Genomic DNA, 56,933 nt, shown 5'->3' on the forward strand with positions numbered 1-56,933 from the left:
GACCGGCCGGGGCAGGGCACGCTGGGCGACGAGGTGGAAGCCGGCGCTGAACGCGTTCGCGATCGCATTCGAAGGCCGTATCAACTAATGACCGCCAGACCAGATCCACCGTTTATCGGACACACCCCCCAACGACAAGTGGATCAAGGAGTTGATTCGCTGGTGGAACGCTGGGGCGAAGTCTTCCTCGGTTTCGGCCTGCTTGCTCGTTTGCGGCGCAGTCAGCGACGGCAGCATCAGCCTTGGACTCGGCATGAAAGCGAACTTTGATCTGACGCTATCCACCGGCAGGGTTGCGAACGCGCCCACGATCAGTACTGCCGGACTCAGCGGCACGTGCAGCGCCTCAGCAATCGTTGGTGTTTACGGGGAAGGGGGCTTCTTCATGTCTAGTCAGTCGGGAACTGAAGGCGCTCTGACCGGCGGTTTAGGCAGCTCGTTTGGCCTAGGGGGCGGATGCGCTCTGATGTTCAACTGGTACCTATGAGTGATCGTTGAGATAAGGGGCGTCCTTTGAGTTGTACGTCAGAGTTGCTCATCTTGCAGCTGTGGATTGCTGCTGGCGCGTACTTCAGCGCCTATGGAGCATGGTTCGCTCGCCTTGTGAACCGTGGCAATAGGCTCTCCGGTGGCTGGCGTAGTGCGTTCGCCGGGACTCCCCCGATCGTCGGATCCATTGCCGGTGCCGCGATTCTTGCGAGCGGAGTCGTCAGATACTCCAGCTGGGCGACGAACTGTGTGTCTGCGACGGTTCCTACCCCCGCGCGGGTGGCCCTCCTACTCCTCGCAGGGGCAGTCGCGATCGTTGCGTTGGCTCGGCTGGTATGGGGTTCGATCCAGTCGTACCGCGCTGGAGAACTTTCCGTCCCTATGCCCCCGGCCGATGACCGTGACGCGACGACCCAGTGGCGAGTTCCCCAACCCCCCGTAAGACGGAGCGTCGAGTACGTCCTGTCAGCCATCGTCGCGATCTCACTATTCATCGGTGGTTACGTTGCCTAATCGGCGAAGCTGACTCGCGCCAACGTCGCCGCCCACCGCTGGCTGCGTCTACTGAGCAGCCCGAAACCTGCGGGATCGATTCGGGCGGTTCCCAGCCAGCTGATCATTCAGCCGAATAGGCTGGATCCGCCGACTCCGGCTACACAGCAGCTCACCCACACGAGGCCTCCATGACCCCGAGCACGACTCCCCCGCCGCCCGCAGACAAGCGTGCGAGCGGCAATCCGGCCAAGCAGGCCGAGATCAACCTGACCGTCAAGCAGCAGCGCGAGCAGAAGCGCCAGCAGAAGCTCGCCGAGTACCAGAAGCAGCTCGCGAAGCGCAAGCGCGGCAAGATCGTGTGGTGGACCGTGGGCTCGGCGGCGGCGGTCATCGTCATCGGCGCGATCGTGGCATCCATCGTCTTCCAGCCCGCTCCCCCCGCGTCGTACACGGCCGGCGGCTCGGGCGCGACGATCGAGGGCGTCGAGACCTTCGACAACGAGACGACCCACGTCGAGGGAACGGTCGACTACCCGCAGAATCCGCCCGCCGGCGGACCCCACAACGCCGTGTGGCTCAACTGCGGCGTCTACGACCAGCCGCAGCAGAACGAGAACGCCGTGCACGCGCTCGAACACGGCGCCGTCTGGGTCACGTACGACCCCGCGGTGATCTCGGGCGACGACCTCGCGACCCTCGAGAGCACCCTGCCCTCGACGTACGCGATCCTGTCGCCGTACGAAGGCATGGACACCCCGATCGCCGTGAGCAACTGGAACCACCAGCTCAAGGTGGACTCCGCCGATGACCCGCGCATCGCGGAGTTCTTCGAGGAGTACTGGCGTTCGGACGACGTTCCCGAGCCCGGTGCCCTCTGCACGGGTGCCATCGACGGCCCGGGCAAGCAGTAGACGATGACCGACAGCGGTGAGCAGCCCGTCGCCGGGTGGCGACGCTGGCTGCTCATCGCCGTCATCGCGCTCGGTGTCGCCGGTCTCGCGTTCGCGATCGGCCGCTTCTCGACGTTCGGCGCGACCTCGTCGGTCGTGACGCCCTCGACGGATTCGGCGGATGCCGGGTTCGCACGCGACATGCAGCTGCACCACGCGCAGGCGATCGACATGGCGATGACGATCTACCGCAAGACCGACGACGAAGAGCTGCGCATCCTCGCGTACGACATCGCGACATCGCAGGCCGAGCAGAAGGGCCAGATGTACGACTGGCTCGTCAAGTGGGGGCTTTCGCAGTCCGGCGGCCCGCTCATGTCGTGGATGACGGCGACAGACGGCGGTCACGATCACGGTGTCACCGCGACCGGCGAGGCGCTGACCGACGAAGAGCTCCGTGAAGCGATGGGCATGGCGTCGGACGACGAACTGCGAGAGCTGGATGCCGCGACCGGCCAGACAGCGGACTGTCTCTTCCTCGAGCTCATGATCCGCCACCACCAGGGCGCGATCCCTATGGCCGAAGCGCTGCTCGACCTCGGGTCCGATCCGCGCGCTCAGGCGGTCGCCGAAGCGATGAAGAACGGCCAGACAGCCGAGATCGACGCGATGGAGTCCATGCAGTCGCGCCTGCAGTGCGCCGGCTGAGCGCTAACCTGGGCGCGTGAGCGAGGCATCCACCGTCACCGTCAAACGACCCGTGGTCGTCACGATCGCGATCGTCCTCGTGTACATCACGGCGTTCGCGAGCGTCGCGCTCGGGATCCTCGTGCTCCTCAGCCGCTACGAGGTGCCGGGCGACGAGGTGCTGCCTGTCTCGCTGCTGGGTGCCGCGATCATCCTGCTCGGCCTGCTCATCGTCGCGGTCGCATCGGGCCTCGCGCGCGGCAGCCGCTTCTCGCGCACGCTCATCACGATCTACCTCGTGATCTCGCTCGCACTCCGGGTGACGACGATCGTCACCACCGACGGCTGGCAGTGGTCGGCGATCACGCAGGGCATCCTCGAGATCGCGGTCCTCGCCGCGCTCTGGCTGCCGCCGGGCTCGCGGTTCTTCGCGAACGCGGCTCAGGTCAGGATGTAGCGCTCCGGCATCCACTCGTTCGCCGAACCCACGCACTTTCACCGAACCCACGCTCTTTCGGCGGCGAAAGCGTGTGGTTTCGGTGAGAATGCGTGGTTTCGTGGATCAGCGTCCCGCGCCCGCCGCGAGCGACCGCGCGACGAAGCGGCGGTGGAAGAAGCGCACGATCTCGATGCCGCCGATCGTGAGGATCGTGATGCCGGCGATGAGCCACGCGCATTCCCGACCCGGGTCGACGAGCTGGAAGAACTCGGTGGCGAGCGGGATGCTGAAGACCAGCACGAGCCCGATGAACATCGCGCCGATCACGAGCGCCTTGACTCGCGTGACGGGCCGCGAGAGCACCGTGAGCACCCAGATTCCGACGATCGCGAGGATGATCGTCGATCCCGTCCGCAATTCGGCCTCCGGCACCTCGAGCGCCATCGCGAGCCGCGTGTAGACGGTCAGGGCGATCGCGATGATGATGCCCGCGGGGATCGCGAAGCTCAACGAGCGCCGCAGGAACCCGGGGACGTAGCGCTGCGCGTTGGGCAGCAGGGCGAGGAAGAACGCCGGGATGCCGATCGTCAGGCCGTCCGTGATCGAGAGCTGCCGCGGCAGGAACGGGAACTCCATCACCATGACGCCGAACAGGATCGCGAGGCCTGTCGCGTAGGCGGTCTTGGTCAGGAACAGCATCGAGACGCGCTCGATGTTGGCGATGACCTGGCGCCCCTCGGCGACGACGTCGGGCAGGTGCGAGAACTGACCGTCGAGCAGCACGAGCCGCGCGACCGCCTTCGTCGCGGCGGCTCCCGAGTTCATCGCGATGCCGATGTCGGCCGTCTTGATCGCGAGGGCGTCGTTCACACCGTCGCCGGTCATCGCGACCGTGTGACCCTTCGACTGCAGCGCGACGACCATGCGCTTCTTCTGCTCGGGCGTGACGCGGCCGAACACGAGGTTCTCCTCGAGCACGCGACCGAGTTCCGCGTCGTCGTCGGGGAGCTTGCGCGCGTCGAACCCTTCGGGAGCGTCCAGCCCCACCTCGCGCGCGATCGCGGCGACGGTGCGCGGGTTGTCGCCGGAGATGACGCGGATGCCGACGCCCTGCTCGGCGAAGTAGGCGAGCGTCTGCGCGGCATCCGGCCGGACCTGCTCGCGGAACGTCAGCACGACGACGGGCACGACTCCGTCGGGCAGTCGCTCGGCTTCGACGTCGGCTTCGTCGATGGATGCCGCAGCCCGGCCGAGGACGAGCGTGCGCCGTCCCGTCGAGGCGAGCTCGGTCACGACCCGGCCGAGCGGCGAAGACGCGTCGGTCGCGGCATCCCCGAACACCATCTCCGGCGCCCCGAGCACCCACGTGCCCGACTCGGCGCCCGAGAACGACACGGCGCTCCACTTGCGGGCCGACGAGAAGGGGATGTAGGCCGCGACCTCGAGCGCTGCCGTGACCGGGTAGGGCTCACGGAGGCACTTCGCCGTCGCGTTCGCGTCGGGGGCAGCGCCGTACCACGCGAGCACGGGCTCGAATCCTGCCAATCCCCCGTCGAGCGGGTGGGCTCCGTCGAAATCGATGTCGCCCGCCGTGAGCGTGCCGGTCTTGTCGAGACAGACGACGTCGACGCGCGCGAGGCCCTCGACGGCGGGGAGCTCGTTGACGAGCACCTTGCGGGCAGCCAGCTTGGCGGCACCGACCGCGAACGCGATGCTCGTCATCAGCACCAGGCCGAGCGGAATCATCGCCGTGAGCGACGCGATCGTGTTGACGACCGCCTGCACCCACGTTCCCGTCTCCCACGCCGTCACCCACCCGCCGGACACCATCATCTGCGCGTTGAGCACGAGCAGGCCGATCGGGCCGATCCCCCACCCCACCCATTTCAGAACGCGGTTGACCGACGTGCGCAGCTCGGACGAGACGAGCGAGAACCGCTTCGCCTCGCCGGCGAACTGGTTGGCGTACGAGTCGGCGCCCACGCGGTTCACCTGTGCCGCGCCCTCGCCCGCCACCACGATCGATGCCGACAGCGCCTGGTCTCCGGGCTTCTTGTCGACCGCATCGGACTCGCCCGTGAGCATCGACTCGTCGATCTGCAGCGCGCGCGACTCGACGACGAGCGCGTCGGCGGGGACCTCGTCCCCCGCGCGCAGCACGAGGATGTCGCCCTTCACGACCTCGCCGGGCGGCAGCTCGACCTCGACGCCGTCCCGGCGCACGCGCGCCGCCGAGGCGTTGAGCAGCGCGAGCTTGTCGAGCGCGGCCTTCGCGCGGAACTCCTGCCAGCAGCCGATGATCGAGTTCGCGAACGCGGCGAGACCGAAGATCGCATCCTGCCAACGGCCGAGCAGCAGCAGCACGAAGAAGCACGAGAAGACGATCCCGTTGAAGAGCGTGAAGACATTCGCGCGGACGATGCTCCACACGCCCCGGCTCGTGTCGGCCTTGTACGCGTTGGTCTCGCCCGCGGCGATCCGTTCGGCGACATCCGCGGCGGTGAGCCCGACCGCGGGATCGACGGATGGTGACGAGGTCGCGACGGGAGCGGCATCCATGGACTCACACTAACGACGCCCTTCTGCCGCGTGCATGAGCAACGGGAGAATGGATGCCGTGACCACTGATTCATCCGTCATCCATGTCTCCGCTGCCGGGGTCTCGCTGCTCGTGGACGCACGCGGCGGGCGCCTGCCGGCGATCGTGCACTGGGGTCCCGCGCTCGCCTCCCTGGATGCGGTCGCGGCGGAAGCACTGTGCGACGCCGTCGTCCCGGTCATCGGGTCGAACAATCCCGAGACCCCGCTGCGCCTCGCCGTGCTGCCCGAGCACCATGCGGGGTGGATCGGCCGACCCGGGCTCTCGGGTTCTTTCGCCGGCTCCGGGTGGTCACCGCGATTCGTCGTGGAGCGCATCGAGTCAGGCGGCGCGCCGGTCGACGGGTTCGTCGACGCCGGTGCCGGAGAACTGGTCTTCCACGCCGTCGACGACGCGGGTCGCCTCGCGCTGCGGCTCGTGATCGAGCTGCTGCCGAGCGGACTCGTGCGCACACGTGCGACGGTGACGAATCGCACCGACGACGCCTACACGCTCGACGACCTCGCGCTGGCCCTGCCGATCCCGGCCGAAGCCACCGAACTGCTCGACTTCACAGGCCGGCACAACGGCGAGCGCGTGCCGCAGCGCACGCCGCTGCGTGGCGGCATTCATCTTCGCGAGAACCGCCGCGGCCGCACCGGCGCCGACAGCGCGTTCGTGCTGCACGCCGGCGTCCCGGGCTTCGGATTCGCGGACGGCCGCGTGTGGGCCGTCCACACCGCCTGGAGCGGTGACCACCGCCATTACGCCGAGCGCGTATTCACGGGCGAGCAGGTGCTCGGCGGTGGCGAGCTGCTCCTTCCGGGCGAGATCGTGCTGGAGAACGGCTCTTCGTACGAGGGTCCGTGGGTCTACGGGTCCTTCGGCGACGGATTGGATGCCGTGGCCAAGCGCTTCCACGCGCACCTGCGCGCGCGCGTCGACGCACCGGGGCCGGATCGCCCCGTCACGCTCAACGTGTGGGAGGCGGTCTACTTCCGCCACGATGCGGGCGAGCTCACGGCCCTCGCCGACAGTGCCGCGCAGATCGGCATCGAGCGTTTCGTCCTCGACGACGGCTGGTTCGGCGGACGCCGACACGACCGCGCCGGACTCGGCGACTGGGTCGTGTCGCCCGACGTGTGGCCGGAGGGCCTGCATCCGCTCGTCGACCACGTCCACGAGCGCGGAATGCAGTTCGGCCTGTGGTTCGAACCCGAGATGATCAATCTCGACAGCGACCTCGCTCGTGCGCACCCGGAGTGGATCATGGCGGCGCGCGCCGACCTGCCGATCGAGTCGCGCTTCCAGCACGTGCTGAATCTCGCCCACCCGGGTGCGTACGCGCATGTGAAGGCTCAGATGGCGGCGATCCTCGACGAGTACGCGATCGACTACATCAAGTGGGATCACAATCGCGATCTCATCGAGGCCGGCGACCCCACCGACGGCGGGCGGCCGGTCGTGCATGCGCAGACGCTCGCGTTCTACCGTCTGCTGCGCGAGCTGCGCGACGCGCATCCCGGGCTCGAGATCGAGTCGTGCTCGTCGGGTGGCGGACGCGTCGACCTCGGGGTGCTCGAGCTGACCGACCGCGTGTGGGTGTCCGACAACAGCGATCCGCACGACCGGCAGTCGATGAACCGCTGGACGGCGCAACTCGTGCCGCCCGAGTTCCTCGGCACCCACATCGCATCGGAGCGCTCGCACACGACCGGGCGCGTGATGGATCTGTCGTTCCGCGCGGGCACTGCGGTCTTCGGGCACTTCGGCATCGAGTGGGACCTCGGGGATGTCTCCGAGACGGACCTGGAGCGTCTCGCCCGCTGGATCGACTTCTACCGCTCCGAGCGGGAGCTGCTGCTCGGGGGCGAGCTCGTACGCATCGACGCTCCCGACCCGGACGTCATCGCCCACGGGGTCGTCGCGTCCGACCGGACGAGCGCTCTGTTCAGCGTCGCGGTTCTCGGCGGCATCCGTCCCGATCCACCGGCACGCCTGCGTCTGCGCGGTCTCGACCCGGATCGTCGGTACCGGGTCGCGCCGTTGTTCATCGGCGCGCTGCCCTCGGGGCTCATCGCTCCCGAGTGGTGGGGCCGGCCGAGCGACGCCGAGGCACTCGCCGCGCAGGAGTACTGGGATCGCCACGAGCGGTCGGACGTGTCGTTCCCGGGCGGGGTCTTCCGTGGCGACCTGCTCCACGAGACGGGTCTCGCCTCACCGCGTGTGAACCCGGACCAGCTCGTGATGTACCGCGTCACGGCCGTCGAATGAGCACACGATGAAGGGCGCGGCTCCCCCCGGTGCCGCGCCCTTCATCGCTTCCCCAGCTACTTGACCGAACCCGCGGTGAGACCGCGCACGAAGAACCGCTGCAGTGCGAAGAAGATCACCAGCGGCACGACGAGGGTGATGAACGAGCCGGCCGCGACCCGCTGCCACCCCTGTCCGTACTGACCCAGCAGCGTGTAGAGCCCCTGCGTCATGACCGCGTTGGGACCCGACTGGATGAAGATGTACGCCACGAGGAAGTCGTTCCACACCCAGAGGAACTGGAAGATCGCGAACGAGGCCAGCGCGGGCACCGACATCGGGACGATGAGCCGCCAGAAGATCTGGAAGTGGCTCGCGCCGTCGACGCGCGCGGCCTCGATCAGGGCGTTGGGCAGCGTCTGCATGTAGTTGCGCAGGATGTAGATCGCGAGCGGCAGGGCGAAGGTCGAGTGCACGATCCAGGCCGCCGGGTACTGGCCGATGATCTGGATCCCCGTGGTGTTCCCGAACCACACGAACAGCTGCAGGATCGGGATGATCGCGAGCTGGATCGGCACGACCATGAGGCCGAGCACGATCGCGAAGTAGATCTCCTTGCCCCGGAACTGGAAGAACGTGAACGCGTAGGCAGCCATCGCGGCCACCATGATCGGCAGGATCGTCGCGGGAATCGTGACGGCGAGCGAATTCCAGAACGTCGTGCCGACATCGAGCGCCTCCCACGCGGATGAGAAGCCGTCCAATGTGAATCCGGCGCCGAGCGGATCGGTGAAGACCGTCCACCAGCCCGTGGCATCCGCAGCCGCCTTGGTTCGGAAGCTTGTGATGAGAAGCCCCAGCAGCGGGAAAAGCCACGCGATCGCGATGATCGCCATGATGATCGTCACGAGCACGTGCGGCTTGCGACGATCCCCCTCGGTCGGCCGCTTCGAGCGCTTGCCGCCTGTCGTGATCGTCCGAGTGTTGTTGTCCTCGTCGACGACGGGGGTCGGCATGTCGATCATCGGAGTTCCTCCTGCGACTTGTAGCTGCGGACTTGGTAGACGATGAGGGGCACGACAGCGATCATCAGGACGATGACGACGGCCGCGGCCTTACCCGGGTTCTGGAAGCTGAACAGCTGCGTGTAGAACTCGACCGCGAGCACGCTGGTCTGGTACTGGCCGCCGGTCATCGCGTAGATGATGTCGAAGATCTTCATGACGAAGATGACGACCGTGACGAAGACGGCGATGATCGTTCCGCGGATCTGCGGCACGATGACCCCGAAGAAGAGTCGTCGCTCACTCGCCCCGTCGATGCGCGCGGCCTCGATCGTCTCTTCGGGTACTCCCTTGATCGCAGCGGAGAGCAGGACCATCGCGAAGCCGACCTGCAGCCAGATTCCGATGAACATGATGAGGAAGCTGTTGAGGCGTCCGGCATCGATCGTGAGCCACGGTACGGGATCGCCGCCCGTGATCGTCGTCCAGATCTCGTTGAGCAGATAGATCTGCGGGTTTCCCGGCGGCGCGTAGAAGTAGATGAATCTCCAGGTCACGGCGGCAGCCACGCCGCTGATCGCCATCGGCAGGAAGATCATCGACTTGAACGTCGTCTCGCGCTTCTTGCCGAGGCGGTCGGTGAGCGTCGCCACGAGCAGTCCGATGAGAACGGATGCCGCGGGCACGACCAGCACCCACAGGGCGTTGTTCAACAGGACACCGAGGAAGTTCGGATCGGTGAAGAGGTCGACGTAGTTGTCGAAGCCCACGAACGTCGCGCTCTCGCCGCGACGTGCACTCTGTTCCATGAAGCTCTCGATGATCGTCCGGATCGCCGGGTACAGCAGGAAGATCCCGACGAGGATGATCACGGGGAAGAGGAAGACATATGGCAGCAACCGCGCCTTCGTCTTGTCGGGCGTCTTCTCGGTGAGCCAGTTGAGGCCCCAGAAGATCAGGAACGAGACTCCGAGTCCGAGGACCACGGAGATGACTGCACTGAGTATTGCCATCGTTGCCGCCTACGTCATTGTGGGGAAGGTGTGGGTGGGCCGACCGGTGCCGGGGTCGTCCCCCGGCACCGGTCGGATCAGGTGATGACTACCGCGGCCAGGAGGCGTCGATCGCCTCGAAGGCCTGTTCCATGCTCTTCTGGCCGGCGAACCAGCTCGTCAGTTCCGTCCACTCCGTCCCGGCTCCGACCTCGCCGGGCATCTGGTCGGAGGCGTCGAATCCGAACAGCGTCGACGCGGCGAGGAGTTCCTGGGCGTTCTTCTGGAACTCGGTCGTGTAGTTCGACGTGTCGAAGTCGTTGTGCGGCGAGAGGAAGATGGCCTGGCTTGCATAGCCGTTGGTGCCGAACTCCTTGCCGGTGATGTACTCCACGACCGCCTTCGTGTTCTCGTTGTTGGTGAATGCGCCCACCAGGTCGCCTCCGCCGAGCATCGCCGTGTCCGTTCCCTCGGGTGAGGGCAACTGGAAGAAGTTGATGTTCGAGAGGTCGTTGTCGGCGATCTGCGCCTTGATTTCGTCGGGGAAGAAGTCCGCGATGAACGAACCCTGACGCATCATGAAGCACTGGCCGTTCTCCTTGCCGGAGACGAACAGCTGGTTGCCCGCGGTCTGGAACGATGTCGTCGCAGCGGCCGCGCCGCCGCCGTTCACCTTGTCAGGCGCGAGGAGTTCGTCGGCCACCTTCGTGCCGGCCTCCTCGACGACATCGCTCGTGAAGAGGGTGTCGCCCGCGATCCAGCTGTTGTATTCATCGAGTCCGCCGTAGCGCAGGACATACTCCTCGAGCCAGTCGGTCGCCGGCCAGCCCGTCGCGGCGCCTGCCTCGAGACCGACGCACCAGGGATACCCGAGACCGTCGTTCATGATGGTGTCTTGGATCGCCGAGAGCTCTTCGTCGGTGGTGGGCACAGTGAGGCCGGCCGCTTCGAAGGCCGCCGGGTTATACCAGACCAGCGACTTCACGTTGATCGAGTACGGCAGGCCGAAGGTGCCGTCCTCGGTCGCGGCGATCGTACCCAGGCCGTTCGCCTCGTCCGCGGTGATCGCCTCAACGTCGATTCCGAGGTCCTCGAGCGGGAAGAGCGTGTTGGTCTGGCTCTTGAGCACACCCGGCTGCGGGTAGATCGCGATGTCGGGCGGGTTGCCCGCCGTCGCTCGTGCGACGACCGCCGTTTGAAAGTCCGTGTTGCCGTCGTAGGTCACGGTGATGCCGCTCTCCTCCGACCACGCGTCCAGGTCCGCCTGGAAAGCCGCGGCCTGGGCGTCGGTGAACGCGCCCATGATCGTGACGGTGCCGTCTCCGCCGCCGCCGTCGTCGCCCCCACCACCGCCGGAACATCCGGCGAGCGCGAGCCCGGCCACCGCCAGAGCTGCCACGGGGATCAGGAGCCGTCGTTGCTGCTGTGACATGCCCATGTGTGTTCTCCTCCTCGAGTCACGGGCGATTCCATAGGGAACCGTTCCCACACACGGTATGGGATGTGAGCCGGTTCGCACAACCACGCTAGCTTTCCTCCCCCGCGGAAGATTGCTCTATCCCAGATCAGCGGGCATTTAAAAGTTGGATTCACATTGATGGATTCATGGAACCGTTCCCATACGTCGCGCTTCGTGCCATGCTTGTTCCGGTCATGACGCGGAAAGGCTGACTCACCGATGAGCGGTATCGCGGAGGTCGCACGCAGGGCGGGTGTGTCGAAGTCGACCGCCAGCCGCGCCCTCGGGGGTACGGGGTACGTGTCGGATGACACCCGCCTCCGTGTCGAGGCGGCCGCCGCCGAGATCGGCTACGTCCCGTCGACCAACGCCGTGAGTCTCGCCACCGGCAAGACGCAGAACATCGGCGTGGTCATGCCGTATCTGAACCGCTGGTTCTTCGCCGAGGTGCTCGAGGGCATCCAGGAGATCCTGCTCGAGCGGGGGCTCGACCTCACGCTGTACGACGCGAAACCGGCGAGTCCCGGGCGGGCGCGCATCTTCGGCGACTTCCTCGCGCGAAGCCGTTTCGACGGTCTCATCGCGGTGGGTCTCGAACCCGATCACCACGAACTCGAGCAGCTCGTCAGGATCGGACGCCCGGTCGTGAGCGTCGTCGGCTCGGGGGATGCGACATCCATCGTCGAGATCGACGACGACTACGCCGCGCGCCGAGCGACGGACCATCTGATCGCGCTCGGTCACCGCAGGATCGCGTTCCTGGGCGGGCAGACCGATCGCCACTGGGCGCAGGTCGACCGTCGGCGGTTCGGCGGCTACGAGGCGGCGATGCAGGATGCCGGGCTCGCCGACAGCGTCCGCCACATCGAATCGGATGTCACGCTTCCCGGCGGCTACGCCGCCGCCGTCGACGCGTTGAGCGACACCCGCAACCGTTGCACCGCCGTCGTCGCATCGTGCGACGAGGTCGCGATCGGCGCGATCATCGCCGCGCGCCGGCTCGGGGTGCAGGTTCCCGGCCAGCTCAGCGTCATCGGGATCGACGACCACGAGTACGCCGAGATGTTCTCCCTGACGACGCTGCGGCAGTCTCCGCGCGAGCAGGGCCGCGTCGCCGTCGACATGCTCCTCGCACAGATCGCCGATCCCGACGAACCGCGCACCGCGGTGCGGATGAAGGCGAAGCTCATCGTGCGCTCCTCCACGGCGGCGATCGATCCGCGCGTGTCCGCGACCGTCATCGACGGCGGTCTCGACATCCCGTCGGCCGCCGGCGCCTGAGACGACGAAGACCCCGGATGCCGAGGCATCCGGGGTCTCCTACGCGTGAGCGTGATTACTTGAGCGTAACCGTCGCGCCGGCCTCTTCCAGAGCGGCCTTCGCCTTGTCGGCGGTCTCCTTGTTGGCGCCCTCGAGGACAGCCTTGGGAGCACCGTCGACGACGGCCTTCGCCTCACCGAGGCCGAGCGAGGTGAGCTCGCGGACGACCTTGATGACCTGGATCTTCTTGTCGCCGGCGGCCTCGAGGACGACGTCGAACGAGTCCTTCTCCTCGACCTCTTCGGCCGGGGCGCCTGCGCCGGCGCCGGCCGCAGCAACGGCGACGGGGGCGGCAGCGGTGACGTCGAAGGTCTCCTCGAACGCCTTGACGAACTCGGAGAGCTCGATGAGGGTGAGCTCCTTGAACGCGTCGAGCAGCTGCTCAGTGCTGAGCTTTGCCATGATGATTCTCCTTGTAGTGGGGTTTTGCTATGCCGAAGCCCGATATCAGGCCGCGGACTCCTGCTTCTCGCGCAGTGCGTCGACCGTGCGAACGGCCTTCGACGGCAGTGCGTTGAAGACGTAGGCCGCCTTCGTCAGCGAGGCCTTCATCGCACCGGCGAGCTTCGCCAGCAGGACTTCACGGCTCTCGAGATCGGCGAGCTTGTTGACCTCATCCGCGGTCAGGGGGTTTCCGTCGAAGAAGCCGCCCTTGATCACGAGAAGAGGGTGTGCCTTGGCGAAGGCGCGCAGACCCTTCGCGACGGAGACCGGGTCACCGTGCACGAAAGCGATGGCCGACGGACCCTTGAGGTCGTCGTCCAGCGAAGAGATCCCGGCCTTGTTGGCCGCGATCTTCGTCAGCGTGTTCTTCACCACGGCGTATTCCGCGTCCTGACGGATGGTGTTGCGCAGCTCCTTGAGCTGGGCAACCGTCAGACCGCGGTACTCGGTCAGCAGAACGGCGGTCGAGTCCTCGAATTGCTTCGTGAGCTCGGCGACCGATGCATCCTTCTGCGCCATGGCCACTCCTTGTGTGTACGAGACGCTCCGCGATGGCGGGGCGTCGGCCGCAGGCTCCGGTCTTCGATCTCGCTCAGGAATGACGAAAGCTCCGGCGCAAGCGCACGGAGCTTCAAGAAGAGTTCGTGACACCTGCGCGGGCCCCTGCATTCGCAGTGCTTCGATCACGTTCGCTTGCGCGCACGTCGATGACCGGCGGTCTTTGGCTACACCCAGCATACGGGATGCGGGGGCACCCGCCAAATCGGGGGAGTCAGGCCAGCGCGGTGCCGCCTTCGACGCGTCTGCGCAGTTCGCGTCGAAAGTCCGCCTCGGAGTACGGCCGGACGTCGTCCGGAAGATCCGAGGCGGTCAGACCCTTCACGAAGACTTCGGGCGGGACGTCGAGAGCGGTGGCGCTCCCTCCTGCCGAAACGCACGGCGACATCCGCCGAGGCTTCGTCTACGAGCGCGTGCAGCACATCACCCTCAAGTCGATCGCGAACAATCCCGACATCGTCGAAGGGATGACACGCGAGCAGATCGACGCGGCGATCAAGCGGCATGCCGACTTCGAACTGCTCTACGACAAGCCGCACGAAGACAAGAAGCGCGTGCGCGTGACGGGGCCGTTCACGGTCGAGAGCCTGTCGCCGTATCGCTCGCTGAGCTTCGGCGAGCGCGACGAGTCCCGCGGCGAGCACGCAGCCGAGACCGACCCGAGCGGCGGCGACTTCACGCAGACGATCCTCGACAGTCTGCGGGCATCGGGCATCCAGAACGGCCGCCGCAACGAGCGCATCGAGTTCGCAAGTCTCGATCCGCACGCCGGCATCTTCGTGCAGGCGGTGGGCGATCGGGCCGCGGCATCCGACGATGCCGCGCCCAGTCGCGTCGCGGTCGCGATCGGTCCGCAGTACGGCACCGTGTCGCCGGGCTTCATCAAGTACGCCGCACGCGAGGCGCTGAAGGATCCGAACGTCGACCTGCTCTGCGTGCTCGGCTTCGCCTTCGACCCGCAGGCGACCGGCGTCACCGAGGCGGACGGCGTGACACTCGATACGGGCGATGACGGCTTCGCCCACGTCGCGGGTGAGCGCAAGCTCGGCCGCATCAAGGTGCTGCTCGTGCGCATGAACGCCGAACTGCTCATGGGAGACGCGCTCAAGAAGACGGGCGCCGGCAACCTCTTCACGGTTTTCGGCGAGCCCGACATCGAGCTGCGGGCCGCAATGGTCGACCCCCCTCTTCTCGAGATCGAACTGCACGGCGTCGACGTCTACGACCCGAGCACCGGAGCAGTGCGCAGTCGCCAGACCGATCGCGTCGCTCTCTGGATGATCGACACCGACTACGACGACGAGGCGTTCTTCGTGCGCCACTGCTACTTCACGGGCGGCGGCGATCCGATGAAGAAGCTCGAGCGCGCTCTCAAGGCCGACATCGATCCGGATGCCTGGGCCGCCCTCTACCGGACGGTGTCGCTTCCCTTCGAGAGGCCATCGACGGGCAAGATCGCGATCAAGGTCATCAACGACTACGGCGACGAGGTCATGAAGGTCATCGAGATCCCTTCGCCGGACGCCGAAGGCTAGAGAGGCTCCCACCCCAGTTCTCGGCGGAGCTCCTCAGTCTCGGCATCCTGCACATCGATCGGCTTCCCCTGCGCCCGCCGCACGCGGTAGCGGCCGCTGAGGAGCATCCCCCACTGCCTGCCATCGTCGTCCGTGGTCACATGCCGCGCTCCGATGGTGAAGAGCCGCTCGGCCATCGTCGATGTGCGCGCGTCACCGAGTGTGTCGGCGAACTCGAATGCCTCGCCGACGCGCTCGAAGATCTGCGGTTCGACGTCGTTGGGATCGTCGCGGAAGGCGACCAAGATCTCGCGCGCTCGGTCCAGTGCGTCATCCACGCGCTCCGCAGAGAGAAGGATCGAGATGATCGTCGGATGCGCGCCGAGCACCTCCGCATCGCCCGCCGCCGCAGCGTCTTCCGCAATCTGGAGCGCGCGATCCCACTCGCCGATCGACTCGAGAAGTTCCGCCGCCACGCAGAGCACGTCGCATACGGTCACTTCGGGATCGAGAGTGAACGCGCTGTCGTCGTGGACCCAGGCGAGCATGAGGTCGACGCGCTCCTGCACGAAGGTGGTTCGTTCGTCGCCCACACCGGCGACGACTCCCGCGTCGAGCCAGTCGTCCCAGGTGATCGTTCTCGGCATGCGGCTAGCGTATTTCGTGGCGTGTGCGCCCTCCCTCCACAGAGCGTCCCCGGCGGAGAGTTTGTACAGAACGCGATCGACCACGAAACCGTGCGACTCTCCGCGACGACGATGAGTGACATGAACACCACTCCGACGATCGTGAAGACATCCGATCCCGTCGACCTCATCGCCCTTCTGCCGACGCTCGCCGGAACACCGCTGCGCAACAGCTTCGTCGTCGCGCCCTTCGTCGGCAAGCGCACCGTCGGCGCCCTGCGCATCGACCTGCCGTCACATGAATCGCCCGACGTGTTCGCGGCGCTGGCGAATGTCCTCCTGGGCAACCTCGAGCGTATTCGCGGGTGTTCCGGCGCAGCCATCGTGATCTACACCGACGAGCCCTATGTCACGGCCTTCGACGCGTGGGACCCTCTGCAAGTGGTCCTGTGCGAGCAGTTCATGGATGCCGGGCTGCGCATCGTGGCAAGCCTGCTCGTCGCGGGCGACGCCTGGGAGCGATTCGACGAACGCTCGCCGCTCGGGCAATCGCTCGCGCTCGTCGAAGCGAGCGCAGCGTTTCTCCCCGAACGTCCGGAAGAGCCGTGGGCACTTCCCCAGGCCGATCTCGCTCTGGCGCAACGGGTCGCCGCGGGCGTCGAGGACATCGTCGTCTTCGGCGAGGAGCGCAGCGCGCTGGGCGTGTATCGTCCGGCCGAACCACTCGAGCCGATCCCTTTCCTCGAGCGCCTTCTCAGTCACGATTCCGACGACATCGGTCCTGCGACGATCGCCCGACTCGTGACGATGATGCAGTCCGAAGGCGATGTCGACCGCACGGTGCTGCAGATCGCCTTCGGTGCGAAGACCGGTGCCGCGTCGTGGCGACGAACCCTCGAGGTACGCGCGTTGGCGGCGCAGGCCGGGACCACCCCTCACGAGTACCTGATGAAGCATGATCGCGACAACCCGGGCACACGCCGCATCGGCGATCTCCTCACCGGACAGACCAGCGAGATGCCCTCCCCCCGAAGGCTGCAGCGCGGCGCCGCCCTGTTGGCACGGGTCGCCGTTCATGCGCCGCCCATGCATCAGCCCCACCTGCTGTGCGCACTCGCCTGGGTGCTGTGGGCGCAAGGACTGTCTTCGGCGGCGCATGAGCTCCTCGCCCGATGCCTGCGTACGGCACCGGAGCATCCTCTGGCGATCGTCTTTCACACAGCGTGGAACGCCTTGCCACTTCCCGACTGGGTGTTCGTGCGGGCGGCTGCCGAAGAATTGGAGGTTTCGCCGTGACACCCGCGGTCGCACCGACCATGATGGGGGCATGACGATGAGCGATCCCCAAGTATGGACGCTGATCGGCGTATTCGCCGCAGCGATCCTCGGCGGATTCTCGATCGTCATCACGAGTCTGAGTCGCGTCATCCGCGCTGAGGTCGGCGGCCTCCGGAGCGAGATCACGGGCGAGATCGGCACCCTGCGAGGCGAACTCACGGGCGAGATCGGCGGACTCCGCGGCGAAATCGGCGGGCTGCACGCACGCCTGGACACACTCGAGAAGCGGTTCGATCATCTCGATCGCGATGTGCAGTCGATCACCGACAGGCTGTGGCGCGAGCGCGACTCATGATCGGCTCGGAGCGTCGGGCGGCGCGCGTCGCCGGGCAGGGTTAGCCTCGAAAGCGTGACCCCCGAACTCGCCGCACGATCGCCGCAGCTCGCTGCCCGCATCGTCGCCGACTCACGGGATCGAGTGGCATGGGTGCGGGCGCGCTCGCGCGGCATCACGGCGACGGATGTCGCGACCTTGACCTCATCGAACGCCATCCCTCGCGCGGCGGACGCGAAGCTCATGGGGTCGGGATTCTCGGGCAACGCCTACACGGCGCACGGCCGCGTGCGCGAGCCCGAGATCGCCCGGTGGGTCGCCGCGACCCACGGCATCCTCCCCTCGTCTGCGCTCTTCCACGCCGTCGTCGAGAAGCGGCACCTCGCGACGCCCGACGGCATCGCCGTCGACACGGACGGGCGCGTGACGCTCGCCGAGATCAAGACGACCAACAAGTCGTGGCGGAGCATCCCGCGCGGGTACCTGCGCCAGGTGTGGTGGCAGCAGCACGTCCTCGGCGCCGAGCGCACGCTCGTTGCGTGGGAGGAACATGACGCGTTCGTCCCGGTCGGCGACGAGCCGAAGTGCGCGTGGGTCGAACGCGATGAGGTCGAGATCGGCAAGCTCGTGAGGCTCGCGACCGCCCTCATCGACGAACTGCACCGCAGGCATCTGCTCAGTCGTCCGCAGGCGGAGCGGATGCCGGAGCCGCCGCGTCAGCCTTTCCGCGCGCTCGCCCTCGCCGACTGACATGGCGACCCTCACCATCGAGGGATCGCGGATCGACGGCATCCCGTCGCTCTATGACGAGTTCAATCGCGTCTTCATGGCCGATGCGGACTGGCGGATGGGCGAAAGCCTCGACGCGCTGAACGATGTGCTCTACGCCGTTCACGGCCATCGCGTGGTGTGGCACGATCACGCGCGCAGCCGGCGAGCGCTCGGCATCACGGCGACGGCGGAGTACTACCGCGAGAAGCTGCGGCATCCCGAGATCTTCAACGAGGCGGTGTTCCGCGAGCGCCTGGACGCCGTCGAAGCCGGCACCGGACCCACGTACTTCGACATCGTCCTCGAGGTGTTCGCCGATCATCCGCAGATCGATCTCGTACTTAGTTGACGTTCGTCAACAATCAGCCTATAGTTGATCTTTGTCAACTTTCGCGCCATCGTCGTCGCGCCCCTGAAATCTCATCCGGAAGGACGCCATGGCAACCTCCACCCCCGAACTCACCGAGTCGGGCATGACCCGCCGACAGGTGCTCGAGGCCCTGTCGGGCCTGCTGCTCGGCATGTTCGTGTCGATGCTCGCCTCGACCGTCGTCTCGACCTCGCTGCCCGTGATCGTCCACGACCTCGGCGGCGATCAGGCCGCGTTCACGTGGGTCGTCACCGCGACGCTGCTCACGACGGCGATCTCGACCCCGATCTGGGGCAAGCTCGCCGATCTGTTCAACCGCAAGCTGCTCATCCAGCTCGCGATCTCGATCTTCGTCCTCGCGACGGCGGCCGCCGGGTTCGCACAGGACCCCGGCACTCTCATCGCCTTCCGCGCCGTGCAGGGCATCGGCGCCGGCGGTCTCGCCGCCCTGAGTCAGATCATCATGGCCGATATCATCAGCCCGCGTGAGCGCGGCCGGTACATGGGTCTGTTCGGCGCCGTCATGGCACTCGCAACCGTCGGCGGACCGCTCCTGGGCGGCGTGATCACCGACTCGTTCGGCTGGCGCTGGAACTTCTACATCTCGATCCCGTTCGCGATCCTGGCGCTGATCCTGCTGCAGGTGACGCTCCACGTGAAGCGCACGAAGCGCGATGTGCACATCGACTACCTCGGTATCGTCTTCCTCTCGGCGGCGGTCTCGCTCCTGCTGATCTGGATCACCAACGCCGGCAAGGACTACGACTGGTGGAGCCTGACGACGGTGCTCATGGTCGGGGGCGCGATCGTCTCGACGGCGCTGTTCATCATCACCGAGCTGCGCTCGAAGGAGCCGCTCATCCCGCTCCGCATGTTCCGCAACCGCACGTTCACCCTCGCGGTGCTCGCCTCGATCGCGACCGGTATCGCCATGTTCGGAGCATCGGTCTTCCTCAGCCAGTACATGCAGCTCGCACGCGGTGCGACGCCCACCGAGGCGGGCCTCATGACGATCCCGATGATCGGCGGGCTGCTCGTGGCATCCATCGTCGTCGGCCAGCTCATCAGCCGCTTCGGCAAGTGGAAGAGCTACCTCGTCGTCGGCTCCGTCCTGCTCATCGCGGGGCTGTACCTGCTCACGACGATCCAGTACGACACGAACTTCGTGCTCGTCTCGATCTACATGTTCCTCATGGGTGCAGGCGTCGGCATGACGATGCAGAACCTCGTGCTCGTCGTGCAGAACACCGCACGCCCCGAGGAGATCGGCGTGGGAACGTCGGGGGTCACGTTCTTCCGCAGCCTCGGCGGCACGATCGGCGTATCGGTCATGGGAGCTGCCCTGGCGACGAGCGTCACGAACCTGTTCGCTTCGAGCAAGGACGCGCTGACCGAAGCGCTCATCGCCCTCGGCCCGGACGGTGTCGAGATCGGCAAGCAGCTGAGCTCGGGCACGCTCCCCGCCGTCCACACACTGCCCGAGACGGTGCGTGTCATCGTCGAGGACATCTACGCGCAGGGCATCGCCCACTCGTTCCTGATCGCCGTGCCGTTCGCGATCATGAGCCTCATCGCGATCATCTTCCTGCCGAACAAGCCGCTCACGAGGATGACGACGCAGGAGCGGCTCGAGGCGAGTGAAGCGGACCTCGCGACCGTGAGCACCGCGGAAGGCATGGCGGCGCTGGCGGCGACGGGTTCCGTCAAGACGGTTCCGGATGCCTCGGCCGAGGCATCCCGCGACTCCCGATAATGTCGAACCCGATGACGACCGAACCGGCCTCGGAGGCGCGCACCACCGCGGTGCGCGCCCTCGAGGCCGAGTTCGGGGAGCTCTTCACCCAGGTCCGGCAGCTGCTCGCCGACAGCGCGCACCGGATGAGCCCGGGCATGCTCCCCGGGGCATACAAGGTCTTCACCACCATCGTGCGGCGCGAGGTCGTCACGCTCTCGACCCTCGCCGACGCGCTCATGGCCGACAAAGGCCAGGTCAGTCGCACCGTCCGCGACCTCGAGCAGCTCGGCTTCGTGCAACGCACCCCCGACCCCGACGACGGCCGATCGAGCCTGCTCTCGGCCACTCCGCTCGGACTCGAGCGGCTCGCCGAAGTGCGTCGGCCGCAGAGCAGCACGCTCCTCACCGCGCTCGACCAGTGGTCGATCGACGACGTGCGCGAGCTCACGCGGCTGCTCCACGCGCTCAGCACCGGGGCGCCCCCGCACGCGTGACGCTTTATCCGTCTCGTCTCATCCGCGTAACACGGGCGAGACATCTTCGCGGTTGACTGTCCTCACGAGGCACGAGTGCTGCCGAGGACGACACGCACGCGGAGGTGGCGAAACATGAGATTCCGACCGTTGCGATCGGCCTCTGCTCCCGAACTCGATCTCCCGCCGGTTCCCGAGCCTCCGGCCGTCATGCGCGCCGTCGTCTTCGACGGACCCGGCGGCGCCGAGGTGCTCCGTGAGGCGGCGACCCCCGTGCCGTCGCCGGCCCTCAGCGAACTGCTCGTTCGGGTCGTCGCGGCCGGCATCAACCCGGTGGATGCGAAGACGCGCGCGGGTGCGGGTGTCTTCGCTCATCTGGGTTCGTTCCCTTCGACGCTCGGGTTCGACTTCAGCGGCATCGTCGTTAAAGCGCCCTACGAGTCGCACCCGCTGCAGCCCGGCATGCCTGTCTTCGGCATGGTCCCTTTCCCCCGCTCGGGGGGCACCTATGCCGAGTACGCGGTCGTCCCCTCGATGTCGGTCGCGCGCAAGCCGTCGGCCCTGTCGCATGTCGAGGCCGCAGGCGTGCCGCTCGCCGCGTTGACAGCCTGGGGGCTGGTCGTCGAGACGGCTCACGCGCACGAGGGTCAGCGCGTGCTGATCCACGCGGGCAGCGGTGGCGTCGGCCACTTCGCGGTGCAGTTCGCGGCGTACTTCGGAGCCCATGTCACCGCCACCGCGTCGGGCGCCAACGCCGCGTGGTTGCGCGAGCTCGGGGCATCCGTCGTCATCGACTACACCACGACGCGGTTCGACGAAGTCATCGCCGACGTCGACGTCGTCATCGACCTCGTAGGCAATGTGCACGGTGACACGGGGACGCGCTCGCTCCGTGTTCTGCGCCCGGGTGGCCTCTACATCCTCGTGCCCACCGGATCGTGGCCCGACTTCGCCGATGCGGCGGACGCGGCGGGCGTGCGCGCGACGTCCTACAAGGTCGTGCCGGACGGCGGGGCGCTCGCGACGATCGCGCGCCTGCTCGACTCGGGTGCGGTGCAGGTCTACATCGACAAGGTGTTCGATCTCGCCGACGCGGCATCAGCCCACCGCTCGCTCGAAGAGGGGCACACACGCGGCAAGATCGTGCTGCGCGTCAGCGACGACTGAGCACCCTGCGCCCCTCGGCGACGATCTCGTCCGCGATCGCATCGAGGAGAGACGATCGCAGATTCCACTGCTGCCAGTGCAGCGGCACGTCCATCGGAGGCCCGCCGAGCCGCACGAGCTGCCCCGTGGCGATCCCCTCGTCCGACTGGAAGGTCGGCAACAGCGCCCACCCGAGTCCGAGCCTCGCCGCCGTCGCGAAGTCGTTCGACGCCGGCACGTAGTGCCGCGGCGGCAGCGCCGGGTCGACCCCCATCGCAACGAGCCACTGGGTCTGCAGATCATCGCGGCGGTCGAAGTCGACGAGCGGCGCAGCGGCGAGGGATACCGCATCCACTCCTCCGTCGAGCCAGCGCTCGACGTAGGCCGGCGTCGCGACCGCTTCATAGCGCATCGCGCCGAGCTCACTGACACGGCAGCCGGCGACAGGCGTCGCGCGTGAGGTGACGGCACCCATGACCGTGCCCGACTCGAGCAGCCCCGCGGTGAAGTCCTGATCATCGCGGTGCAGTTCGAACACGACGGGATGCCGCTGCGACAGCCGCGCGAGCGGCTCGAGGAACCACGTGGCGAGCGAGTCGGCGTTCACGGCGAGGGGCACCGACGTGCGCCCGTCGCCGTCGTCCGCTCCGAGCTCGCCCAGCGTGTCGTGCTCGAGCAACGACACCTGACGGGCGAGACGGACGACGGCCGCCCCCGCCTCGGTCGGTCGCGCGGGCTTCGACCGCACCAGCATGACGCGCCCGAGGAGGTCTTCGAGGGCGCGGATCCGCTGACTCACCGCGGACGGAGTCACGTGCAGGCGGCGGGCCGCGGCATCCAGCGTCCCCTCCTCGACGACGGTCGCGAGGGTCTCGGCGAGCTCGAACGAAATGCGCATAGTAAGCCAGGCTAATGCATCACAAGAATCATGAGCTGTACTTGATGGAAGCCGAAACCTAGTGTCGAAGGGTGCTCACCTCGCTCTTCGCCGGCCTCGGTCTCGGCTTCTCGCTCATCATCGCGATCGGCGCGCAGAACCTCTTCGTGCTGCGCCAGGGTCTGCGACGTGAGCACGTGCTGGTCGTCGCCTCGATCTGCGCCGTGTCGGATGCCGCGCTCATCGCACTCGGGGTGTCGGGAGTCGGGCTCGTGCTGCACGCCGTGCCCTGGCTCATCGACGTCGTCCGGTGGGCCGGCGCGATCTTCCTCGTCGTGTACGGATTGCTGGCCGCGAAGCGCGCCTGGCGACCGAGCGGTCAGGCGCTCGCGGTGTCGTCGAGCGACAGCGCGCCGACGTCGAGCGTCACGACTGCGACGCGCCTCGCGCCGGTCGTGCTGACGGTCCTCGCGCTCACGTGGCTCAATCCGCACGTGTACCTCGACACGGTGTTCCTGCTCGGCACGGTCGCCAACACCCACGGCGACACCCGCTGGTGGTTCGCACTCGGCGCCCTGGTCGCGAGCGTCGTGTGGTTCTTCGGCCTCGCGGTCGGGGCGCGCTATCTGAGCCGCTGGCTCGCGACCGCGCGGGCCTGGCGCACCCTCGACGCCGTCATCGCGGTCGTGATGATCGGTCTGGGCATCTCACTCGTGCTCCCGCACTGATCAGCGCTCGATCTGCTCCTTGCGAGCGGTCACGAGCGTGCGCAGCACGTCGTCGGGCAGCGGATGCCCGGGCTGGAACCGGATCGTGCCCTTGTCGAGCCCGGTCTCCGGCAGGGCCGCGACCGCGTCGGCGACGGCCGAGACGGCGTCCGGGCTGAACGGATAGATGCCGATGTGCTTCTGCGTGCGCTTGACCGCGACGAGGGGCTTGCCGCGGTAGGTCAGCGCGGGCATCCCGTAGCCGAGCCCCTGCTCGGCCTCCGGAACCTCTTCGCGCGCGATCGCGTAGACGTGCGCGACGACGTCCCGGTCGGTCGGATCGAGCTCTTTGAGGTAGTCGTCGACGGTGCCCATGACGGCATCCTGGCACGATGGACGCATGAAGCGCGTGCATGTCGTGGTGCGGGGAATGGTGCAGGGCGTCGGCTATCGCTACACGATGCGCATGATCGCGCGAGAGGCGGGTGTCACGGGATGGGTGCGGAACCTCCGCGACGGATCGGTCGAGGCAGAGGTCGAGGGCACCGACGCCCAGGTCGACGAGGTTCTCGCATGGATGGCGGACGGACCCCCGGGTTCGAGGGTGGATGCGGCGACGGTGACGGATGCCGCACCCGCCGCCGATACGACGTTCGAGGTGCTCCCGACCGTCTGACCCACCGGGCACGTCGGCGGGAGTTCGACGCGACGCGCCGGGCTCGAGCCTCGCGCACCGGCGTGTCGAACCGGGATTCCCGCCGTGCTGTACGGCTCGGCTCGGCGCGAAGGATCAGGCGTCACACAAGCCCGGCGGCGAGCTCGTCGAACACGTCGACCGCGTCGTCCCGCGTTGCGAGCCCTGCGGCTTGACCCGCCCACAGCGAGACGAGATCACCGTCGCCCCGCGCGGTCGCCGCAGCGCGGAACACGCCGGTCGCCCAGTTCTGCGCGGGGAACGGCAGGATGACACCGCTCGTCTCGATCTCGCGCATCGCACGGTTCGGGATGCCGCGGGCCAGGCGCCCGCTCATCGCGCGCGTCAACACGGTGTCGGTGTCGGCGGCCCCCGCGATCGCCTGCCGATGCGCTTCGGTAGCCGCCGACTGGCGCGTGCGCAGGAACGCCGTACCCACCTGGACACCGGATGCCCCGAGCGCGAGCGCAGCCGCCACACCTCGCCGATCGGCGATCCCGCCGGCGGCGATGACGGGCGCGGCGACGGCATCCACGATCTGGGGCACGAGGGCCATCGTGCCCACGAGAGAGTCCTCGGCGCGACGCAGGAACGAGACACGGTGGCCCGCGGCCTCGGCACCGCTCGCGACGATCGCGTCCACCCCGGCGGCGTCGAGGGCCACCGCCTCCGCCACGCTCGTCGCGGTGCCGATGAGACGGATGCCGCGCTCGCGCGCCGCTGTCACGAGCGCGGCGTCGGGCACGCCGAAGACGACGCTCAGCACGGGCGGTGCCGCCTCGAGGACGGCCGCGAGCTGCTCCGCGGCATCCGGGACGAATCGTTCGGGAGTCACCGGACGCTCCGCACCGGCGGCCTCGTAGAGCGGAGTCAGCGCATCGATGGCCGGAGCGAGGTCGACCTCGGAAGGCTGGACCTCGTCGCCGGTCGGCAGCCACACGTTCACGGCGAACGGGCGGCGAGTACGCGCCCGTAGCGCGGTGATCGTCTCATGCACTCGGTCGGGCGCGAACCCGTAGAGGCCGAACGAGCCGAGCCCGCCGCGATCGCTCACGACTCCCGCGAGCTCGACGGAGGAGAGGCCGCCGAACGGGCCGAGGACGATGGGCGCGTCGATGCCGAGGACATCAGTCAGTCGAGACATGGCTCGACGCTACTCCCGAGCACAATGGCGGGAGTCCCGTGTGACACGCCGGCGCCGCGGCATCCGTTCTCGGCGTGCCGGGGGACGAGACCCGCCGTCCTGCACACGATCGGGGCACGAAGAAGGGGCCCCACCCGAAGGTGAGGCCCCTTGCTGTCAGTGCTCAGAAAGCGTTGACGTCCAGCGGGATGCCGGGGCCGAACGTGGTCGACACGGCGCCCTTCTGGATGTAGCGGCCCTTCGAGCTCGACGGCTTCAGGCGGATGATCTCTTCGAGAGCAGCCTTGAAGTTGTCATCGAGCTGCTCGGCCGAGAACGACGCCTTGCCCACGATGAAGTGGACGTTGGCGTGCTTGTCGACGCGGAACTCGATCTTGCCGCCCTTGATCTCCTCGACGGCCTTGGCCGGGTTGGGGGTCACGGTGCCGGTCTTGGGGTTCGGCATGAGGCCTCGGGGACCGAGGACCTTGCCGAGTCGACCGACCTGGCCCATGAGCTCGGGCGTCGAGACGGCCGCGTCGAACGCGGTCCAGCCGCCGGCGACCTTCTCGATGAGCTCGGCGCCGCCGACCTCGTCGGCGCCTGCGGCGATCGCGGCCTCAGCGGCCGGACCCGTCGCGAAGACGATGACGCGGGCGGTCTTGCCCGTGCCGTGCGGGAGCATGACGGTGCCGCGCACCATCTGGTCGGCCTTGCGAGGGTCGACGGCGAGCTTGAGCGCGACCTCGACGGTCGAGTCGAACTTGGCCGACCCCGTCTCCTTCGCGAGCACGACGGCCTCGGTGGGCGTGTAGAACGTGTCAGCCGCGATCTTCGCGGCGGCGGCCTGGTAGGCCTTGGACTTAGCAGCCATTTCCTCTAATCCCCTCAGCCTTCGACCGTGATGCCCATGGAACGGGCGGTGCCGGCGATGATCAGCGAGGCGGCCTCGATGTCGTTCGCGTTCAGGTCGGGCATCTTCGTCTCGGCGATCTGACGGACCTGCTCCTTGGTGAGCTTCGCGACCTTGACCGTGTGGGGCGTCTTCGAGCCCTTCGCAACACCGGCGGCCTTCTTGATGAGCTCGGCAGCGGGCGGCGTCTTCAGGATGAACGTGAAGCTGCGGTCCTCGTAGACGGTGATCTCGACGGGGATGACGTTGCCGCGCTGCGACTCGGTCGCGGCGTTGTACGCCTTGCAGAACTCCATGATGTTGACGCCATGCTGACCGAGCGCGGGGCCGATCGGCGGCGCCGGGTTGGCTGCACCGGCGTTGATCTGAAGCTTGATCAGGCCGGTCACCTTCTTCTTCGGTGCCATTCTTGTTTCCTTTCGATCGAACGGATGCCGTGGCATCCCGTTCTCCCGCGCATCCGGCATCTCCGGATCGCGGTCGTCTGCGGGCACGCCGAGGCGGACCGCAAACCAAACAAGTCTACCGCATCAGGCGGCGACGCCGAGCCGCTCGTAGAGGGTCACGACGCACGCGCTGCCGAGTCCGAGGTTGTGCTGCAGTGCGAGCCGCGCACCCGCCACTTGACGCTCCCCTGCCGTGCCGCGCAGCTGCCAGACGAGCTCGGCGCACTGCGCGAGACCTGTCGCGCCGAGCGGGTGCCCCTTCGAGAGGAGTCCGCCCGACGGGTTCGTCACGATCCGGCCGCCGTACGTGTTGTCGCCGCTGCGCACGAAGCGGTCGCTCGTGCCCTCGGGGGTCAGACGCAGCGCCTCGTAGCTGATGATCTCGTTCGCCGTGAAGCAGTCGTGCAGCTCGACGACCGGGATGTCGAACGGATCGACGCCGGATGCCTCGTACACCGCATCCGCCGCCTGCCGTGCGATCCCGGAACCGACGAGCTTCATCGCATCGCCCTCGAAGGTGTCGCTGCGATCGCTCGTCATCGCCTGAGCGCGGATCACGATGCTCGGGTCCAGCCCGTGCGCTCTCGCGAACTCGGGAGTGCACAGCACGGCCGCGGCGGCTCCGCACGTCGGAGGACAGCACTGCAGGCGCGTGAGGGGACCGTACACGTGCGGCGACGCGAGCACCTCGTCGACGGTGACCGGATCCCGGAACACCGCGACGGGGTTCGCGGCCGCATGGCGCCGCGCCTTCACGGCGACCTCCGCGAAGAGTGCGACGTCGACGTCGTACCGATCGAGGTAGGCCTGCCCGGCGGCGCCGAAGTACTGCGCGGCGGCCGGAGCATCCGACGGTTCGCGTCCGCGGTCCCGCGCTTCGGCGAACCGCCACAGCGACTCGGGCCGATCGGGGAAGACGCTGCCGATCGCACCGGGCGCCATCTGCTCGAATCCGACGACGAGCACGCACCGCGCCGTGCCCGACAAGATGGCCTGACGGCCGAGCCAGAGCGCGGTCGAGCCGCTCGCGCAGTAGTTGTTGACGTTGACGACGGGGATGCCGGTGGCCCCCACCCCGTGGAGCGCTGTCTGCCCTGCCGCCGAATCCGCGTACACGTACCCCGCGAAGGCCTGATCGACGTCACCGATCTCGAGGTCCGCATCGGCGAGCGCCCCGCGGACGGCCTGCTCGGCCATGACGTCGTACGTCTCGCTGTGACGAGGAGTGCGGAAGGGGACGAGCCCCACGCCCGCGACGACGACGTTCATGCCGACTCGTGCAGTGTGCGTCGGAGCGCCGGCTTGTCGATCTTGCCCACCGGGTTCTTCGGGATCCCGGCGACGACGTCGATGCGGGCGGGACGCTTGTACGGAGCGAGGATGCCGGCGACGTGCGCCGCGAGCTCGTCGGCACCGGCATCCGATCCCTCCCGCAGCACGACGAAGGCGATCGGAACCTCGCCGAGCACGTCGTCGGCGCCGCCGACGACCGCCGCCTCATGCACGTCGGCGTGGCTGTAGAGCGCGTTCTCGATCTCCTTCGGGTAGATGTTCTCGCCCCCGCGGATGATCATGTCTTTGATGCGGTCGACGATCTGCAGATAGCCGTCCTCGTCGAACCGCCCGACATCGCCCGTGTGCAACCACCCGTCGACGATCGTCTTCGCGGTCTCCTCGGGCCGGCCGAGGTACCCCGACATGACGACCGGGCCTGCGATGACGACCTCGCCGGATTCGCCCGCCGGGACCAGCGCGCCCGCCTCGTCGACGATCGCGACCTGCTGACCGGGGAGCGGCAGCCCGACGGTTCCCGGTTTGCGAGCGCCGCGCAGCGGATTGATGGTGGATGCCGTCGTCGTCTCCGACAGCCCGTACCCCTCGACCAGCGTGATGCCGAAACGGTCCTCGAAGCGGCGGATCGCCTCGGCCGGCATCGGCGCCGCGCCGCACACCGCGAACCGCAGCGACGACGTGTCGGGCTGCACCTCATCGGGCAGAGAGCTCAGCATCGCGTAGATCGCGGGGACGGCTGAGAAGTAGGTGGGGCGGTGCCTCTCGACGTCGTCGAAGAAGCGATCACGGGCGAAACGCCCGGCGATCGTGACCTGGCCGCCGGCGCGCAGTGGCGAGAGCGTGCCCAGCACGATGCCGTTCGCGTGGAAGAGCGGCAGCACGAGCAGGCTGTGGTCTGCGGCATCCATCTCGAACCACTCGATGAACGAGGACGTCATCGCATCGAGGTTCGCATGAGTGAGCATGACGCCCTTGGGGTTGCCTGTCGTGCCGCTCGTGTAGATGAGCAGCGCGAGGTCGGTCGCCGAGCCCTCGATCGCCGCCGACACCGGACCGCCGCCGTCGCCGATCTCGGACAGTGTCAGCGCCGGCGCACCGAGATCGTCGCGCGCCGCCTCGGTGACGACGAGCTTCGATGCGGCGTCCTCGACCTGATACCGCGCTTCGGCGGGGCCGAGCACCGGGTTGATCGGGGTCACGACCGCGCCGATCCGCCACGCCGCCAAGAGAGTGAGGATGAGCTCGACCCGGTTCGACAGGAGCACGGCGACGACGTCGCCCTGGCCGACCCCCCGATCGGCCAGGGCCGCCGCCACGCGCTCGACTCGAAGGAGCAGGTCGGCGTTCGTGAGGGTGCCGGCATCGTCACGGATGGCCGGCGCATCCGGCGCGCCCGCGGCGCGCTGGTCGGGAAGCGTGGAGAAGTGCATGGTGCCCTTCGGATGAGGAACGGGTGCCGCCGGCTGGGGTCCGGCGGCACCCTCTGGGGATCTCTCAGACCCGCGTGATGACGGGCGCCGACACGAGCCCGAAGGCCCGCAGCTGGCCGAGCAGCGTCTCGTGGCCGAATGCCTGGCATCCCGACGCGAAGCCGACGCGCAACGGCGCCTGCTGGATGAGCGAGAATGCCGCGAACGCCTGCAGGAGTCCGGTCTGCTTATAGTTGCTGTTGCCGTGGATGACGACATGCGAGCGGCCGAGCGGGCCCGACGCGTGCACCGAGTCGACCGACCGGTTGTAGCGGGGGTTCTCACGCGGTGGCATGTCGGCTTGAAGGGATGCCGCGATGTCTCCGAGCGCCTTCTCCTGCGCGTCGGGATCGAGGGGCTTGATCTGCTCCTCGAACATCTGCACGGTCTGGCCGACCCCCTGCATGACGGCGCGGTTGAGCACGCCGCCGATGGAGCGGACGTACGAGACGCGCGGGTCGTGCTGGAACCAGATCGGATGCGACATCCCGCCCCACGGCACGGCGATCGCCTGCTCGTGGTAGCCGGGCACCGTCACGTCGTAGGCCGAGGTGTGGTCCCACGCGACGAGCTCGTTCTGCTCGAGGTAGTACCACTCGGCCTTGAGGATCGTGAAGATCGTCTGCGTCGATGCGTACGTCGGCAGCCCCTTCCACAGCACCAGGATGTCGAGCGTGTCGTAGCCGCCGGGTTCGAGCGCGATGTTGGCGGCGATCTCGCTCACCGTGTACATGTGGGCGATGCCGGGCGAGAGCACGAGCCCCTTCTCGGCGTACGCGTCGCCCCACGTGTCGCGGGCGTGCAGCACCCAGTCCTGCTCCCCCGTCGTGTCGGTGTAATGCGCTCCGATGCGCAGTGCCGCCTCGACGACCTCGGGGCCGAACTTGATGAACGGGCCCGCCGTGTTGCAGATGACCTTCGCGCCCTCGAACGCGGCGGCCAAGGCGTCCGCGTCGTTCTCGACGCCGACGATCTCGTAGTCGGCGGTCTCGATCCCGGGGATCTTCTCGACGACGGCGCGCACCTTCTCGGCATCGCGACCAGCCGCGACGAAGGGCACGCCGAACGCGCGCAGGTACTCGCAGATGAGGCGTCCCGTGTATCCGCTGACGCCGTAGACGACGACCGGCTTGGTGGTTCCCATGGTCTTCCTCACATCCCCATCGCGCCGTCGATCGACAACGTCACTCCGTTGACGAACGCCGAGTCCTCGGAAAGGAGGAAGGCGACGCCGTTCGCGATGTCGTCCTCGGTCGCGAGTCGGCCCGACGGTGTCAGGGCGACGACCGCGCCGACGGCCTCGTCGACCGACGGGAAGAGCCCGAGGGCCTCCATGTCGACGGCGAGCTTGGCGCCCATCGCGTTGGGCACGAGGCCCGGGCACACGGTGTTGATGCGCACGCCGTAGCCGAGGCGGCCCGATTCCGCGGCGGCGACCTTCGTGAGGCGGTCGACGGCGGACTTGGATGCCGAGTACGCCGCGATCCCCGGGAACCCGATCGTCGCCGCGACCGACGCGATGTTCACGATCGCGCCTCCCGCGCCGGCGCGGCCCCCCGGTCGCATGGCGCGGAAGGCGTGCTTGATGCCGAGCGCGGTGCCGACGACGTTGACGTCGAGGATCTTGCGGATCGCCTCGGCGGTCAGGTCGAAGAAGAGCTCGGCGATCTCGATGCCGGCGTTGTTCACGACGCCGCTGAGCCCGCCCAGGTTGTCCACGGCGGTGTCGATCGCGGTGGCCCACGACGCGTCGTCGGTCACGTCGAGCGTGACGAAGGATGCCGCGGCGCCGAGCGCCGTCGAGGCATCCGCTCCCGCCTGCTCATCGATGTCGCCGATGACGACGCTCCCGCCGCTCGCGACGATCGCCTGGGCCGTACGCAGCCCGAGCCCCTTCGCGCCTCCGGTGACGAGCACTCGGGCTCCCGTCAGATCTGAGGTCATGATCACTCCATCTCTTTCTTCGTTGAAAGTGGGTGGGATCAGCACACCAGAAAGTTGGACGGGTGACAAGACTTTTTCGGACATCTGCCCAAATTCCTGTCGGAACCTGTCCCCCTCGGCGTATCATCGGTCCCAGAAGGAGGGTGGCGACATGGGCACAGCTACGCAGCGCCGCACGCGTGCGTCGGTCGACAAGTTCGCCGCGCGCCGTCAGGCGCTCGCCGAATCCGCGCTCGTCGTCATCGCCGAGCAGGGGTTCGCCAACACGGGCCTGCGCGACATCTCGGCACGCACCGACGTCTCGACCGGCATCCTCCACTACTACTTCGAAAGCAAGGACGACCTGATCGCGCAGGCGATCTGGCAGTACAAGTCCGAGTGCGCGCGCCGGTACGACCCGATCCTCGAGACGGCGACGTCGGCCGACGAGATGATCGCGCGCTTCGGGGTCGAGATCTCGGCGACGCTGCGCGACGAGGCCGAGCTGCACCGCCTCTGGTACGACCTGCGCAACCAGGCGATGTTCGAGGGCGGTTTCCGCGAAACCATTCTGGCGATCGACGAGCTTCTCACCGACATGGTCTGGGCGGTCGTCGAGCGCCACGCCGAACTGCGCGGCACAGCCCCGACGATCGATCGAGCGACCGCGTACGCCCTGTTCGACGGGCTCTTCCTCAACTGCCTCATCGCCTACCTGCGCGGCGATGTCGACGCGATCGACGCGATCCGCGTGCGCGCCGGCAACCTGCTCGCCGCCTCGGCATAGGCGTCGCGCGCCATCCATCGTTCGCGTCGAACCCACGCGTTCTTCGCGAACCCACGCACTTTCGGCGACCGAATCGGGTGGGTTCGGCGAAATCGCGTGGTCTCGGCGACCGTGCGGGTCGCGACAACGAAGAACGCCCCGACCGGCGAACCGGGCGGGGCGTCCTTGCAAGGCGTATTACTGCTTGGTGACCTGATCGAACGAGAGCTCGACGGGGGTCTCGCGCTCGAAGAGCGAAACGAGCACCGTGAGCTTGCCGCTCTCGGGCTTGATCTCGCTGATCGACCCGGGCAGGCCCGCGAACGAGCCCTCCTTGATCGTGATCGTCTCGCCGATCTCGAAGTCGACCTCGGTGATGACGCTGCGCGCCTGCGTCGCGGAGCCCTTCGCCGCCGCCTTCGCGGGAGCGGTCTCCTTGATCTCGACGAGCGACTTCAGCATGTTGAAGGCTTCTTCGAAGCGGAGCGGCGTGGGGTTGTGGGCGTTGCCCACGAAGCCCGTGACGCCCGGCGTGTGGCGCACGACCGACCAGGTGTCCTCGTTGAGCTCCATGCGCACGAGCACGTAGCCGGGGATCCGGACGCGCGTGACCATCTTGCGCTGACCGTTCTTGATCTCGACGACGTCCTCCATCGGGACCTCGATCTGGTAGATGTCGTCCTCGACCTCGAGCGTCGACTTGCGCTGCTCGATGTTGGCCTTCACCTTGCGCTCGAAGCCGGCGTACGAGTGGATGACGTACCACTTGCCGGGGAGCATGCGCAGGTCGGCGCGGAACGCGTCGTACGGGTCGACGTCCGCGTCGTCCTCGGCGTCGGCGGCGTCGAGATCGACGGGCGCTTCGGCGGCGTCGGCGGGCGAGACGGAGGCCTCGACGTCGTCGACGACGGATGCCGCGGCATCCACTTCCGCCGTGAACTCCTCGTCGAGCACGGGCTCGTCCTCGTCGCCGTTGATGTCGGGACCGTCGTAGGGGGTCACGTCGTCCGCGTGCGCGGCGACGTAGTCGGCTTCTTCTTCGGCGATCGACTCGTTGAGAGCCTCCGCCGCGGCCTCGGCCTCAGCGGCCTCGTCGATGTTGAGAGCGTCGTTCACGATGGCGTCGGCCTCCGGGTCGTCGATGTCGTCGATGTCTTCCAGGTCCGACTCGTTCTCCTCGTCGTCCTCGTCGGGGTCGTCGACGATGTGGATCGCAACGTGCTCGGCGGGAGTGACGGACCACTCCTCGGCGGCGAGCTGGTTGCCCTCCTGCGCTTCGTCGTCCTCGGAGGACTGCTCGGCCGCGGTCGCCCAGTCGGCGTCGTCGGTGTATTTCTCAGACACTTGCGTTTCTTCCGTTCCGCGGGATGGATGCTGCATCCATCGCCGCGTCGTCGTCGATCAGGTCAGGCCGGAACGCCGAAGACGGTGCCGGCGAGCCACGTGAACAGGAGGTCGAGGCCGTAGACGATCGCCATCATCACCACGACGAATCCGAGCACGACGAGCGTGTACTTCAGCAGCTCCTGGCGGGTCGGAGTGATGACCTTGCGGAGTTCTGCGAAGACCTGACGAACGAACAGGGCGATGCGAGCGAAGAAGTTGGGCTTCTTCGCGCCGGGTGCGCCGCTCGCTGCGACGACCTCGCCGTTCGGCTCATCCTGAACCATCGATGCCACCTGAATACCTTCCGTGTGCCAGCGCCGGCCGGCGTATGCCTGCTGCGCTGACGCGCAGGGCGGACAGGAATCGAACCTGCAACCTGCGGTTTTGGAGACCGCTGCTCTGCCAATTGAGCTACCGCCCTAGAGATCTTGCGACCTCGGGTGAAAACCCGCACTCCTCCACGTGGCCCGCGGGCACGGCGAAAGAATGCAGACTTCGACTGCACTGCAAGTGTACGGCATGCCCCGAGGAGGGTCGAACCGACCCAGCACCCCTGGATGGCTCCGTGCACGCCCGCCGGACGCGAGCGCGTCGGACCGGAAGCATCATTCCGGCTCCGACCCGCCCTGCCGCTCGTCGAGCGAGCGAAGCGAGACGAAACGAGTCAGGCGCCGACGCGGATGAGCTTCTTGTTGACGAACTCGTCGGCGGCGAGGAGCCCCATCTCACGCGACGTGCCGGAGCGCTTGACGCCACCGAACGGCAGCGCGGGCTCGTCGGCGAGGACGACGTTGACGTAGACCATGCCGGCGTCGATCTTGTCGGCGACGCGGGCGGCCTGCTCCTCGTCGGTCGTGAAGACGTACGAGCCGAGCCCGAAGGGCGTGTCGTTCGCGACGGCGACGGCTTCGTCCTCGCCCGAGACCTTGTAGACGACCCCGACCGGCCCGAAGAACTCCTCGCGGTACGCGTCCATGTCGCTCGTGACGTCGGTGATCACCGTGCCCGGATAGAACGCGCCGTCGCGCGTGCCTCCGGTCACGAGGGTCGCACCCTGCGCGACGGCCTTGTCGACCTGCTCGGCGAGTCGCTCGGCCGCGACGAGCGACGAGAGTGGGCCGAGGACGGTGTCGGAGGCGTTCGGGTCGCCGACCGTGGCACCGGCCATGCGCGCCGTGAACTTCTCGAGGAACGCGTCGTAGAGGTCGTCGACCACGATGAACCGCTTCGCGGCGTTGCACGACTGGCCTGTGTTGTCCAGGCGCGCTTCGACCGCCGAGTCCACCGCCGCGTCGAGGTCGTCGGTCGACAGGAGGATGAACGGATCCGATCCCCCGAGCTCGAGAGCGACCTTCTTGAGGTTGCGGCCCGCGATCTCGGCGACCGCCGCACCCGCACGCTCCGAGCCGGTCACCGAGACGCCGTGCACGCGCGGGTCGGCGATGATCGCGGCTGCCTGGTCGTTGGTCGCGTACACGTTGACGTACGCTCCGGCGGGGAGTCCGGCATCCTGATACAGCTTGTCGATCGCCGCCGCCGACTCGGGGCACTGCGGCGCGTGCTTGAGGATGATCGTGTTGCCGATCACGAGGTTCGGCGCGGCGAACCGGGCGACCTGGTAGTACGGGAAGTTCCACGGCATGATGCCCAGGAGCACGCCGATGGGGCTGCGACGGATGACGGCCGTGCCGTCGCCGTCGATCTCGAGCGGCTGGTCGCCCGTGATCTTCTCTGCCTGGTCGGCGTAGTACTCCGTGATGTCGGCCGCGAAGTCGACCTCGCCGAGCGCGGCGGCGAGGGGCTTGCCCATCTCGCGCACGATGATCGCGGCGAGTTCGTCACGACGCTCGCGGTGGAGCTCGGCCACGCGGCGGATGCCGGCGGCACGGTCCGCCACGGGCAGCGCCCGCCACTCTCGGTAGGCGGCGTCCGCCGACGCGACGGCGGCCTCCACCTCGGCATCGGTCAGCGTCGGGTAGGTGGCCAGGGTCTCGCCGGTGGCCGGGTTGACGACGGCGTATTCGCTCATTTGCGGTGCTTCCGTTTCAATGTCGAGGGTTCGGGGTCGTGGGTTCAGTCTGTCAGCGTCGGGTTCGGCGCAGGCTCTCGGGCGCATCGAGCGAGAGCGTCTCGCCGCGGAAGTAGGCGGGGCGCTTGATCGCCTGCCAGACCATGATCACGAGGCCGAGCCCGATGATGCCGACGCCGAGCACGAACACGCTGCCGACGCCGAACCACTCCGTGCCGCTGCCGTAATCGGGATCGAGGCTCTCGACGAGCGTGATCACGAAGAGCGCGAGCAGGATGACGCCGCCGACGAGCGGGAAGAGCAGCGTGAAGAAGAAGCTCCGCGCCGAGTCCATCCACTGCTTGCGGAAGTACCAGACGCACGCGAACGCCGTGATGCCGTAGTAGAAGCAGATCATCATGCCGAGCGTAGTGATGGTGTCCCACAGGACGTTCTCGTTCACGAAGCGCATGACGGCGTAGAACACGGATGCCACGATGGCCGACACGATCGTCGCGTAGCCGGGGGTGAAGAACCGCGGCGACACCTTCGCGAACGCGGGTGGGAGAGCACCGTAGTGCCCCATCGCGAGCAGAGTGCGTGCGGGGCCGACGAACGTCGACTGCAGCGACGAGGCCGAGCTGGTCAGCACCGCCAACGAGACGAGGAAGGCGAGCGGACCGAGGATCGGACCGGACAGGTAGAAGAACACGTTCGCCTGGATCCCCTCGTTGCCGAGGCCCAGATCCTCCGTGCCGGTGCCGGCGTAGGCGAGGAGCGACACCGAGATGAGCAGGTAGAGCACGACGATCGTGATGACCGTGATCGTGGCGGCGCGTCCGGGCGTCTTCTCGGGATCCTTCGTCTCCTCGTTCATCGTCAGGGTCACGTCCCAGCCCCAGAAGATGAAGATCGAGAGGGAGAGGCCTGCGACGACGGCCGTGAAGGACCCCACGGCGAACGGGTTGAACCACGACAGCTCGGGCATCGAGCCGTCGAAGGCGTTGCCCTGGGCGACGTGCGCGAAGGCGGCGATCGAGAAGACCAGCAGCACGAGCACCTGGAAGGTCACCAGCACGTACTGGAGCTTCTGCGTCGTCTGCATGTCGCGGTACGACACCAGCGTCGCACCCAGCATGAAGAGCAGACAGACGCCGACATTGATGAACGGGTTGAAAGCGAGCTCCGCGATCGTGCCGGGGCTCCCCGCGATCTGGTCGATGAGGAGGAAGAGGAACTCCACCGCGATGCCGGCGAGGTTCGAGAGCACGAGGATCGTCGCAGCGATGAGCCCCCAGCCGGCCATCCAGCCCACCCACGGGCCGAACGCGCGCGCCGCCCACGTGAACGATGTGCCGGAGTCGGGCATCTTGCGATTCAGTTCGCGGTAGCCGAAGGCGACGAGCAGCATCGGGATGAAGCCGATGAGGATGATCGCCGGTACTTGGAATCCGACCTCCGACACGGTCGGCCCGAGGGCTGCCGTCAGCGTGTAGGCGGGTGCGATGCACGAGATGCCGATGACGACGGCGCCGATGAGTCCGACCGTGCCGGCACTCAGGCCCTTCTTCGAGAGGCCCCCGGCCTCGCCATCGGACAGTGGTGCGAGGGGAGCTTCGGGTGCGCTCATCGCTGGTCCTCCTTCGCGGCGCGCGTGCGGGGCACGACGATCATGGGTACGGGCAGCTCGTGCAGCATCTTGGCCGCGGTCGAGCCGAGGAACAGGCGCCGCGGCTGAGCGAGGCGGCTCGAGCCGACGATCGCGAGTTCGCCCGGCTCCCAGCTGAGGTGCGCGACGGCGTCCTCGATGCTGTCACCGGCAGCCGAGACGACGTCCGCATCGATGTGGTCGGGCAGGCCGTCCTTCGCCTGCGTGAGGACGCGGTCCGTGTGGGCCTCGCCCGCGATGCGGATGACGCCCGTGTCGACGCTCGCAGGAAGATCGACGCTCACGAGCGACAGCAGACGCAGCTCCGCGCCCGTCGCGGTCGCCAGCGCGATGGCCTCGTCCATCAGCACGTCGGCGCCGGGACGAGTGCCGATCGCGGCGGTGATGCGCGTGACCCCGACGGCGGGGTCGACATGGCGCGACCCTTCGGGGGCGAGCACGACGGGAACCTCCGACGAGTGCAGCAGCTCGGTCGCGACCGTGCCGAGGCGATGGCGGCCGCGCAGGCCGCCGTTGGCCGCGCCCACGACGATGTGCGACGCCTCGAGCTCCTTGGCCGCCGTCTGGAGCCCCTCGGCGAACGACTCGCCGTAGCGCACGTGCGTCTCGCGGGAGACGGATGCCGGAAGGCGGTCGGATGCCTCGCCCAGCCACTCGGCCGCTTGGCCGCGCAGGTACTGCTCATATCCCGAGTCGAGAGGGGTGATGACGCTCCGGTCGGCCGCCGGCAGGACGACCACGAGATCGATCGCCGCGTCGGCGGCGGCCGCGAGACGCGCGCCGAGTGCGACCGCGTCGGCCCCGGCATCCGTCGCCGTGTATCCCACCACGATCCGACCGCTCACGCGCGGGCCTCCTCGATGATCTGGGATGCGACGAGCCGCCCCATGCGGATCGCGCCGTCCACGTGCTGGTATCCGGCACCCGCCATGTCGCTGCAGGCGAAGTGGATGCGTCCGACAGGCGTGCGCAGGTCGGCGCCGTAGCGATGGAGTCCACCGAGGTCGAAGCTCGCGGCATAAGCGCCGCGCGTCCACTGCTCGGCGCCCCAGTCGCTCTCGAAGTACACGATCGGACTCTTCGCCTCCTCGCCGTAATAGTGCGACAGCGACTCGAGGATGCGCGCCTTGCGCTCCTCGGGCGACACGCGGAAGAGGTCGTCGGCGTTGCGGTCCGAGACGAAGCCCACGAGCGTCCCGCGCTCGTCGCCATGGTTGGTGTTGTCGTACGCCTCGTGCGACAGCTCGTACGGGCTGAATGCGGTGCCCGACAACCCCTGCTCCCGCCAGAACGGGCGGTCGTAGACGGCGTGGACCTTGATGACGAAGCCCATCGAGATGTGCTGATGGAGCTGCTGCTTGAGGCGCGGCAGCGGCGGGTCGAACTCGATCCACGGGTAGAGGATCGGTGCGTGCGCGAGGATCACGTAGCGGCCGCGCACCGTCAGGCCGTTGTCGGTGACGACCGCGACACCGTCGTCGGTGGTGTGCACCTCGTTGACGGGCTGATCGAGGATGACGTCGTCGCCGAGGCGCTCGGCGAGCAGGAGCGGCACCTGCTGCAGGCCGCCGACCACGCGCTCGTCGAGGATGTAGTCCGCATCGACGAGGTGGGTGAAGCTCCCGGCGCTCGCCGCCATGAGCAGCGCCTGCAGGGCCGAGAACGCGTACGCGGGCTTGGTCAGCATCGCGCCGGCGATGAAGAGGGCGATGTTGTCGCGCGCCTCCTGGTCGTCGGTCTGCTCGGCGATCCACGCCTCGAACGAGATGCGGTCGAGCGCCTCGGCGTCGGGATGCTCCCACGGCTTGTCGGGATCGATCTCGGCGACGAGGGCGTCAAGGATCTCGATCAGCCGCTCGATCTCGGCCTCGGTCTCGGGCCCGGTCGGGAAGATGTCGCCCGTGAAGCGTGTGAGCTGCCCGTCTGCGTTGACGTACACCGAGTCGCCCTCGCGATAGCGGCTGAACGTCTCGAGACCGAGCTCCTCGACGGTCTCCTTGAGTGCTTCTTGATCGGGCGAGATCCACTGGCCACCGATCTCGAGCATCGCGCCGTCGATGACGTCGGTCCACAGGCGCCCGCCCACGCGGTCGCGCGCTTCGAGCACGACGACGGAGAGACCGGCCTTCTTCAGGTCGTTCGCAGCGGTGAGGCCCGCGGCCCCCGCTCCGATCACGATGACATCCCGGGTGATCTCGCTCATGTGGACTCCTTCGTCTTGCTCTTGCGCGCGGTGCGCGGTCGCTCATCTCGAGCGCGGGTCGGTGCCGCGGTCCGCGGCGTCGGCGATCAGGCGGCGGCGAGCGCGGCAGCCACGACGTCCAGACCCTCGTGGAGCAGGGCGTCGGGGATCGACAGGGGCGGCAGGAACCGGATGACGTTGCCGTACGTTCCGCACGTGAGCACGATGACGCCCTCGGCGATGCACGCCTTCGCAACTGCGGCGGTCAGCGCGGCATCCGGCTCTCCCGTCGCAGGGTCCACGAACTCGGCGGCGATCATCGCACCGTGGCCGCGGACATCGCCGATGCGGGGATCCTGGAGACCGGCGAGGCGACTCTTGAGGATCGCCTCGACCTCGCGTGCGCGGCCCAGGAGGTCCTCCGTCTCGAAGGCCTCGATCGCGGCGAGCGCTGCGGCGCACGCGACGGGATTGCCGCCGTAGGTGCCGCCGAGGCCGCCCGCGTGCGAAGCGTCCATGATCTCGGCCCGGCCCGTCACGGCGGCGAGGGGCATGCCGCCCGCAATGCCCTTCGCCGTCGTGATCAGGTCGGGAGTGATCCCGAACAGGTCGCTCGCGAACATCTCCCCCGTGCGAGCGAACCCGGTCTGGATCTCGTCGGCGATGAACACCACGTTGTTCGCGGTGCACCACTCGACGAGGGCCGGCAGGAACCCCTCCGCCGGCACGATGAAGCCACCCTCGCCCTGGATCGGCTCGATGATGACGGCGGCGAGGTTGTCGGCGCCGACCTGCTTCTCGATGACCGAGATCGCCTTCTTCGCCGCCTCGGGGCCGGTGAGGCCGTCGCGGTACGGGTACGACAGCGGGGCACGGTAGATCTCGGACGCGAAGGGACCGAAGCCGCTCTTGTACGGCATCGCCTTCGCGGTCAATGCCATCGTGAGGTTCGTGCGGCCGTGGTAGCCGTGATCGAACGCGACGACCGCCTGCTTCTTCGTGTACTTACGGGCGATCTTGATCGCGTTCTCGACGGCTTCGGCGCCGGAGTTGAACAGGGCGCTCTTCTTGACGTGGTCGCCGGGTGTCACACGGTTGAGGGCTTCGGCGACGCCCACGTAGGACTCGTACGGCGAGATCATGAAGCACGTGTGCGTGAACTGCGCGACCTGCGCCTGCACGGCTGCGACGACCTTCGGGTGCGCGTTGCCGAGCGTCGTGACGGCGATGCCGGAGCCGAGGTCGATGAGTGAGTTGCCGTCGGCATCCAGGATCACTCCGCCGCCCGCTGCGACCGCCTCGATCGGCGCCGTGTGACCGACCCCCGCAGCGACGGCCGCGGCCTTGCGGTCGAGCAGCTGCTGCGAGCGAGGGCCGGGGATGCTCGTGACGAGCCGGCGCTCCTGCGGAAGGGAGGGGCCGCCGAGGGGGGTGGTGACGGTGTCGATCGTGCTCATGCTCGGGAGCGTATTTCTCGCGGCGAGGTGGCCGCACCCGCCTGGGCGTACATTCTGGATACCCTGCTGTACAGCTCGTACACGCCTGAGGAGAGACGATGGATGCCGCGGCCGACACCCCCACGCTGCGCGCGCTGCTCGCGCGGCGCGATCTGCACCTTCGGCTCGACGACTCCTCGCTGAGCCCCGGCGCGCTCGATCAGGCCGTGCGATGGGTGCACTCGAGTGATCTCGCCGATCCGACCCCGTTCCTCTCGGAAGGGCTGGTGCTGCTCACCACCGGGACGCAGTTCCAGGGCGACTCGCCCGTGCCGTACCTCGAGTACGTGCAGCGGCTGTCGGCACGCGGCGTCGTCGGCCTGGGGTTCGGCACCGAGGTCGTGCGCGACGGGATCCCGCCCGAACTCGCCGCGGCTTGTCGAGATGGGGGCATCCCGCTCTTCGAAGTGCCCTACCGCACCCCCTTCATCGCCGTTGCGCGCGCCGGTGCCGAGGCGATCGCCGCCCAGGCGTACGCCCGACGCAGCTGGGCTCTCGCGGCCCAGCGGGCGATTGCGCTCGCGGCCCTCCGCCCCGACGGCCTGGGGGCGACGCTCGCGGAGCTCGCGCGCCAGCTCGACACGTGGGTGGGGCTGTTCGACGCCGCGGGCGAGCTCGTCCGCGAGCATCCGTCCGGCGCGCTCGACGCCGCCACGGGCGAAGGTCTGCACGACGAGGTCGGCGGCGTGCTGCGTCGCGGAGCGCGGGCCGGATCCGCTCTCCGGATCGGCGCGACGCCGTTCTCGCTCCAGACGCTCGGACGCGGCGGGCACCTGCGGGGTGTCATCGCGATGGCGACGGGCGACCTCGATCAGGAGGGCCGCGGCGTCGTCACCTCCGTCATCGCCATGGCCGGTCTCGCTCTCGAGCAGCAGCAGGGGCTCGCGCGCGCTCGAGCGGCGCTGCGCGCCGGACTCGTGCAGTCTCTCCTGACCGACGAGCCGTCGCTCGTCCGTCGGATCGTGCGGGATCTGTGGGGCCCGCTGCCCGCAACGCCGATCGTGGTCGCGGTGACGGAGGCCGCGGCATCCCGCATCGACGCCCTCGCCGAGCTGCTGGAACTGCGCGTCGACGAGCGACGCGGTTCCCTCTTCTTCGGGCGCGGCGACGACGGCCTCGTGCTGGTGACGTCCGCCGCCGATCGTCAGATCCTCGCCGAGATCGCGGAGCGGTTCGAGACGCGGATCGGGGTCTCGGACCCGACCGGCTACGACGGCTTCGCGGCAGCCGCCCAGCAGGCGTGCACGGCGCGCGAGCGCGGTGGAGCGGGCGTGACCGACTTCGCCTCGGTCGCGGGCGCGGGGGTGCTGTCGGCGCTGTCGACCGAGGCCCGGTCGCTCGCTCTCGCCGAACTCGCGCCGCTCAGTTCGCACGATGCCGCAGAGGGCACGCACCTGCTCGACACCCTGAGGGCCTGGCTCGACAACGACTGCAGCCACGAGGCATCCGCCCGCGCCCTCGGGGTGCACCGTCACACGGTCCGCACGCGCCTCGCGCTCGCGGAGCGCCTCCTGGGTCGCGACCTGTCGTCGTTCGCCGTGCGAGCGGAGCTGTGGGCGGCGTTCCGAGCCCTCGACTGACGAGCTGTGATCACCGAGCCGTCGGGAATGGCCGAATCCGCGGCGAACTTCCGACACTCTGCGACGGCTCGGCATCGGATGACCCGGGAGGATGGGGGCATGACTGTGCGCAACGGTGACGTGTCGTGGTGGTGGCGTGACCTCGGTGGCGTCCCCGAGCCGCGCGACGCGCTGGCCGGCGACACCGACGTCGACGTCGCGATCGTCGGCGGCGGCTACACGGGGCTGTGGACGGCGTACTACCTCAAGATGCTGCAGCCCGATCTGCGGGTCGCTGTGCTCGAGCAGCGGTTCGCCGGGTTCGGCGCCTCGGGGCGCAACGGCGGCTGGCTCACGAACTCGGTCACGGGCGGGCGCGAACGATACGGCCGCGACGGCGGTGCGCGCCAGCAGAAGGCGCTGAACGAATCCGTCGACGAGGTCATCGCGGTCGCCGCCCGCGAGGGCATCGATGCCGACATCGTCAAGGGCGGCGAGTTCGAGGTCGCGCGGACGCCGGCGCAGCTCGCACGGCTGAAGGTCGCCGCGGCGCACGAGCGTGCGTGGCCGCACACCGATGTGGAGGAGATGGATGCCGGGGCCGCGGCATCCCGCATCTCGATCGACGGTGTGCTCGGGGGGATCTGGCATCCGCACTGTGCGCGGGTGCATCCCGCGAAGCTCGCCCGGGGCCTCGCGGCGACGGTCGAGCGCCTGGGCGTGCCGATCTTCGAGCAGACCCGCGTCGTGCGCATCGAGCCCGGTCGCGCCGTCACCGAGCGCGGCATCGTGCGCGCGGCACATGTCATCCGCGCGACGGAGGGCTTCACCGCCGACCTCCACGGCGAGCACCGTACGTGGCTGCCGATGAACTCGTCGATGATCGTGACGGACCCGCTCCCCGCGTCGACGTGGGCCACGATCGGATGGGAGGGCCGCGAGACCCTCGGTGACTTCGCGCACGTGTACATGTACGCGCAGCGCACGGCCGACGACCGCATCGCGTTCGGCGGGCGGGGCGTGCCCTACCGCTACGGCTCGCGGGTCGACACCGACGGGGCGACCCAGCCGCGCACGATCGCCTCGCTCGCGGCGCTGCTGCGCGACTTCTTCCCCGCCGCGGCCGACGTGCCGATCGCGCACGCGTGGGCGGGCGTCCTCGGCGTCCCGCGCGACTGGGCCGCCACCGTCGGCCACGACCGCGCGACGGGACTCGGCTGGGCGGGCGGCTACGTCGGCACGGGTGTGACGGCGACGAACCTCGCCGGCCGTACGCTCGCCGACCTCGTGCTCGGCCGCGACACCGACCTCGTGCGTCTGCCCTGGGTCGATCACCGCGCGAAGCGCTGGGAGGTCGAGCCGCTGCGGTGGCTCGCCGTCAACGCGATCTACACCGCGTACCGCGCGGCGGATCGGGCCGAGGCATCCGGATCCGCTGACCGCACGTCGATCTTCGCCAAGGGAGCCGACCTCATCGCAGGCAGATAGTCGCCCGCCGCTTCCCGGCTCGCGGTTCGACACACTTCGTGTCGAACCGCGCCGGAATCACGCCGAGGTATGCACCTGGTATACAGGGTGCGTGACCGACAGCCGTGCGGATGTACGAATCCGATCCGACTATCCAGAGCCGCTGTGGCTTCAGGCTGTCGAGCTGATCTCGGGCGAGATCGATAGCGGGGCGCTGCGCCCCGGCACCCGTCTTCCCCCCGAGCGCGAATTGTGCCAGCAACTGGGGATGTCGCGGGTGACGCTGCGCAAGGCGCTCACGCACCTCGTCGACCACGGCGTGCTGCGATCGTCGCACGGGCGCGGGTGGTATGTCGCGAGCCCGCACCCCACCTCCTCGAGCGGTTCGCCGGTCGCGAAGGACTGGCCGAACAGCCTCGAGTCCTTCAGCGAGACAGCCGCGCGGATGGGCCTGCCCGCGACGTCGCGGGTGCTTCGCGCCGACGTGCTGGCGGCAACAATCGATGAGGGGGAAGAACTGCAGGTGGCGCCGGGCACGCCGTTGTTCCATCTCGATCGCGTTCGGTTGCTGGGCGGTGTGCCGATCGCCGTCGATCGCGACACGATTCCGGCTGCTCTCGTGCCGGGGCACGACTCCGTCGACTTCGCTACCGACTCGCTCTACCGTCTGCTCACGGTAAGCGGCGTCACCCCGGCACGAGCCGACAGCACGGTCGAGGCGAAGTCGGCGAGCGACGACATCGCCGGCCATCTCGATCTCGAGCCGGGCAAGCCTATCCTCGTCCTCACCCAATTGGTGGTCGACGTCGACGAGCGTCCCGTCCTGAGGTCGATCATCCAGTACTCCGGCGACCGCTACCGCCTGCGGACGCAGTTCGCCCGCCCCGCATCAAGAAACCACCGCTGACCAGGTCGTTTGGGACGCTCAATCTCCCGTCGCGACCTTGGTGTCGTCGTTGTGGAACACGAACTCCTCGATCTCGATCCCTCGACGCCTCGCCACGCCCTCGGCAAGGCCCTGGAGCACACCCGCCTCGATGATCGCGCGTTGCGCCGCGGGGCGCTCGGGCACGCGTAGGACGTGCAAATTCGGGCGGTGAGCGACCACCTCGCTCGTGACGAGCACCACGCGATGCCCGGCATCGAGGAGGGTCGCGGCGAGGCTCAGCTCTCGCCTGTCGCCGAGGATGACATGCACACCGCCGCCGGCGGACTCCATCGCCCCGTGCAGATACTGACGCGTGCCCATCGCGGTCGCGGGCACGCGCGCGACTTCCCGCAGGAGCAGCGCCCCGGCCTCAGCCGAGCCTGACGCCGGACCCGACCCGATGACATCGGCCCAAGAGGCACCCTCGAAGGCGTTCAGGGCATCGGCTACCGACGTGGTGAGTCCGTCGACGACGGCCTCGAACTCGTCGGCGAGCGTGATCCACCCCGCGTCGATCCCTCGCCCGTTCCAGGCATCCGCCACCATCCCCAGCACGGCCGTGGTCGCGGTGTAGCCGATCGTCGACGCGTAACTGTCGGGAATGCTGCCGAGGGCCATCGTTCGAGGGCCGACGAGGTCGGCGATCGGCGACGACGCCATGTTGACGACGGCATCCCGGAGCGACTCATCGACCGATCGCAGCGCCGCGAGCGTCTCGGAACTGCGTCCGCTCTGCGAGATGCCGATGACCCGATGGTGGCTGGGCGGGAACGGCAGCGGCGCGTCACCCGACCCGAGTCGCCATGCGAGGATGCCGCGCTCGCGCAACGCCCAGACGGGCGCACATGCGGCGGCGAGACTCGCGCCGATCCCGACGAGGATAGGGCCGGGCCCGTCTTCGTCGTCGGAATCCGGAATCGCGAGCTCGCCGAGCGCGATTCGCTGAGAGAAGACGGCGATTAGCTCGCGCAGGCGCTCGGCCTGGTCACGACGCGCGTCAGCGAAGGGGATGTACTCGGGAGGCGCTGCGTTCGCCCGACCGCCGCTGCCGATCCCGCTCACGGCAGTGTCCGCGCGGTGGGATCCCAATCGGCGTCCACGGGGGCGATGACGGGCGCCTTGCTCGACAGCGCGAGCGTGGCCCCGGTCTCGATCGACTCCTCGATCGCGAGCAGCGCGTCGAGGACGTGGTAGGCGAGCTCACCGCTCGCGCGCGGCTGCACGCCGTCGCGGATCGCCCGCGCCATCTCGAGCACTCCTACTCCCCGAACGCGCGGAGCTCCCGGCGGCGGGAACTCCTGCCAGGGAGTTCCGCGCTCACCGGCAGCGAGCACACGGGTCGGCCCGTCGAATCCCGAGACGGGCACCTCGAGCACCCCGCGGTCGCCGGTGATTTCGAACAGCTGTCGCTCGACGGGCGAGTCGAAGCTGTAGATCGACGTTCCAACCACCCCCGAGCGGAAGGTCGTGAGGACGCTCACATGCGTCCAGATCTCGACAGGAAATCGCATGCCGGCGTCGGGTCCGGAGGCGACGACGCGCTCCTCCCGTTCGCGGTGGCCGACGGCGTGCACCTCGGCAATCGGTCCGAGCAGCTGCACGAGAGTCGTCAGATAGTAGGGCCCGATGTCGAAGAGCGGCCCTCCGCCTCGCGCGAACAGGAACTGCGGGCGCGGGTGCCACGAGTCCGGCCCGGGACCCTGCATGAGCGTGAGCACCGTCTGGGGAGTGCCGATCATGCCGTCCGAGAGCAGCCGGTGCGAGTGCTGGATGGCTTCACCCAGGATCGTGTCGGGCGCGTTGCCGACCAGCACCCCGGCCGCACGAGCGGCGTCGAGGAGGGCGCGCGCCTCGGCACGCAAGAGCGCCATCGGCTTCTCGGCCCAGACGTGCTTGCCGGCAGCCACGGCCGCCATCCCGACCTCGGCATGCGCGGCGGGGATCGTGAGGTTCACGACGAGCTCGACCTCGGGCCGCGCGAGCAGATCGTCGACCGTGTCGGCGAGGGACACTCCATACCGCTGTGCCTGTACCGCGGCGCGCTCGCGGTCGAGGTCGGCGATTGCGACGACGGTGACATCGGCGTACGACGTCAGGCTTCGCAGGTACTCGTCCGAGATGTTTCCGGCGCCGATCACGCCGACGCCCACCGCTGCACTCATGCCGGCACCAGCCCCGTCGAGTCCAGTTCCCTGAAGTAGCGTGCATTGCGCTCGAGCACGGGGAACACGTCACCCTCGTCGACCACGATCTCGACGACCGGGTGGTCGATGATGCCCCGGGCGACAGCCAGCACCTCGTCGAGGCGCCCAGTGATGTCTGTGCCCGCGAAGGGTGGGTCTCCGGGATCGGGGGGCTCGTTCTTCACGTGGAGATACCGCACGCGCTCACGCAATCGCGGGATGAGCTCGAACACGTCGGCTCCGCCGATGCTCGCCCAGAACGTGTCGAGCTCGAGCACGACCTCGGGCTCCAGCAGTTCGACGAGTCGCTCGTACACCGGCTTCCCATCGACCGTCTGCGCGAACTCGAACTCGTGATTGTGATACCCGACACGCATCCCGCCCTCGGCGGCGGACGAGGCCGCCGCGTTGATCCCCGCGGCGAGGCGCTGCACCCCGGCCGCGTCACGGATACCGTCGGGTTCGGTCCACGGCACGAGGAGCGTGTGGATGCCGAGAGCCGCCGCGGCATCGAGCACACGGGTGCGGTCGGCCACGAGGAGTGGCGCGTGCGCCGTCTCGAGGCGCAGGCCCGCATTGGCGGCAGCTCGACGCAGCCCGTCCGTGTCGCTCAGGATGTCGTATGGCTCGGCGTGGGTGAATCCCATGCTTGCCAGGCGCTCGAGCGTGCGCGGAAGGTCGTCGGGGCCGATGTGGTCCTTGACGCTGTAGAGCTGGACCCCCAGCGAAGCGGTCATGTCTGTCTCCCCGAATATCAGGTCAGCTGCACGAGCCGCGTGAAAGCGGCGTCGAGCTCGGCGTTGCGCTCGGGGCGTTCCGGCAGAGCGTCGTGGTAAGCCATGACCTCTCGGGCACCCTGCGCGAATGACATCTGCGGCGCGAATCCCGGAACGAGCCGCTGGAGCTTGGAGGTATCGAAGAGCATCGTGTGGCGGAAGTCGTGATCGAGCACGTCGGCCCACCCCGGGTAAACGGCGCCGATCGTCTCGCTCGATCGGTGCACGAGCTTCGGGTCGCGCACACCTGCGGCCGTTGCGAGGGTGAGATGGATCTGATCCCAGGTGAGGGCCTCGCCGCTCACGACGTTGACGGTCTCGCCGATCGCACGCGATTCGCCGAGGAGTGGCACGAACGCCCGCGCGAAGTCCGACGAGTGCATGAGAGTCCACAGCGATGTGCCGTCGCCGTGGACGACCACGGGCTCGCCCGACCGCCAGCGATCGATCGCCGTCCACCCGGGCAGAACCGGGATGACCGTGCGATCGTACGTGTGGAAGGGCCGGACGATCGTGAGGGGCAGTCCCTCCTCCCGATACGCGCGCTCGAGTTCGACCTCGCACGCGATCTTGTCGCGCGCGTAGCCGAAATGGGGCTGCGAGACCGGCGATGACTCGGTGATGGGGAGAAGCGGCACGGGCCGCGCGTACACCGAGCAGGTGCTGATGAACACGTACTGGCGGGCGATTGCGCCGAACAGCTCGGCGTGGCCTGCGATGTCACGGGGGGTGAAGCCGATCCAGTTCACGACGGCGTCATACTGCTCGCCGTCGACGGCCGCGCGAAGCGCGTCGAGGTCGCGCGCGTCGGCGGCGACATGACGCACGCCCGGCGCCAATGAGCGGCGCGGCTCGGATCGCGTGACCGCGGTCACCTCGATGCCGCGTGCGGCAGCCTCACGTGCGGCGGCCGAGCCGATCATGCCCGCGCCTCCCAAGAACAGCACCTTCATCGGGTCTCCTCCCGTGCGGTCGACAGCCCCGCGTTCACCAGATGGTCGCGGCTGGTCCTCAACGCGTCGAAGACGTCTCCTTCGAGGCGCTCGAGCTCGACGATGTGCCACCGCAGCGACGCGCCCGCCGTGAGCACGCCCGGCCAGTCGATGCGGCCTTCGCCGATCGGCACCATCACGTCGTCCTCGTACGACACCGCCGGGCCGTCTTTGATGTGGACGAACTCCGCGCGCGCTCCGAGCCGCCGGAGCACGTCGGCGGGCTCGGCGCCGCCCATCACCGTCCAGTACGCATCGAGCTCGACGACGACACGCGGGTCGAGCAGATCGAGCAGCACGTCGTACGCCTGCACGCCGTCCACAGTGTGCGCGAACTCGGCGAAGTGATTGTGGTAGGCGATGCGCATGCCGCGCGCCGCGGCGTTCTCCGCCGCGATGTTGACGCGCTCCACCCCGCGGGCGATCGAGGCGACGTCATCGAACTCTTCGCGCTCCATGCTCCACACGAGGGTCTGGGCGCCGAGCGCCTCCGCCTCGTCGAGTAGCCGATCGGCCTCGGCCCCGGCGGGGAACGGCGTGTGCGCACTCGTCAGAGCGAGCCCGGCGCCGGCGAGGGCGTCGCGCACGCGCGCCGGCCCGTAGTGCTCGACGATGCCGTACGTCTCGACGCCGAGGAATCCGAGGTCGGCGACGCGGGCGAGAGTGCCCTCGAGATCGCACAGTGCGGGCTCGAGCACCGAGTACGCCATGACGGCGAGGGGTGCGGTCATCGCGCTTCTCCGGCCCACTGCACGGACTGGCGCGCGAGGGTGCGGAACGACGGCTCGCCCCACGCCCGCATGTCGTGCCCGAGCGCAAGGTACACGACGCGACCCGCACCGACCTCTCGCGTGTAGAGCACGGGGATGACGACGCCGTCCGCGCGGTGCCGCTGTGCGAGGATCTGCACGTCGTCGTCGGCGAGCTCGAACTCGTAGTACTCGTCGAAGAGCTCGAAATCGGTCACGCCGCGCGTGATGGGGTGGTCGGCGACGATCTCGATCGTGTGCCGGCCCTCGTGATGGCCCGGCCCGTGCGAGAGGTAGCGGTTGCCCAGGGTCGCGAAGTGCGCAGACCATTCCGGGTCGAGTGCGCCGTCGACCATGCCCATGATGTTGGCGCCGTGGACGGCGACGATTCCCTTGCCCCCGGCCACGGCATCGGCGAGCGCCCGCTGCTGGGCGGCGGGGAAGGGTCCGCCCGCCGTGTAGAGGAGGTAGACGTCGGCATCCGCGGTCTCGGCCCGCGGTTCGACGAAGCGATTGAGGCCCATGCCGCGTCGCGTGGCGAATCCCGCCTCGATGCCCAGCTGCTGGAAGACGGAGGCAGCCGAGAGGAGGTCGTGGTGGATGTCGTCGCCGGTCACGAGCACGAGTGCGCGGGAGGTCATGGTTTCCTTTCGCGAGGGATGAGCGGGGTGGCTGCCGTCGGCGGCCACCCCGCTCTGCCGATTACTTGGACTCGACCGGCACGAGGTTGATCGCCGTCACCGCGTTGGGGTTCGCGTTGGAGTACGGGTTGTCGGCATCCGGGAACCCGGTCACCTTCTCATCGCTCCAGTCGGCGTAGTAGCCCCAATAGAACATCGTGATGATCGGCAGGTTCTCGACCCAGATCGTCTGGAGCTGGTTGAAGATCTCCGTCCGCTCCTCGTCAGTCGCCGCCAGCGGGTAGGCCTCGAACAGCGCCTTCGCCTCGGGATCGTTGAAGCGCTCGATGTTGCGGAGCGTCTCGTTGTTCGTTCCCGTGGGCACGTAGTACTGCGGGTTCATGATGACGTCGTAGTACGAGAACGGGTCGGGCACGGAGTCGGTCGGGTAGCCCAGGGTGGCCTGGAAGTCGCCCTTCGCCGTGAGACCGTTGATGTCGCTCGGCTGGGTGCCGTTGATCGTCATCGTCATGCCGAGATCGGCCAGCTGCGACACCAGTGCCTGCGCGAACGCCGCGATGTCGGTGTAGGCCGACGGGAAGCTGACCGCGAACTCGATCTTCTTGCCGTCCTTCTGCCAGATCCCGTCGTCGCCGCGCGTGAAGCCGTCGGCCTCGAGCGTCGCGAACGCCTCTTCCTGGTCCTGGGTGAAGTTGACCCCCTGGTACTCGGGCGAGATGACCGACTCGAACGCCGGCATCGGCAGGCCGATGACGCTCGACGCGGCCTGCGAGTCGCGCGAGGCGGCCAGCTGGTCGCGGTCGACTCCGAGGCTGATCGCCTGGCGCACCGAGAGCTCGCTCAGGGGCCACGTCTCGAGGTTCGGGATGAGCCCGTCGATGCCGACCGTCGGCTGCCAGTAGTTGAAGTGCTCGTTCTTCGAGAGGAACGAGGCCTCGGCGTTCGGGATGTAGGTGCCCGCCCAGTCGATGTCACCCTGGACGAGGGCCGCCAGCTGCGCGGTGTTGTCCTTGTACGGGATGAACCGGAGGCCCTCGATCTGGGGCTTTCCGGCCTGCCAGTAGTCGGGGTTCTTCTTGAGCGTCACCAGCTGCGGGCTGAACGCCTCCAGCAGGAAGGCTCCGGTGCCGATCGGCTCCTTGTCTTCGTAGGTGGTCGGATCTTCGACCTTCGACCACACGTGCTCCGAGACGATCGGCAGCGCGACGATCTTGAAGAACGCCTGCCGCGACGGCTGATCGAACGTGAACACGACGGTGGAGTCGTCTTCCGCGGTCACGGACTCGAAGTCGAGGCCGCTGCGGTTGAGGGCGGGATCGGCCTTGACCAGCTCGTACGTGAACACGACGTCGTCAGCGGTGAAGGCCTCGCCGTCCGACCACTTCACGCCGTCCTGGAGGTGCACCGTGAAGGTCTTGCTGTCTTCGCTCCACTCCCACTCCTTCGCGAGCCACGGGGTGTCGTTGCCGATGTCGGAGAAGTTGATCTGCACGAGCGGCTCGTAGATGAACGAGCCCTTCGTGCCGCCGATCATGTTGAGCGCCGACGGGTCGGGCAGGAACGGGTTGAACACCTGGGTGAGCACGTCGGAGCCGTTGCCGACGTTGACCCACACCCCGTCCTCGGTGGTGTCGCCGGGCGAACAGGCGACGAGCGCGACCGAAGCCAGCGCCAGTGCTGCCGCGACGGCGCCGGTACGCGCAAGCAAGCGCTTTCCGGGCGTATTGATGTGCATGGATGTGCCTTTCTTGGAGGTGCGGTGATCGGTGAGACAGGAAGTGGTGCCGGTGCGTGAACCGCGGTCACGCGCCGCTCGGCGCGGAGACCTCCCTTCTGCCGGCACGCATCACGGCCGTCATGCCCGGCAGCGACGCGGCGTGCTCGCGATGCGACGCGGCCTCCTCGTCATCGCCGTACAGCCAGCAGCGCGCCCAATGGTCGCCTCCGAGTTCGAAGCGCGGCGGGGACTGCTCTGTGCAGCGCTTCACCGCGAAGGGGCAGCGCGGATGGAACCGGCAGCCCGAAGGGGGATCGATCAGACTCGGCGGCTGACCCGCATCCGCCATGCGCTCCGAATCGGAGGGGCGCGACGGGTCGGGTGCCGAATCGATCAGCAGACGTGTGTAAGGATGCGCGGCGCGCTGGGTTACCTCTTCCGAGGGGCCCGACTCGATGAGCTCGCCGGCGTACATCACCGCCGTCGACTCGGCGAAGTAGCGCGCCGAAGCGATGTCGTGGGTGACGTAGAGAAGTGCGACGTCGCGCTCGTCGGTGAGTCGTCGCAGCAGGTTCAGGATGCCGAGGCGGATCGACACGTCGAGGGCCGACACCGGCTCGTCGGCGAGGAACACCTCGGGATCGGCCGCGAGCGCGCGCGCGATCGAGACGCGCTGCAGCTGGCCGCCCGAGAGCTCGTGAGGGAACTTCTCGGTGTACTGCCGCGGCGGCACCAGGTTGACCTGCTCGAGCAGACCGTCGATGACCTCCTGCCGCTGGTCGCGAGAGAGACCCGGATGATGGATCTTCACGGCCCGCATGAGGGTGACGTTGATCCGCGCGACCGGATTGAACGAGCCGAACGGGTCTTGCAGGATGAGCTGCACGGCACGCACGTAGCGCCGGAACCGGCGCCCGCCGTGCACCTTGACGGCGACGCCGTCACGACGGATCTCGCCCGACGTGATGGGGTACAGCTGCGAGAGCAGGCGTGCCAGGGTCGACTTGCCCGACCCCGATTCTCCGACCAGCGCGGTGATGCGGCCGCGGTGCAGCGCGATCGACACGTCTTCCACCGCGTGGACGACGGGTCGCGGCCCGCGGCGCAGCCGGGCGCCGTGCACCGGGAAGTGCTTGGTCACATGAACCGCTTCGAGCACGGGCGCGTCGCCCGCGGCATCCGTCGTCGCGTCGTTGTTCGTGATCGCCATCAGACCGCCTCCACCACCCGCTCGGACGAATCCGAGGTCTCGTAAATCACGCAGCGCGCCTCGGTCGGCCGCATGCCGATCTCGACCGCGACCTTCGTGAGCGGCGGCATCGCGACGCGGCAGCGGTCCTGCACCAGCGGGCAGCGCGGTGCGAAAGCACAGCCGGATGGCAGCGCACGCAGATCGGGAGGCGATCCGGGGATGCCGGTGAGCTCGCGCCGCTCGCCGCCGAGCGTCGGGAACGACCCCAGCAGTCCTCGGCTGTAGGGGTGCGCCGGCCGGCGGTAGAACTCCTGCGCCTCGGCGATCTCGACGATGCGGCCCGCATACATCACCGCGATCGTGTCGGAAAGCTCGATGAGCAGTGACAGATCGTGCGTGATGAAGATCACGGCGAATCCGAGCCGATCCTTGAGCTCCATGATCTTCTCGACGATCTGCCGCTGGATCACGACGTCGAGCGCCGTCGTCGGCTCGTCCATCACGATCACCTCGGGGTCGAGCGCGAGGCCGATCGCGATCATCGCGCGCTGGCGCATGCCGCCCGACAGTTCGTGCGGGTACGCGTTCACGCGGTCTTCACGGATCCCGACGAGGTCGAGCAGCTCGATCACGCGGGCTTTACGGTCCGCTTCGGGCATGTCGGGCCGATGCGCTCGGAGCACGTCGTCGATCTGCTCCCCGATCTTCATGATCGGGTTCAAGGCGTTCATCGCCGACTGGAAGACGATCGAGAGCTCTTCCCAGCGGAAGCGTCGCAGCTCTTCTTCGCTGAGGCCGAGCACGTCGACGACCGTGCCGTCGGCCCGCGTGTAGAGCAACTGGCCCGCCGTGATCGATGCGGGCGGCTTGTGGAGCCGGGTGATCGCATACGCGAGCGTCGACTTGCCCGATCCGGACTCGCCCGCGATACCGATCACCTCGCCGCGGCGCAGAGAGAACGACACGTCGTTCACCGCGACGGTGCTGGCGTGCTCCGAGCCGTATTCGACCCGAAGGCCGCGCACTTCGAGCAGCACGTCGGAGCTCTCCTGCGTGAACGGCGCTGCCGCCCCGCGGATGACGCGGGTGCCGGGCGCCTTCTTGACGCGCGGCCGCTTGGCCATCGCGCGCTGCGCACGGCGTGTTCCGATGCCGGCCAGGCGCAGGCGGGGATTGATGAACTCGTCGATGCCGAAGTTCACGAGCGAGAGACCCGTTCCAAGCAGGGCGATCGCGAGCCCGGCGGGCACGAACCACCACCACGCTCCGCCGAGGAGCGCGTTGGACGTCTGCGCCCAGTAGAGGATCGTGCCCCACGAGTACTCGGTGACGTCGGCGAGACCGAGGAACGCGATGCCGGCCTGCGCGAGGATCGCGCCCGTCACGGTGCCGAGGAACGACGCGGCGATGATCGCGAGCTGGTTGGGCAGGATGTCGCGGAAGATGATCGCTGACGTGCGCTCGCCCGTCGCCCGCGCGGCCTCCACGAAGTCGCGTCGACGCAGCGACAGCGTCTGCGAGCGCAGCACGCGCGCCCCCCACGCCCACCCGGTGATCGCGATCACGAGCGTCACGCCGAGCGACCCGCTTCGCGGCAGATACGCGATCAGGATCACCGTGAGCGGAAGGCTCGGGATGACGAGGAAGATGTTGGCGAGCATCGACAGCAGGTCGTCGGTGACGCCGCCGAGGAAGCCGGCGGTGATGCCGACGAGGATCGACAGGAACACCGCGATGACCGCCGCGGCCACGCCGACGACGACCGAGATGCGTGCCCCCTCGAGCACCTGCGAGAAGACGTCCTGACCGGTCTGCGTCGTTCCGAACCAGTGCGCGGCGCTCGGCGGCTGGAGGTAGTCGTAGCTCACGGCCGCAGGGTCGTACGGGGCGATGTAGGGCCCGATGATAGCGAGCACGATGAAGAAGCTCGTGACGATCAGCCCGACGAGCGTGCCGCCGTGGCGGAAGGCCCGCATCCAGGCGAATCGGCTGCCGCGCGTGGGCCGGGCGGCGACGATCGCGTCGTCGGTCGAGATCTCGGCGATGGCCATCGGTCAGGCCTCCCTGGTACGCGGGTCGAGGAACACGTAGACGGTGTCGGCGACGAGGTTCGCGACGAGCACCACGAGGGTGATGATGAGGAACAGGCCCTGCATGAGCGGATAGTCCTGGGCCTGGGCGGCCTTGAAGAGGACCGAGCCGACTCCCGGGTAGTTAAAGACGATCTCGGTCACGATCGACCCGCCGACGACGAACCCGAGCGCCATCGCGAACGATGAGAACGACGGCAGCACGGCGTTGCGCGCGGCGTACGCGTACCGGATGCGGCCGCGGCTGAGCCCCTTCGCCTCGGCGAGGCGCACGTAGTCCTCACCCATCGTCGTGACCATCATGTTGCGCATGCCGAGCAGCCAGCCGCCCACGGACGCGACGACGATCGTGATCGCCGGCAGGATGCCGTGGTAGATCGCGCTCGAGATGAACGGCCAGTTGAAGCCGATCGTCGTGTCGATCGAATAGCCCCCCGACAGCGGGAACCAGTTCAGCGTGATCGCGAAGACGTAGACCATGATGATCGCGAACCAGAAGTACGGGATCGACGACAGGAAGTTCGTCACGGGCACGATCGAGTCGGTCCAGGTGCCACGGCGCCAGCCGACGATCATTCCCAGTCCCGTGCCGATCACGAAGCTGAGGATCGTGCAGATCGTCACGAGGGCGAGCGTCCAGCCGACGCTCGCGCTCAGCACGTCGCTCACCGGGGAGGGGTAATACGCGTACGAGATGCCGAAGTCGCCCGAGAAGATCCGGCCCCAGTAGTCGATGTACTGCTCCCACAGGGTCTTGTCGTCCTGCCCGAACAGCACCTTGAACGCGGCGATGGCTTCGGCGCTGAGCTTGCCCTGGAACTTGTTGATGAGCGCGGTGGCGGGGTCGCCCGGCATGAGCCTTGGGATCAGGAAATTGAGGCTGATGGCGGCCCACGCGGTGATGAGATAGAAGCCGAGACGGCGACCGAGCACGCGCACGGCTACACCTCCTTTTCGTGATGGGTGAGCCAGGCGGCGGCGCGAGCGAGGAGGGCTCGAACGGGTGGTTCGCCGAGCGGACGGGTGTCGTGCCCGAGCTGCACGTAGCAGACCCGCCCCGCGCCGTCTTCGCGCACGAGCACGACGGGTTCGCGGCCCGTCGCCGAGCGGCGCCACGCGATCGCGCGCGAGCCGGGAGCGACCTCGAGCGCGTAGTGCTCGTGGTCGACGTCGAAGTCGTGGATCCCCACCGTTATCGGGTGCGCATCGTCGAGCTCGACGAAGAACCGGCTCTCGTGCGGCGTCGGACCATGCGACGCGAACCGCGCACCGACGAGTACGGCGAGGCGATCGCCGGCCGACCCTTCGGGGGCGACGGCCGATGCGTGCAGCACGAGCAGCCCGCTCCCCGCGCGCACCGCGGCGACGAGGGCATCAACCCGTTCGTCGGTCAGCTCGGGCAGGGCCGTGTCGAGCACGAACAGATCAGGCGCGGGTGCGGCGAGGAACGCGGTGGTGCCGACACGGATCGTCGCGGCGATCCCGACCTCGGCGAGCAGCTGCGCCGTGGCATCGGCCACGCCGAACAGGTCTTCGTACACGTCGTCGCCGCCGACCACGATGGTCGCCCGCGTCGCCTCCAGGGCGGCACCCTCCCGCGCTCCGTCGCGCGTCAAGGTCGTGGTCATCGTGTGTCTCGCGTTCAGTAGGTGGAGCGCTGCTCGCCGGTCGGCGCCCAGAAGCCCTGGGCCAGACCGTCCAGAAGGGGGTTGTCGGTGAGGTCGAGGGGAAGAATCACGCGGCGCCGCGAACGGCTGCTCTCGTACGTGGCGAAGATGAGCTCGGCGCCCGCGAGGCCGCGGCGCGCCGAGAGCACGGGCTCGCGGCCCGT

At 68.2% G+C, this 56,933-nt stretch carries 55 protein-coding genes and 1 tRNA gene (1 of these 56 running past the window's edge); 20 read left to right on the top strand and 36 right to left on the bottom strand.

The features are described from left to right. From MA876_RS18085 to MA876_RS18100, 4 genes are all read left to right on the top strand, one after another. Positions 1–270, top strand: a 270-nt coding sequence (locus tag MA876_RS18085) for a hypothetical protein (RefSeq protein WP_248152830.1), incomplete at its 5' end; no start/stop codon positions are given. A gap of 902 nt (positions 271–1,172) precedes the next feature. Further along, positions 1,173–1,895, top strand: a complete 723-nt coding sequence (locus tag MA876_RS18090) for a thioredoxin-like domain-containing protein (RefSeq protein ID WP_248152831.1) — start codon at positions 1,173–1,175, stop codon at positions 1,893–1,895. Between the two features lie 3 nt (positions 1,896–1,898). Continuing rightward, entirely contained in the window at positions 1,899–2,582 is a 684-nt protein-coding gene (locus tag MA876_RS18095; protein ID WP_248152832.1) for a DUF305 domain-containing protein, read from the top strand. Positions 2,583–2,598: 16 nt separating this feature from the next. Beyond that, positions 2,599–3,018, top strand: coding sequence for a hypothetical protein (locus tag MA876_RS18100; protein WP_248152833.1), 420 nt, complete (start codon positions 2,599–2,601; stop codon positions 3,016–3,018). A 105-nt stretch (positions 3,019–3,123) separates the two neighbouring features. Here the strand turns inward: MA876_RS18100 and MA876_RS18105 are convergent, their stop codons facing one another. After that, entirely contained in the window at positions 3,124–5,559 is a 2,436-nt protein-coding gene (locus MA876_RS18105) for an HAD-IC family P-type ATPase (RefSeq protein WP_248152834.1), read from the bottom strand. 49 nt (positions 5,560–5,608) lie between these two features. On the opposite strand from MA876_RS18105, the gene MA876_RS18110 reads away from it, so the two are divergent. Beyond that, positions 5,609–7,852: an alpha-galactosidase gene (locus tag MA876_RS18110; protein ID WP_248152835.1), complete on the top strand. Its 2,244-nt coding sequence runs from the start codon at positions 5,609–5,611 to the stop codon at positions 7,850–7,852. Positions 7,853–7,908: 56 nt separating this feature from the next. Here MA876_RS18110 and MA876_RS18115 read toward each other — a convergent pair whose 3' ends face one another. The 3 genes from MA876_RS18115 to MA876_RS18125 all read right to left on the bottom strand — a co-directional run bounded on the left by MA876_RS18115 (position 7,909) and on the right by MA876_RS18125 (position 11,265). Further along, on the bottom strand, positions 7,909–8,856 hold the full coding sequence (locus tag MA876_RS18115; RefSeq protein WP_248152836.1) for a carbohydrate ABC transporter permease: 948 nt from the start codon (positions 8,854–8,856) through the stop codon (positions 7,909–7,911). Then, the gene (locus MA876_RS18120) at positions 8,853–9,848 is read right to left on the bottom strand and encodes a carbohydrate ABC transporter permease (RefSeq protein ID WP_248152837.1); all 996 of its coding nucleotides are present in this window, start codon (positions 9,846–9,848) and stop codon (positions 8,853–8,855) included. The genes MA876_RS18115 and MA876_RS18120 overlap by 4 nt, the downstream gene beginning before the upstream one ends. Before the next feature lie 88 nt (positions 9,849–9,936). Then, positions 9,937–11,265 (bottom strand): ABC transporter substrate-binding protein, encoded by a 1,329-nt coding sequence (locus tag MA876_RS18125; protein WP_248152838.1) that lies wholly within the window; start codon positions 11,263–11,265, stop codon positions 9,937–9,939. A 240-nt stretch (positions 11,266–11,505) separates the two neighbouring features. Here MA876_RS18125 and MA876_RS18130 point away from each other — a divergent pair, with 240 nt between their 5' ends. Continuing rightward, positions 11,506–12,567, top strand: a complete 1,062-nt coding sequence (locus MA876_RS18130; RefSeq protein WP_248152839.1) for a LacI family DNA-binding transcriptional regulator — start codon at positions 11,506–11,508, stop codon at positions 12,565–12,567. A 55-nt stretch (positions 12,568–12,622) separates the two neighbouring features. Here MA876_RS18130 and rplL read toward each other — a convergent pair whose 3' ends face one another. After that, positions 12,623–13,009, bottom strand: a complete 387-nt coding sequence (gene rplL / locus MA876_RS18135; RefSeq protein ID WP_248152840.1) for a 50S ribosomal protein L7/L12 — start codon at positions 13,007–13,009, stop codon at positions 12,623–12,625. A 45-nt stretch (positions 13,010–13,054) separates the two neighbouring features. After that, positions 13,055–13,570, bottom strand: coding sequence for a 50S ribosomal protein L10 (gene rplJ / locus MA876_RS18140; RefSeq protein WP_248152841.1), 516 nt, complete (start codon positions 13,568–13,570; stop codon positions 13,055–13,057). A 392-nt stretch (positions 13,571–13,962) separates the two neighbouring features. Here rplJ and MA876_RS18145 point away from each other — a divergent pair, with 392 nt between their 5' ends. Then, a complete protein-coding gene (locus MA876_RS18145) occupies positions 13,963–15,144 on the top strand; it encodes a hypothetical protein (RefSeq protein WP_248152842.1) in 1,182 nt (393 codons plus the stop codon). On the opposite strand, the gene MA876_RS18150 is transcribed toward MA876_RS18145, so the two are convergent. Then, entirely contained in the window at positions 15,141–15,770 is a 630-nt protein-coding gene (locus MA876_RS18150) for a hypothetical protein (RefSeq protein ID WP_248152843.1), read from the bottom strand. The genes MA876_RS18145 and MA876_RS18150 overlap by 4 nt on opposite strands. Before the next feature lie 120 nt (positions 15,771–15,890). On the opposite strand from MA876_RS18150, the gene MA876_RS18155 reads away from it, so the two are divergent. The 7 genes from MA876_RS18155 to MA876_RS18185 all read left to right on the top strand — a co-directional run bounded on the left by MA876_RS18155 (position 15,891) and on the right by MA876_RS18185 (position 21,877). Beyond that, the gene (locus MA876_RS18155; RefSeq protein ID WP_248152844.1) at positions 15,891–17,045 is read left to right on the top strand and encodes a DUF4192 family protein; all 1,155 of its coding nucleotides are present in this window, start codon (positions 15,891–15,893) and stop codon (positions 17,043–17,045) included. A gap of 31 nt (positions 17,046–17,076) precedes the next feature. Continuing rightward, positions 17,077–17,382, top strand: coding sequence for a hypothetical protein (locus MA876_RS18160; protein ID WP_248152845.1), 306 nt, complete (start codon positions 17,077–17,079; stop codon positions 17,380–17,382). Positions 17,383–17,436: 54 nt separating this feature from the next. After that, the gene (locus MA876_RS18165) at positions 17,437–18,111 is read left to right on the top strand and encodes a YqaJ viral recombinase family protein (protein ID WP_248152846.1); all 675 of its coding nucleotides are present in this window, start codon (positions 17,437–17,439) and stop codon (positions 18,109–18,111) included. Position 18,112: 1 nt separating this feature from the next. Continuing rightward, positions 18,113–18,481: a barstar family protein gene (locus MA876_RS18170; protein ID WP_248152847.1), complete on the top strand. Its 369-nt coding sequence runs from the start codon at positions 18,113–18,115 to the stop codon at positions 18,479–18,481. A gap of 88 nt (positions 18,482–18,569) precedes the next feature. Then, on the top strand, positions 18,570–20,255 hold the full coding sequence (locus MA876_RS18175; protein ID WP_248152848.1) for an MDR family MFS transporter: 1,686 nt from the start codon (positions 18,570–18,572) through the stop codon (positions 20,253–20,255). A gap of 11 nt (positions 20,256–20,266) precedes the next feature. Beyond that, positions 20,267–20,731 carry a MarR family winged helix-turn-helix transcriptional regulator gene (locus MA876_RS18180; protein WP_248152849.1) on the top strand — a complete coding sequence of 155 codons (465 nt, stop codon included), beginning with the start codon at positions 20,267–20,269 and terminating at the stop codon, positions 20,729–20,731. A gap of 114 nt (positions 20,732–20,845) precedes the next feature. Next, a complete protein-coding gene (locus MA876_RS18185) occupies positions 20,846–21,877 on the top strand; it encodes an NADP-dependent oxidoreductase (RefSeq protein WP_248152850.1) in 1,032 nt (343 codons plus the stop codon). On the opposite strand, the gene MA876_RS18190 is transcribed toward MA876_RS18185, so the two are convergent. Further along, the gene (locus tag MA876_RS18190) at positions 21,864–22,754 is read right to left on the bottom strand and encodes a LysR family transcriptional regulator ArgP (protein ID WP_248152851.1); all 891 of its coding nucleotides are present in this window, start codon (positions 22,752–22,754) and stop codon (positions 21,864–21,866) included. The two genes, MA876_RS18185 and MA876_RS18190, sit on opposite strands and share 14 nt — an antisense overlap. A gap of 71 nt (positions 22,755–22,825) precedes the next feature. On the opposite strand from MA876_RS18190, the gene MA876_RS18195 reads away from it, so the two are divergent. Next, on the top strand, positions 22,826–23,461 hold the full coding sequence (locus MA876_RS18195; protein ID WP_248152852.1) for a LysE/ArgO family amino acid transporter: 636 nt from the start codon (positions 22,826–22,828) through the stop codon (positions 23,459–23,461). On the opposite strand, the gene MA876_RS18200 is transcribed toward MA876_RS18195, so the two are convergent. Further along, entirely contained in the window at positions 23,462–23,815 is a 354-nt protein-coding gene (locus MA876_RS18200) for an iron chaperone (protein WP_248152853.1), read from the bottom strand. It lies immediately after the preceding gene. 25 nt (positions 23,816–23,840) lie between these two features. Between MA876_RS18200 and MA876_RS18205 the strand changes: the two genes are divergently transcribed. Continuing rightward, positions 23,841–24,116 carry an acylphosphatase gene (locus MA876_RS18205; protein WP_248152854.1) on the top strand — a complete coding sequence of 92 codons (276 nt, stop codon included), beginning with the start codon at positions 23,841–23,843 and terminating at the stop codon, positions 24,114–24,116. Positions 24,117–24,237: 121 nt separating this feature from the next. Here MA876_RS18205 and MA876_RS18210 read toward each other — a convergent pair whose 3' ends face one another. The 7 genes from MA876_RS18210 to MA876_RS18240 form a co-directional block, all read right to left on the bottom strand. Then, positions 24,238–25,278 carry an NAD(P)H-dependent flavin oxidoreductase gene (locus tag MA876_RS18210; RefSeq protein WP_248152855.1) on the bottom strand — a complete coding sequence of 347 codons (1,041 nt, stop codon included), beginning with the start codon at positions 25,276–25,278 and terminating at the stop codon, positions 24,238–24,240. A 163-nt stretch (positions 25,279–25,441) separates the two neighbouring features. Continuing rightward, positions 25,442–26,131, bottom strand: coding sequence for a 50S ribosomal protein L1 (gene rplA / locus MA876_RS18215; RefSeq protein WP_248152856.1), 690 nt, complete (start codon positions 26,129–26,131; stop codon positions 25,442–25,444). Positions 26,132–26,145: 14 nt separating this feature from the next. Beyond that, positions 26,146–26,577 (bottom strand): 50S ribosomal protein L11, encoded by a 432-nt coding sequence (rplK, locus tag MA876_RS18220; RefSeq protein WP_243074110.1) that lies wholly within the window; start codon positions 26,575–26,577, stop codon positions 26,146–26,148. A gap of 123 nt (positions 26,578–26,700) precedes the next feature. Next, positions 26,701–27,885 carry a lipid-transfer protein gene (locus tag MA876_RS18225; protein ID WP_248152857.1) on the bottom strand — a complete coding sequence of 395 codons (1,185 nt, stop codon included), beginning with the start codon at positions 27,883–27,885 and terminating at the stop codon, positions 26,701–26,703. Beyond that, complete coding sequence (locus MA876_RS18230) at positions 27,882–29,339, bottom strand: class I adenylate-forming enzyme family protein (protein WP_248152858.1); 1,458 nt, start codon at positions 29,337–29,339, stop codon at positions 27,882–27,884. Before MA876_RS18230 ends, MA876_RS18225 begins: the two co-directional genes overlap by 4 nt. A 64-nt stretch (positions 29,340–29,403) precedes the next feature. Then, entirely contained in the window at positions 29,404–30,522 is a 1,119-nt protein-coding gene (locus tag MA876_RS18235; protein WP_248152859.1) for a DUF5938 domain-containing protein, read from the bottom strand. 8 nt (positions 30,523–30,530) lie between these two features. Next, complete coding sequence (locus tag MA876_RS18240) at positions 30,531–31,322, bottom strand: SDR family NAD(P)-dependent oxidoreductase (RefSeq protein WP_248152860.1); 792 nt, start codon at positions 31,320–31,322, stop codon at positions 30,531–30,533. A 151-nt stretch (positions 31,323–31,473) separates the two neighbouring features. Between MA876_RS18240 and MA876_RS18245 the strand changes: the two genes are divergently transcribed. Next, positions 31,474–32,088, top strand: a complete 615-nt coding sequence (locus tag MA876_RS18245; RefSeq protein WP_248152861.1) for a TetR/AcrR family transcriptional regulator — start codon at positions 31,474–31,476, stop codon at positions 32,086–32,088. Positions 32,089–32,265: 177 nt separating this feature from the next. Here the strand turns inward: MA876_RS18245 and nusG are convergent, their stop codons facing one another. From nusG to gabT, 8 genes are all read right to left on the bottom strand, one after another. Further along, positions 32,266–33,411 (bottom strand): transcription termination/antitermination protein NusG, encoded by a 1,146-nt coding sequence (gene nusG, locus MA876_RS18250; protein WP_248152862.1) that lies wholly within the window; start codon positions 33,409–33,411, stop codon positions 32,266–32,268. 62 nt (positions 33,412–33,473) lie between these two features. Continuing rightward, the gene (gene secE, locus MA876_RS18255) at positions 33,474–33,737 is read right to left on the bottom strand and encodes a preprotein translocase subunit SecE (RefSeq protein ID WP_248153008.1); all 264 of its coding nucleotides are present in this window, start codon (positions 33,735–33,737) and stop codon (positions 33,474–33,476) included. Positions 33,738–33,801: 64 nt separating this feature from the next. Beyond that, a tRNA-Trp gene (locus MA876_RS18260) sits at positions 33,802–33,874 on the bottom strand. A gap of 243 nt (positions 33,875–34,117) precedes the next feature. Continuing rightward, on the bottom strand, positions 34,118–35,482 hold the full coding sequence (locus MA876_RS18265; RefSeq protein ID WP_248152863.1) for an NAD-dependent succinate-semialdehyde dehydrogenase: 1,365 nt from the start codon (positions 35,480–35,482) through the stop codon (positions 34,118–34,120). A 52-nt stretch (positions 35,483–35,534) separates the two neighbouring features. Further along, positions 35,535–37,091, bottom strand: a complete 1,557-nt coding sequence (locus MA876_RS18270; RefSeq protein ID WP_248152864.1) for an APC family permease — start codon at positions 37,089–37,091, stop codon at positions 35,535–35,537. Continuing rightward, positions 37,088–37,975 (bottom strand): universal stress protein, encoded by an 888-nt coding sequence (locus tag MA876_RS18275; RefSeq protein WP_248152865.1) that lies wholly within the window; start codon positions 37,973–37,975, stop codon positions 37,088–37,090. The genes MA876_RS18270 and MA876_RS18275 overlap by 4 nt, the downstream gene beginning before the upstream one ends. Then, on the bottom strand, positions 37,972–39,333 hold the full coding sequence (locus tag MA876_RS18280; RefSeq protein ID WP_248152866.1) for a flavin monoamine oxidase family protein: 1,362 nt from the start codon (positions 39,331–39,333) through the stop codon (positions 37,972–37,974). The genes MA876_RS18275 and MA876_RS18280 overlap by 4 nt, the downstream gene beginning before the upstream one ends. An 86-nt stretch (positions 39,334–39,419) precedes the next feature. Beyond that, on the bottom strand, positions 39,420–40,769 hold the full coding sequence (gabT, locus tag MA876_RS18285) for a 4-aminobutyrate--2-oxoglutarate transaminase (protein WP_248152867.1): 1,350 nt from the start codon (positions 40,767–40,769) through the stop codon (positions 39,420–39,422). Positions 40,770–40,867: 98 nt separating this feature from the next. Between gabT and MA876_RS18290 the strand changes: the two genes are divergently transcribed. The 3 genes from MA876_RS18290 (at position 40,868) to MA876_RS18300 (ending at position 44,741) form a co-directional block, all read left to right on the top strand. Beyond that, positions 40,868–42,388: a PucR family transcriptional regulator gene (locus MA876_RS18290; protein WP_248152868.1), complete on the top strand. Its 1,521-nt coding sequence runs from the start codon at positions 40,868–40,870 to the stop codon at positions 42,386–42,388. A gap of 99 nt (positions 42,389–42,487) precedes the next feature. Further along, positions 42,488–43,855 (top strand): NAD(P)/FAD-dependent oxidoreductase, encoded by a 1,368-nt coding sequence (locus MA876_RS18295; protein WP_248152869.1) that lies wholly within the window; start codon positions 42,488–42,490, stop codon positions 43,853–43,855. Positions 43,856–43,946: 91 nt separating this feature from the next. After that, positions 43,947–44,741: a GntR family transcriptional regulator gene (locus MA876_RS18300; protein WP_248152870.1), complete on the top strand. Its 795-nt coding sequence runs from the start codon at positions 43,947–43,949 to the stop codon at positions 44,739–44,741. 18 nt (positions 44,742–44,759) lie between these two features. Here the strand turns inward: MA876_RS18300 and MA876_RS18305 are convergent, their stop codons facing one another. The 12 genes from MA876_RS18305 to MA876_RS18360 all read right to left on the bottom strand — a co-directional run. Continuing rightward, positions 44,760–45,824, bottom strand: a complete 1,065-nt coding sequence (locus MA876_RS18305; RefSeq protein WP_248152871.1) for an SIS domain-containing protein — start codon at positions 45,822–45,824, stop codon at positions 44,760–44,762. Continuing rightward, a complete protein-coding gene (locus MA876_RS18310; protein ID WP_248152872.1) occupies positions 45,821–46,924 on the bottom strand; it encodes a Gfo/Idh/MocA family protein in 1,104 nt (367 codons plus the stop codon). The genes MA876_RS18305 and MA876_RS18310 overlap by 4 nt, the downstream gene beginning before the upstream one ends. Further along, positions 46,921–47,682 carry a sugar phosphate isomerase/epimerase family protein gene (locus tag MA876_RS18315; RefSeq protein ID WP_248152873.1) on the bottom strand — a complete coding sequence of 254 codons (762 nt, stop codon included), beginning with the start codon at positions 47,680–47,682 and terminating at the stop codon, positions 46,921–46,923. The genes MA876_RS18310 and MA876_RS18315 overlap by 4 nt, the downstream gene beginning before the upstream one ends. 17 nt (positions 47,683–47,699) lie before the next feature. Beyond that, entirely contained in the window at positions 47,700–48,674 is a 975-nt protein-coding gene (locus tag MA876_RS18320) for an NAD-dependent epimerase/dehydratase family protein (protein WP_248152875.1), read from the bottom strand. Continuing rightward, on the bottom strand, positions 48,671–49,444 hold the full coding sequence (locus MA876_RS18325) for a sugar phosphate isomerase/epimerase family protein (protein ID WP_248152876.1): 774 nt from the start codon (positions 49,442–49,444) through the stop codon (positions 48,671–48,673). Before MA876_RS18325 ends, MA876_RS18320 begins: the two co-directional genes overlap by 4 nt. Next, complete coding sequence (locus tag MA876_RS18330; RefSeq protein ID WP_248152878.1) at positions 49,441–50,103, bottom strand: ThuA domain-containing protein; 663 nt, start codon at positions 50,101–50,103, stop codon at positions 49,441–49,443. The genes MA876_RS18325 and MA876_RS18330 overlap by 4 nt, the downstream gene beginning before the upstream one ends. A 61-nt stretch (positions 50,104–50,164) precedes the next feature. Next, a complete protein-coding gene (locus tag MA876_RS18335; protein WP_248152880.1) occupies positions 50,165–51,838 on the bottom strand; it encodes an ABC transporter substrate-binding protein in 1,674 nt (557 codons plus the stop codon). A 67-nt stretch (positions 51,839–51,905) separates the two neighbouring features. Beyond that, positions 51,906–53,030 (bottom strand): ABC transporter ATP-binding protein, encoded by a 1,125-nt coding sequence (locus tag MA876_RS18340; RefSeq protein WP_248152882.1) that lies wholly within the window; start codon positions 53,028–53,030, stop codon positions 51,906–51,908. Further along, a complete protein-coding gene (locus tag MA876_RS18345; protein WP_248152883.1) occupies positions 53,030–55,063 on the bottom strand; it encodes a dipeptide/oligopeptide/nickel ABC transporter permease/ATP-binding protein in 2,034 nt (677 codons plus the stop codon). The genes MA876_RS18340 and MA876_RS18345 overlap by 1 nt, the downstream gene beginning before the upstream one ends. Positions 55,064–55,066: 3 nt before the next feature. Next, positions 55,067–56,041, bottom strand: a complete 975-nt coding sequence (locus tag MA876_RS18350; protein ID WP_248152884.1) for an ABC transporter permease — start codon at positions 56,039–56,041, stop codon at positions 55,067–55,069. A 2-nt stretch (positions 56,042–56,043) separates the two neighbouring features. Continuing rightward, positions 56,044–56,730, bottom strand: a complete 687-nt coding sequence (locus MA876_RS18355; protein WP_248152885.1) for a ThuA domain-containing protein — start codon at positions 56,728–56,730, stop codon at positions 56,044–56,046. 14 nt (positions 56,731–56,744) lie between these two features. Next, a protein-coding gene (locus tag MA876_RS18360) for a Gfo/Idh/MocA family protein (protein ID WP_248152887.1) crosses the window boundary here: on the bottom strand, positions 56,745–56,933 show its end. 891 nt of this gene lie beyond the right edge of the window; 189 of the gene's 1,080 nt are visible here — the last part of the coding sequence; its start codon lies beyond the right edge, outside the window — the gene reads right to left on this strand; its stop codon occupies positions 56,745–56,747.

It is taken from the genome of Microbacterium aoyamense (assembly GCF_023155855.1).
GTDB lineage: Bacteria > Actinomycetota > Actinomycetes > Actinomycetales > Microbacteriaceae > Microbacterium > Microbacterium aoyamense.

Coding starts and splice junctions, on each gene's coding strand:
- MA876_RS18125 (WP_248152838.1), bottom strand. CDS start 11,265: ATGGGCATGTCACAGCAGCAACGACGGCTCCTGATCCCCGTGGCAGCT.
- rplJ (WP_248152841.1), bottom strand. CDS start 13,570: ATGGCGCAGAAGGATGCATCGGTCGCCGAGCTCACGAAGCAATTCGAG.
- MA876_RS18225 (WP_248152857.1), bottom strand. CDS start 27,885: ATGAACGTCGTCGTCGCGGGCGTGGGGCTCGTCCCCTTCCGCACTCCT.
- secE (WP_248153008.1), bottom strand. CDS start 33,737: ATGGTTCAGGATGAGCCGAACGGCGAGGTCGTCGCAGCGAGCGGCGCA.
- MA876_RS18295 (WP_248152869.1), top strand. CDS start 42,488: ATGACTGTGCGCAACGGTGACGTGTCGTGGTGGTGGCGTGACCTCGGT.
- MA876_RS18240 (WP_248152860.1), bottom strand. CDS start 31,322: ATGACCTCAGATCTGACGGGAGCCCGAGTGCTCGTCACCGGAGGCGCG.
- MA876_RS18320 (WP_248152875.1), bottom strand. CDS start 48,674: ATGAAGGTGCTGTTCTTGGGAGGCGCGGGCATGATCGGCTCGGCCGCC.
- gabT (WP_248152867.1), bottom strand. CDS start 40,769: ATGAGCACGATCGACACCGTCACCACCCCCCTCGGCGGCCCCTCCCTT.
- MA876_RS18310 (WP_248152872.1), bottom strand. CDS start 46,924: ATGAGTGCAGCGGTGGGCGTCGGCGTGATCGGCGCCGGAAACATCTCG.
- MA876_RS18340 (WP_248152882.1), bottom strand. CDS start 53,030: ATGGCGATCACGAACAACGACGCGACGACGGATGCCGCGGGCGACGCG.
- MA876_RS18150 (WP_248152843.1), bottom strand. CDS start 15,770: ATGCCGAGAACGATCACCTGGGACGACTGGCTCGACGCGGGAGTCGTC.
- MA876_RS18110 (WP_248152835.1), top strand. CDS start 5,609: ATGGATGCCGTGACCACTGATTCATCCGTCATCCATGTCTCCGCTGCC.
- MA876_RS18105 (WP_248152834.1), bottom strand. CDS start 5,559: ATGGATGCCGCTCCCGTCGCGACCTCGTCACCATCCGTCGATCCCGCG.
- MA876_RS18115 (WP_248152836.1), bottom strand. CDS start 8,856: ATGATCGACATGCCGACCCCCGTCGTCGACGAGGACAACAACACTCGG.
- MA876_RS18175 (WP_248152848.1), top strand. CDS start 18,570: ATGGCAACCTCCACCCCCGAACTCACCGAGTCGGGCATGACCCGCCGA.
- MA876_RS18205 (WP_248152854.1), top strand. CDS start 23,841: ATGAAGCGCGTGCATGTCGTGGTGCGGGGAATGGTGCAGGGCGTCGGC.
- MA876_RS18200 (WP_248152853.1), bottom strand. CDS start 23,815: ATGGGCACCGTCGACGACTACCTCAAAGAGCTCGATCCGACCGACCGG.
- MA876_RS18180 (WP_248152849.1), top strand. CDS start 20,267: ATGACGACCGAACCGGCCTCGGAGGCGCGCACCACCGCGGTGCGCGCC.
- MA876_RS18210 (WP_248152855.1), bottom strand. CDS start 25,278: ATGTCTCGACTGACTGATGTCCTCGGCATCGACGCGCCCATCGTCCTC.
- MA876_RS18230 (WP_248152858.1), bottom strand. CDS start 29,339: ATGCACTTCTCCACGCTTCCCGACCAGCGCGCCGCGGGCGCGCCGGAT.
- MA876_RS18190 (WP_248152851.1), bottom strand. CDS start 22,754: ATGCGCATTTCGTTCGAGCTCGCCGAGACCCTCGCGACCGTCGTCGAG.
- rplK (WP_243074110.1), bottom strand. CDS start 26,577: ATGGCACCGAAGAAGAAGGTGACCGGCCTGATCAAGCTTCAGATCAAC.
- MA876_RS18245 (WP_248152861.1), top strand. CDS start 31,474: ATGGGCACAGCTACGCAGCGCCGCACGCGTGCGTCGGTCGACAAGTTC.
- MA876_RS18130 (WP_248152839.1), top strand. CDS start 11,506: ATGAGCGGTATCGCGGAGGTCGCACGCAGGGCGGGTGTGTCGAAGTCG.
- MA876_RS18095 (WP_248152832.1), top strand. CDS start 1,899: ATGACCGACAGCGGTGAGCAGCCCGTCGCCGGGTGGCGACGCTGGCTG.
- rplL (WP_248152840.1), bottom strand. CDS start 13,009: ATGGCAAAGCTCAGCACTGAGCAGCTGCTCGACGCGTTCAAGGAGCTC.
- MA876_RS18155 (WP_248152844.1), top strand. CDS start 15,891: ATGAACACCACTCCGACGATCGTGAAGACATCCGATCCCGTCGACCTC.
- MA876_RS18120 (WP_248152837.1), bottom strand. CDS start 9,848: ATGGCAATACTCAGTGCAGTCATCTCCGTGGTCCTCGGACTCGGAGTC.
- MA876_RS18325 (WP_248152876.1), bottom strand. CDS start 49,444: ATGACCGCACCCCTCGCCGTCATGGCGTACTCGGTGCTCGAGCCCGCA.
- MA876_RS18290 (WP_248152868.1), top strand. CDS start 40,868: ATGGATGCCGCGGCCGACACCCCCACGCTGCGCGCGCTGCTCGCGCGG.
- MA876_RS18185 (WP_248152850.1), top strand. CDS start 20,846: ATGAGATTCCGACCGTTGCGATCGGCCTCTGCTCCCGAACTCGATCTC.
- rplA (WP_248152856.1), bottom strand. CDS start 26,131: ATGGCTGCTAAGTCCAAGGCCTACCAGGCCGCCGCCGCGAAGATCGCG.
- MA876_RS18335 (WP_248152880.1), bottom strand. CDS start 51,838: ATGCACATCAATACGCCCGGAAAGCGCTTGCTTGCGCGTACCGGCGCC.
- MA876_RS18270 (WP_248152864.1), bottom strand. CDS start 37,091: ATGAGCGCACCCGAAGCTCCCCTCGCACCACTGTCCGATGGCGAGGCC.
- MA876_RS18090 (WP_248152831.1), top strand. CDS start 1,173: ATGACCCCGAGCACGACTCCCCCGCCGCCCGCAGACAAGCGTGCGAGC.
- MA876_RS18330 (WP_248152878.1), bottom strand. CDS start 50,103: ATGACCTCCCGCGCACTCGTGCTCGTGACCGGCGACGACATCCACCAC.
- MA876_RS18355 (WP_248152885.1), bottom strand. CDS start 56,730: ATGACCACGACCTTGACGCGCGACGGAGCGCGGGAGGGTGCCGCCCTG.
- MA876_RS18315 (WP_248152873.1), bottom strand. CDS start 47,682: ATGACCGCTTCGCTGGGGGTCCAGCTCTACAGCGTCAAGGACCACATC.
- MA876_RS18265 (WP_248152863.1), bottom strand. CDS start 35,482: ATGAGCGAATACGCCGTCGTCAACCCGGCCACCGGCGAGACCCTGGCC.
- MA876_RS18170 (WP_248152847.1), top strand. CDS start 18,113: ATGGCGACCCTCACCATCGAGGGATCGCGGATCGACGGCATCCCGTCG.
- MA876_RS18280 (WP_248152866.1), bottom strand. CDS start 39,333: ATGAGCGAGATCACCCGGGATGTCATCGTGATCGGAGCGGGGGCCGCG.
- MA876_RS18235 (WP_248152859.1), bottom strand. CDS start 30,522: ATGGGAACCACCAAGCCGGTCGTCGTCTACGGCGTCAGCGGATACACG.
- MA876_RS18345 (WP_248152883.1), bottom strand. CDS start 55,063: ATGGCCATCGCCGAGATCTCGACCGACGACGCGATCGTCGCCGCCCGG.
- MA876_RS18160 (WP_248152845.1), top strand. CDS start 17,077: ATGACGATGAGCGATCCCCAAGTATGGACGCTGATCGGCGTATTCGCC.